The organism is Skermania sp. ID1734, assembly GCF_007489285.1.
Lineage (GTDB): Bacteria > Actinomycetota > Actinomycetes > Mycobacteriales > Mycobacteriaceae > ID1734.
Genome location: NZ_VLIY01000010.1, coordinates 57,672 through 113,607, shown reverse-complemented (window position 1 = coordinate 113,607; position 55,936 = coordinate 57,672). Strand labels below are relative to the sequence as shown.

Below are 55,936 nucleotides of genomic sequence, written 5' to 3'. Positions count from 1 at the left end.
CGTGCTGTTGTTGTCGGGGATTTATCTGACTCTCTATTTCGACCCGTCGATGACCGAGGTCGTCTACAACGGCCCCTACCAACCGTTGCGCGGCCTGCACATGTCCCGTGCGTACGAGAGCGCGCTGCAGATCTCGTTCGAGGTCCGCGGCGGACTGTTCGTCCGCCAGATCCACCACTGGGCAGCGCTGCTGTTCGCGTGCGCGATCATCATCCACATGCTCCGCATTTTCTTCACCGGAGCATTCCGCCGCCCCCGCGAGTTGAACTGGGTGATCGGCTCGCTGCTGCTGATCCTGGCCATGTTCGAGGGCTACTTCGGCTATTCGCTGCCCGACGATCTGCTGTCCGGAACCGGTCTGCGGGTGGCCATGGGCGGCATCACGATGAGTCTTCCGGTGGTGGGCACCTGGATCCAATGGGCGCTGTTCGGCGGCGACTTCCCGGGCACCATCATCATCCCGCGCCTCTATATCATCCACGTGCTGCTGTTCCCCGGAATCATCCTGGGCCTCATCGCCATTCACCTGGCGGTGGTGTGGTACCAGAAGCACACGCAGTTCCCCGGGCCCGGCCGCACCGAAAAGAATGTGGTCGGTATCCGGATCATGCCGGTGTTCGCGGCCCACGGCGGCGCGTTCATGGCCATGGTCGTTGCGGTGCTGGCACTGATGGGCGGGCTGCTACAGATCAATGCGATCTGGAATTACGGGCCGTACAACCCGTCGCAGGTGTCGGCCGGTTCACAGCCGGACTTCTACATGCTGTGGACGGAAGGTCTGGCCCGTATCTTCCCGCCGTGGGAACTGTATTTCGGTCGGTACATGGTGCCCGCGGTGGTCTGGGTGGCGCTGACCATGCTCGTTGTCCTGGCTGTGATGACGGCCTACCCGTGGATCGAGAAGCGGCTCACGAAGGATGACGCGCACCACAATCTGCTGCAGCGGCCGCGAGATGCGCCGGTACGCACCGGTATTGGAGCAATGGCTGTTGCTTTCTATGTTGTGCTGACCCTGTCCGGTTGCAACGACATCATCGCCTTGGTCTTCCACATCTCGCTGAACGCGACGACCTGGATGGGTCGGATGGGTGTGCTGATTCTGCCGCCCGTGGCCTACTACGTTGCCTACCGCTTCTGCCTGGGCCTGCAGCGTTCGGACCGTCAGGTGCTCGAGCACGGCATCGAGACGGGAGTGGTCCGCAGGCTGGCCAATGGCGAGTACATCGAGGTGCATCAGCCGCTCGGCCCGGTCGATTCGCACGGCCACCCGATCCCGTTGCAGTACCAGGGCGCGCCGATGCCGAAAAAGATGAACAAGCTCGGCTCGGCGGGCCGCCCTGGCACTGGCAGCCTGCTGCGGGCGGACCCGGTGGCGCAGAGCGACGCGTTCAGCCGCGCCGAGCACGAGAGCGAAGCTACCCAACTCGCCGTCCTGAAGGCAGAACAAGAGCGGGCCCGCGGCGACGGCAACGGCGCAGGCCCGCACTAAACCTCGCGTCAGTTGCGGCGAGGGGAAGCGAGCATCAGCCCAGGAACATGCAAATGGACGATGTCCTCGTCGCGACACTGCGCATCGGTGAGGCTCACCCCGATGTGGAAGGTCTGCACCAGCGTCCAGCCCATGGCTCCAGCCGCGATGGTGAGAGCGACCCCCAGAGCTGAGAGCGCCAAGCCGAGCGTGGCATCGGTGGCCGGACCATTCCAGTGGCCGACATAGCGCACGGCGACGGCGATGAAGAGCCCGAGCGCCACCAGGTTGAGTCCGCCATGGGCCGCGCCGACGATCTTGGCTTGGGAGTGGCGCGGCACGCCCAACAGCCAGTCGACGAACCCGGGCACCGCCGCCAGGATCGCGGTACCCGCGCCGGCGATGCTCGCCGCGATCGCGAGGTTCAGCCAGAACTGGTGGTTGTTGGCCACGTACACGGCGAAGCCCACCAGACTTCCGGTGTAGAACGCGACCGGGAAGGCCACCAGCGCGGGGTGAACCGGGTGCCGCGCGACGGTGATCTTGCTGTACATAAACGTTGCCTCCCTCGTCAACAAATCGATGTCTGCGATTGGTGGCGTTGTACCCGGTAACCGCACCGGACATGCGTGTCAGCCGCGGATGTGGCTTGCGTCGAGATCATGGCTGGGGAGACGTTTTTCGAGTGGGCGCATCCATAAGCATGGCTTCGCTCGCCGACGGGCGCGTTTAATATGAGCTCCGCACTGGAGGTGAGCGAACGTGGCGAGAACCGAGTTTCCATCCAAGACTCCGCTGATCGGAATGCTGATGATCTTCGCCGCGCTCGCGATCGTCGCGTTCACTGCGTATCAGCATGCCGGATTGCTGTCGATCATCGGGTACGCGGTCGCGGCCGTTGTCGGCGTATGGGGATTCGCGCTCACCTTCCGCGATCTATCCGATCCGCCGCCGCCGAGACAGGGTCCGCCGCCGAGTGGTGCGGACCCGGAACGGACATCATGACGCCAACTCAGCAGGCGGGCGATGGACCGGCTCTCGAGACGGAGGATTCGGGCTATCACAAGAGCCTCAAGCCTCGTCAATTGCAGATGATCGCTATTGGCGGTGCCATCGGAACCGGGCTGTTCCTTGGTACCGGTGGGCGATTGCGCGACGCCGGTCCCGGGTTGTTCATCGTTTACGCCGTCTGCGGCGTGTTCGTTTTCATCATTTTGCGAGCACTTGGCGAACTCGTTTTGCACCGTCCGTCCTCGGGATCGTTCGTGTCCTATGCGCGCGAATTCTTGGGGGAAAAGGCGGCCTATGTTGCCGGCTGGATGTATTTCCTGAACTGGGCGATGACCGCAATCGTCGATTCGACGGCCATCGCCACCTACTTTCACTTCTGGAGCGCCTTCAAAGCCGTCCCGCAGTGGTTGATCGCGTTGATCGCGCTCGCAATCGTGCTCAGCATGAATCTGATCTCGGTGACGTTGTTCGGTGAGCTGGAGTTCTGGGCAGCGCTCGTGAAGGTTCTCGCCCTAATTACCTTCTTGGTCGCCGGAACTATTTTCCTTGCCGGCCGCTACCCAATCGACGGTCACAGCACCGGAATCAGCGTGATCGCGCACCACGGCGGACTATTCCCGACGGGCGCGATCCCGATGGTGATGGTCACCTCCGGTGTCGTGTTCGCCTATGCCGCAGTCGAACTGGTCGGGACGGCCGCGGGCGAGACCGCTAATCCGGTCAAAATCATGCCGCGGGCCATCAATTCGGTGATTGCGCGCATCGCCGTGTTCTACGTCGGTTCATTGATATTGCTCGGGCTGTTGTTGCCATACACCGATTACTCGGCGGCGGAGAGCCCGTTTGTGACGTTCTTTTCCAAGCTTGGCTTCGGCGGCGCCGGAACATTGATGAACATCGTGGTGCTTACCGCAGCGTTCTCGAGCCTGAATGCCGGACTGTACTCGACCGGACGGATCCTGCGATCGATGGCGATGAACGGCAGCGCGCCGACGTTCACCGCCAGAATGTCGCGAAACGGTGTCCCATACGGTGGCATCTGCCTCACCGCCGTGATCGGGCTTTTCGGCGTACTGCTGAACGGCGTCGTCCCGGGTCAGGCATTCGAGATCGTGCTCAATATGGCCTCGCTCGGGATCATCTCGTCCTGGGCCACGATCGTGATCTGCCAGATCCAGCTGTATCGGTGGTCGCGAAAAGGATTGGTGGAGCGGCCGGCGTTCCGACTGGCGGGTTCCCCGTACACCGGGTATCTGACGCTCGCGTTTCTCTTGCTCGTCCTTGTCCTCATGGCGTTCGACCATCCGATCGGAACCTGGACGGTCGCGTCGCTGGTCGTCATTGTTCCGGCATTGATCGGCGGTTGGTATGCGGTGCGCAATCGAGTGCTGGCGGTTGCGGCCGAGCGGGAGGGTCACACCGGGCAGTTCCCCGTTGTCGCGAATCGTCGAACCTGAGTGCGCCGAAGTTTCTTCAGACCGGATCTAGTCAAGCGGCGGGAAAACGTGACACGCTAAAACGGTGACGAATCCTCCGGTTACGGGGTCGACTCAGACCACCGACAAGCTCGACGCAGCAGTCTTCAAGGTCGCCGGTGTGGTCATTCTCGGCGCGATCATGTCGATCCTCGACGTAACCGTCGTCAATGTCGCCCTGCACACGTTCCAGATCGAATTCCACACAACTCCCGCGGTCGCCGCGTGGACGATGACCGGCTACACGCTCGCATTGGCAACGGTCATTCCGCTGACCGGGTGGGCGGCCGATCGATTTGGCACGAAGCGCCTTTACATGCTGGCGCTGACGTTCTTCGTCGCTGGCTCCGTGTTGTGCAGCACGGCATCGAACATCGAGTCGCTCATCACTTTTCGCGTTATTCAGGGCCTCGGCGGCGGGATGCTGATGCCCCTGGGCATCACGATCATGACCCACGCGGCAGGTTCGGACCGCATCGGACGCGTGATGGCCATCATGGGCGTACCGATGCTATTGGGACCGATCGGCGGCCCGATCCTGGGCGGGTGGCTGATCGAAAGCTTCAGCTGGCACTGGATCTTCCTGATCAACTTGCCGATCGGCGTCGTGGCGCTCGTGCTCGCTTTTATTGTGCTGGAAAAGGATCGGCCCGAACCATCGGAATCGTTCGACTTCGTCGGGATGCTGTTGGCCTCGCCAGGTCTTGCCCTGTTCCTCTACGGCGTCTCCTCCATCCCGGGGGAGGGCACTGTGCTGTCGGTGAAGGTGCTCGTCCCGGCCGTCATCGGGATCGGGCTGGTGGCCGGGTTCGTCGTGCACGCTTTGCGGACCGAGCATCCACTGATCGATGTGCATCTGTTCCGTAACCGGAATCTCACGTTCGCGGTGCTCACGATGGTGTTCTTCGCGGCCGCATTCTTCGGTGCCCAGCTGCTGTTGCAGCTGTATCTGCAGCAGGTTCGCGGGGAGTCCACCCTGCACTCCGGTTTGCTCAATGCCCCGCAGGGTCTCGGCGCGATGTTGACCATGCCGATCGCTGGCCGGCTCGTGGACAAGATCGGGCCGGGGAAGATCGTCATGACCGGCCTGGTGGTGATAGCCATCGGGATGTCGACGTTCACGCACATCGGTGCCGACACGTCGCTGGTGTGGATCGAGGTGTCGTTGTTCGTCATGGGCCTCGGCATGGGTTGCACCATGATGCCGACGATGACCGGCGCCATCCAGACGCTGACCCGCCAACAGGTCGCGCGGGGCTCGACATTGATGAACATCATGAATCAGACCGGGTTTTCGATCGGTGCCGCCGCCATTTCGGTGGTGCTCACCACCTTCCTGACGCATGAAGGTCTCGGCGGCAGTCCCTCCGGCGCCGCGCCGAAGCACGTCGACCCGCACGCGCTCGCACAGATCCACGAGCACGCGGCTACCGCGTTCGCGCACACCTACATCGTGTCGTTCGCGCTGATCTTGCTGACGTTGATTCCTGCGTACTTCCTGCCCCGCACCAAGCCCGCGGTGCCCGCCGACGAATCGGCGGCCGCATCCGTCGTCGGCTGATCGATCGTTCCCGCAAGCCGCCGCACACATCGACCTCGGCTGCAAGGTCGATGTGTGAGCTTGAGTGCCATCTAAGTTCGTTTCGTATGACCCCCTGCCACGGCGTCAAGGTCAAGCCCTGAGACCTTTCCGCGGAAATTTCCATCGGTTCGGCGAGCGGTGGTTGTGCGAGCCTCGACTGGGTATGTGCTCGACCGGTTAAGAACCGAACCAAACAGCGGGAGGGATCGTGGAATTTAGTGGTCGCCAAGGCGGTTCAGCTGCGGAAAGCGTCGTGGCCGCGTCGGGAGTGATCGCCGCCGCCATCGTTCTGGTCGCGGTCGGCGCTATCCAAGTCCTGGAAGGGATTTCGGCGCTGGCTGCCGATGCGATCATCGTCGTTGGTCCGTCGTACGTGTACCAGTGGAACCTCACTGGCTGGGGCATAGTCCACGTCGTCCTCGGTGGTCTGTTGATCCTGCTCGGCGCGGCATTGACCACCGGCGCGGTGTGGGCAAAGGTCGGCGCGATCACGCTCGCCGCCCTGTCGCTGATCGCCAATTTTGCCTGGCTGCCCTACGCGCCATGGTGGTCGGTGCTGATCATCGCTTTGGATGCATTCGCCATCTGGGCGATAACCACCTGGCATCCGCATCGGTGGCAGGGGCGGTCGCCGACCGCGATGCCGGGACGGCAGGAAACCGCGACACCAGCGGCTTCGGTGGCGTCGCCACCGTCTGCGACGGACCGGCCAGGCGGTGCGCAATAACAGGCGGGTACACAGCTAGGATGCTGCGCGAAATTGCTGTCGGACGGTGCGCATCACCATGCCGCGAACAACCCCGGAGCTGAGTGGCACACGGGTTTCGCCGCTTCCTGGTCCTGGGTAGAGGTTCAACGGTAGAACTGACAGTGCTGTCGAACCGCGGCAATGAGAAATTTGCGACGAGGGAAAGAAGCAAGATATGACGCAGCCACCCAAAGATGCCGAAGAACTGCAAGGGCGTCTCAAGGAAGCGGTAGGTGCTTTGACCGACGACGACGAGTTGCGCTCGAGGGGACAAGTCGAGCAGGTGTCATCGGCACTCAAGCACCGCATCGATGATCTGGCGGAGAGAGCGAAAGAGCTCACCGACTCCATCAAAGATCGCGGCGATGACGTGTCTGCGTCGCTCCGTCAACGCATCGATGACCTCGCCGCGCGGGTGAAAGAGCTTACCGATTCGGTGAAGGGACGCGGTGACGACGTGTCCGCGTCGGTCCGTCAACGCATCGACGACCTCGCCGCGATGGCCAAGGACCTCACCGAATCGGTCAAGGGTCACGGTGATGACCTGTCCACGGCGGTACGTCAACGCATCGATGATCTGGCGGCGAAAGCCAGAGACCTCACCGACTCGATAAAAGGCAATCAACAATGAGCTCAGCCCGAGGAGGCGGAAGCTAAACGCTCGGAATTACCGCGACTGCGTCGTCACATCCGGTCGCGCAGGATGGTCACGCCGTCGCCGGTCAGATCGGCCAGGGCGGCGGCGCGGCCGGTCATCGCCATTACGAGTGACAGGATCGGCCCGGACACGGTGGGTCCGGTGCCGGCGGACCAGTCGGTGTCGGTGGCGGACAGGGCGAGTCCGGCGATGCGGTTCTTCGCGCCGATCAGCAGGTTGGAGCGTTTGTAGAAATCTGCAACTCGCGCGCACGCCTGCGGCGGGTAGTCGTGCGCGATGCCGAGGGGTCGACGAATGTCTTCGCTGTGCACGATGGTTTCGCCGAGCCAGGAATCGACGGGCCCGGGTGGGGCGGTAGTTGCGTCGATCGCCCGGGTAAACGCCGCCAGAGTGTCGGCGGGGGAGCCGGCGGTCTGTTTGGCAACGTTCTTTTCGGCCATCGCGGTGAACCGGAACCCTGACTTGGCGAGGCCAGTGAAGAACCGTAGCGGAGTCATCTGGGCAGTGGCGGTCATGTGGCCGAGCACCTGTTGTACGTTCCAGCCGGCGCACAACGAGGGGATTTTCCACTGTTCGTCGCGCAGGCCCGCCAGATCCTTTGCGAGCGCCTGGCGCTCGGCATGGATGATCGGCCACACGCTAGATTCGGCCATCGATACTCCTCACATCCAGCACGCGGATCCAGTCGCACGTTGGTGATCATCATCGACTCCACTGCGAGCGTGCGCAATCGCGACCGATGCTGCTGGCTGACGAGCGTTCGGGCACTCAGCTATCCGCCGACAGTGGCCACCGGTAGTTGCGGTCTGGCCGGCGCGGGGATCTTGGTGAGGCCGAGCGCGACAAGATTGTCGGCTGGCGGGTGTTTGGCTCCCGCTGGGCCCGCGGCGTATGCGTCGAGTAGCCGGGTCGTGATGGCGCGCATGACTCGGCGGGTGGTGTCGCCTGGTGAGTTGGCGCGGGTGCAGTAGGGATCCAGTCCGCAGATCCAGTATTCGGTTCCGGCGGCGAACACGGCGGCGCCCGAGGAGGCCGCGTAGTAACTGACATCGGCGAATCCACTGCGGTGCTGGCACGTCACCGGCGAGTGGAACAGCGACTCGATGGGTCGCGGTGTGGGCACGTCGAGATCGATGGCGTTGTACTCGTCGCCGACCATGCGCGGCAGGTGTTGGCCGGCGCTCACCAACCCGTGCAGCAACCAGTTGTCGGGTGCGGCGACAACGAGGTCGGCCTGGACCGGGTTGCACTGGTAGTAGTTGCCGAGCATCGCGCTTTCCGGGCGCGGGTTGGGCGGTGAGCGCCATTCCTGGGTGGCCGCCAGTGGGTCGGTGGTGTGGATCGGGTCTTCGGTGAAGGACTTGTAGTCGATCTCGAGCCGGTTCGGACCGACGGGGGAGTCGCCAAAGCGCATGTGCCGGTAGGCGTCGTTGCCGCCGAGGAAGGCGACGTTGACACCGTTGTCGCGGGCGGTGACCACGTTGTTGCGCATGCTGGCGGTCCAGTATTCGTCGTGGCTGAGGGTGATGACGGCGGCGGCTCCGTCGAGCAGGTGTGGGTCGGTGGCCAAATCCACGTCGGTGGCATACCCCAAGCGATGCCCGGAGCGCTCGGCGAACAGCACAAACGGCAGTTCGAAGTACAGGAAGTCGCCCGCGCCCTGCATTGTTTGCGACTGGTAGGGCCGGTCGAAACTTACTGCGCGCGACCGGCGTGCTTTGCTGCCGCTGGGACTGTCGTAAAGGCTGTAGCCGCCCCAACGGTTGTAGGCCTGCCAGGTGGTTACGGCGTTGACGATGACGATGCGGCCCTTGTTCGACGGTGCTCGGATCGTCAGCGGAACGAACTGCTGAGTGTTGTTGTCGCCGTCGAGCCGCAGCAGGTAGTCACCCGCCGGCCAGTCCCGGGTATCCAGAGTCAGCGTCGGATGCCACGGCGCGACGACCGTCGAGGTCGGGTTCTGCACGACGTAACCGGCCTGCACCCCGCCGGGCTGCGGTGACGACTTCCAGATCTGTAGCGCTTCGGAGCCGGTGTAGTTGCCCATGCGGTAAGCGGTGACCGTGTAGGTACGGGCAGTGGTGGACACGAACAACCGCACGGGGGTTCCGGGTAGTGCGCTGGTGGTGTCGGCGAATCCTTCGATCCCGTGCGGCGGGCCAGCGTGGGTGATTTGCCAACCTGGCGTGCCGGCCGGAACCGGCTGGGTAACCGGCGTGCTTGGCCGCGTGGGCAGCGCAGGCGAGGGTTCCTGGACCGTTGAACAGCCCGCCGCGATCAGTGCAAACGCCATCCACAACAAGCAAAACTGTCGTCGGTACTGTCGCGCCATCACTGCGCAATTCTTACCCATCGGCGTCGTTGAGCCCGTCGCCGGTCCGTGAATCCGCGCGGCCGCAGCGAACTCAGCCGAGGTAGGTCGATTCGAGCACGAGATCCTTTATCAGCCTTTGATATTCGGCGTGCGATTGGTGTTCTCGGGTGTGCCAGTCGACGCCCTCTCGGCGGCGCATAAACTCTCGATACTGCGGTACGCCAGGGTATTTGATGTTGTCTGCCACCACAACCGAACCTGCGTGCAGCCATTTCTCGTCGAGGATCCGGTGCAGGTCGGGCAGATATTCTGCCTTGTCGTGGTCGAGGAAAACGAAATCGACTGTGCCGGGTGCGAAGTCGTATTCCTCACGAAGTGTGCCGAGGGTCTTTCCGTGGTCGCCGAACGTTCCGACGATCACGACGACGCGCTCGCCGATCCCGGCATGGTCCCAGATCCGCCGGGCGACTACGGCGTTGGCCGGATTGAATTCGATCGAGTACAGAACAGCATCGGCGGGCATGGCCCGCGCAATCCGCAATGCGCTGTAACCGCAGTAGGTGCCCAGTTCCAGCAGGCGCCGAGGGTGCGCGGCGACGACGGCGCGATCGAGAATCTCGCCCTTCTCGTCACCGACGTTGATGAGGTACTTCCTGGCGTAACAGAACTCGTCGATCGCTCTGATCGCGTCGTCGATGTCATTTCTGCGAGCATGTGCGCACACGTAATCGGCGAGGGCTTGTTCTCGGCCGTCGCCGACCTGCCAAGTGGCACCCATGTGGCGAAGGCCGAACAGCAACCGCAGAAACGACCATCGCAAAACAATGACCGGTTTGCCGATGGACTCATTGACGGCGACGGCCGAACTGATTGCCGCGATGGCCACCAGCACCGAACGCGGTAGCCGCAGCCCGAACAATCGTGATCGACGTGCGGCCAGCAGGATTGTCGAAGCGACCGACACAGCCGCGGCGATCGCAGCAGAATGCCGCCCTGGACGTCGTGCGACCGTGCCCATTAGTCCGCGCTGACGAGTGTTCGGACGAAACGCCGTACCTCGTTCATCATCTGGCCCACCGAATCAGCGACGAACAAGACCGGCTGACACACGCTGTCATCGATGTCGCAGTCGATGACATTCTCGGCCCGGAACTCCCGTAGCTCGGCGTTGGCCATGTTTTCCATCTCGGTCATCGAGGACAGTATCGCCGCACCGCACGCTCGCGGCCGGCCCTTCTCGGCCACGACGCCGACTTCCATGGTGAACCAGAACAACCGCCCGATCGCCTTGCTGACATCGTCGGAGGCGGCGTGTTTGGCGGCGCGTCCGAACCATCGATACATATCTGCGAATTCTGGATCGGCAAGCATCACTGCGTGTCCGACCAATTCGTGGATTACGTCGGGCTGCGGCGAAAACAACTGCTCCGTCACCGGTCGCACGTCGGGGGTCGACTGCAGGATGCCGTCGGCCAGCGGCGCAAAAAACAGCCGACCGGAGAGGGCGCCCATCGCCGGCGCAAGCTCGAAACCGGTGAGTGACCGAAGCGTGCTCGACACCTCACTCAGTTGCGGGACCCGGTCGGCGGGTAGCGCGACACGTCGCGCGGCAGAGTGGTAATGCTCGCAGCTCAGCTGTTCGTGCATGTCGCTGAGCGCCATGAAAACGCGCGCCCACAGCGCATCCTCATCGCTGCTGTAGACGAAATCGGGCAGCGGCTGCCCCAGGCGATACCGGCGTGACAGGCGCTTACGCTCGGCTCGGACGTCGACACAAACCGTCATCGCACTGCATCCTCTCGTGCGATCACCTTGCAGAGACAGACTCCAACAACCGCCGACAATTGCCGACTGGTTGCCGGGGTACCTCGTCGGGATGTACTGCAAACAAGCGCATGATGTTGTGGTCGCAACGCGCCGCCAGCAGTCGCATTGCGTTTACATTGTCCTACGTTGGTGACATGTCGGTAAATGTGTCGGTACGTCTGGACGATGGGCTGGCCGAGCGGCTGCGTCTTCGCTCGCGCGCCGCAGGAGAAAGCCTCTCGGATCGGCTGCTCCGCTACGCCGAAGAAGGCGCGCGCCGCGATGAGCATCCGATGATCACCTTCCGTGACGGACCTACCGGGCGGCGCGCCGGACTGATCGGCGGTCCGGACGTATGGGAGGTCGTCATGTGGGTAGGCGAACTCGACTCCGCCGACCCGGCAGCAGAATTGGCCGCGGACGGGGTGGTGAGCCGGACGCAGGTCGATGCAGCCCTGGCGTATCAGGCGGTCTATCCCGACGAAATCGCGGCCCGCATCGAATTGCATCGCAGCGAGACAGCCCTGGCCCGAACGCGGTGAAGCTGCTGCTCGACGAGATGAATCCGCGAGCGTTGGCCGAAGCGCTCGGCCAGATCGGTATCGATGCGGTCACTGTCGCCGACTTACGCATAAGCGGTGCCCCCGATTCGGAGGTCTTCGCGGCCGCACGCGCGGACAAACGAGCGGTACTCACTGAGAACGTCGCCGACTTCATCCGACTGGCCGCGGAGCTCCTCACCGCCGGCGGCCACCACAGCCGACTCGTCATCGCTCTGTCCTCACGCTTCTCACGTCGTCCCGCCGGAATAGGACCGCTGACCACGGCGGTGGCTGCCCTCGTCGCGGAGGATCTTAACGACCGTGTTGTCTACCTACAGCGGTGCCACGATCGGCCGTAAAAGTGTCGGACCTGCGCGCCAGAATGAGCCGATGACTCAGCAAATTCCTCTTGCCAACATCATTACCCTCGGGGTGGCCGACATCGCTGACGAACGGGAGTTCTACCGCCGACTGGGCTGGCCGCTGGTGCTCGACACCGACGATTTCGTCGTGTTCGAGCTGGGTGGAGCGCTGCTTGCGCTGTTCGGCGTCGACGATCTCGGCCGAGACGCACGCGCGATGCCTGAACGTGGAGCCGGCGGCATCCGCAGCGCGGTCATCATCACCGTCGACCGGCCCGAGGACGTGGACGCGTTGACCGATCGGGCCCGCGCCGCTGGCGCCCGCGTGACCAAGGAACCCATCGCAGCCGAGTTCTTTGACGGCCGCGATGCCTACTTCGCCGACCCGGAGGGCAACTTCTGGGAGATAGCGTGGTCGGCCGGCGACAACCCGGTCACGGCCGCTGCCCGACGCGCCGCGGGCCGCTGACCTTCGCGCCGCAGCGTCCGGTTAGGGATCCGCTTTCCAACACCGCGGCTGCGCCATCTCGGCGTCGTCAACAACAGCATCGCTGCACCAGAGGTCGCACGGACATAGCAACGATTGGTCGGTTCTGTTCAGGTGAACCGTCACGCCCAGCGCTGGATCGCTTCGGTCGCGTCGGCGGGGCCCGTCGGGAAGCCGATGCGCGCGCCCGGGGCACACTCATGCACGAGGTTGATGACGCGTTCGAAAATCGGCAACGCCTCGGGGCGGGTACGCATTCCTGCGCCGATCACCACGACGTCCCACTGATTTGACGTCAAACGATCACGCACGACTTGTAGGTCGCTGTCGGGCGCGATGTGGCAACGCTCAATCTCGTAGCCGAGAGCGCGAATACGGTCGTTCTCAACGGCGATCGAGGCGAGCACGGTGTCGGCAGTGAGATGGGCCGCAACCATCTCTGGGGTCGAGAAATCGACGCTGCGGGGGTCGAAGCCGATGACAAGGACCTTCTTGGCTGTCGACACGAAGCAGAGTCTATTCCGGAGTCACAATGAAACCGCCCGCGGTCTAACCGACCTTTGGAGCCCAGCAACCGGGTTAACTGCCTTCGCTCACCGGGTAGATAACGTCGGCAGTCAGACCGTGCGCTTCGCGATGGACCGTTTCCGCGGCCTCTGCGTCCGGCGCCTCGACCAGGCAGAAGATCTTGCCCTCCGACTCGTTGACCCAGTACCGCAGGTACCGGACGCCGTACTTCGACTGAACCTCGAGATCGGCCTCGTGTGCGTGTGCGACATCCGCGGAGTTGACACCACCGTCGATCGTGTGAACGTCCATGAAGAGTGCCACCGTAAACTCCTTGCCTAGAGAATGGACAACTTGGTTAAACCCGCGGTGAGCCTGCTCGAACAGAGGTAAATATCCAATATTTCAGCCGCGTCGAACTTTTGCCTGACACCCCGCCGACGAATCTACCCGAATGGACGTACGAATCCATCCGCAGCGATGACCGGCCTTTCGATCCAAATACGTGCCAACGCGCGACCGCTTTGACTGAAGCCGGTGACAATATTGGTTAATTGGTGATCAGGGGTGCGTTGGCTCCTGCAATGTATCGGGGCGCATCGCAGACAAGTTTCGAACCCCCTTGTATTTTCTGTGCAACCGGTTTCGTGATTTCGTCGAATTTAGGCCACGAAGTGACGTCGGCTAAAACGCGTCGGCTGAATCTATGGTCTCGTAAAATTCGGACGTCGGCGCACCGCGCACGCCCGCTTCGGCGGTTACCTCGGCGATCTTGGTGTTGCCGTCGAAGAACGCCTGAAACGACTGCGGCGTGTCCCACTCGTCAACAACGACCAACTGCTTCCCGTCGTGCACGAACCGATGGTGTAGCGCTCCGTGAGCCTTAGCGTCGGCTGCGATGCTTTCGAGCAGTTCGTCTTTGGATCGGATGGTTTTGATGGCCAGCGCCATGTCGGATACGTCGAATCGAATGATCGCTACAACGCTCATCTTGTGTCTCCTAATTCGGAAGTGGCGTCCGATACGAATATAGTGCGCATTGCCTAGGATGAAAACATTTTGTGGCCGCATTCTCCGGCCAGAAAATTCGGCTATTACTTTCCTTATCGAACGTCATGTTTTCGGTGGAGAACTAATTAAATGAATCGGCCAACTGGCAGCGAATGTGGTGGACATGTTGCGCCACCGCAGAGCCGGGGGTCGCCATGGGTTAAATCGTCGGGTCGACCGGTTTGGCATTACCAATGCTAGAGAAGAACGTTACGGCTGCATAGGAGCGCACCGACCGCGGCCAGCGCGGTCGGTCATGCACGACCCATCTCGCATGCCTCGGGCTACCTGTTCCTGCCGGTGTGGCTTGCCGGCGGCAGCAATGTGCTGTTCGGAGCGTTCGACCCCGGCAAGGTGATCGAGATGATGCGCGACCACAAGGTCATCGTGCCAAGCGCCGTCCGACACTGAGGACGCTCGTTGAATTGCGGCTGGCCAGAGCCGTCACCATGCAGAGCCGGGCTGAAGAACCGCTGAGGGTTGGCCTTTCGTGCTTCCCGGCGCGCTTGCGGTGAAGGTTGACTGGATCTGTCCGACGGGGAGAAAGGATTGATCCGGCGATGACCGAGCCTGTCGTCCACACGACCGTCACGCGCCGACTGCCCTTTCCATCGCCCCCGCCGCCGGCGTCGATCAGTCGTGCCGGTGATGTGCACCATGCCCATGGCCTATCACTGCTGCATGGGTGGCTGCCCGTCACTGTGCAGATCGCCGCGGTTATTGCGCTCGTCGTGGCGGTGGGCTGGCGTACAAGGCGCTGGCGGTTGGTCGTACTGCCTGTCGTTGTTGCGGTCGGGGCCGTGGCTGCCGTGGCCGCGCGCTGGTTCACGGCCGACCAGGGCTTGACGGGTCGCAACAACACTGCGCCACTGTCGGTGTGGCTGTTTGTCGGCGCCGCAGTGAGCGCGGTGATCGTGGCGATTCTCGGGTGGCGCGGCACTCGCTGGTGGCGCCGCGCAGTATCCGTGGCGGCCATCGTGCTGCTCTCGGCGAGTTCGGCCGTCGCGGTCAACAAGTGGGTCGGTTACTTCCCGACGCTTCAGGCGGCGTATGCGGCGGCCACCGCAAGCCCGCTGCCCAACGAGGTCTCGCTCGACGCGCTTGCGGGTTTGCGCAACACCAGACTGACGCAGGGACGCATCGTCGCTGTCGACACGCCGAACAATCTCAGCGGCATGACGCACCGAACCGAATACGTCTACCTGCCGCCGGCGTGGTTCGACAGGCCGACCCCGCCGAAGCTGCCAGCGGTGATGATGATTGGCGGCGAGTTCGCCACCCCCGCCGATTGGCTGCGGATCGGCGGCATCGTACCCCAACTCGACGCCTACGCGGCCGCCCACGGCGGCTCGGCGCCGATACTGGTCTTCCCGGACACCGGCGGCACCTTCACCAACGACACGGAGTGCGTCAACGGCCCGCGAGACAACTCCGCCACGCACCTGACGGCCGAAGTGGTGCCTTACGTCGAAAAGACATTCAACGCGTCGACGGCCGCGGCGAACTGGGGCGTGGCCGGGTTCTCGATGGGCGGCACCTGCGCGATCGATCTCGCGGTGACGCATCCGGAGCTCTTCGGAACTTTCGTCGACATCGCCGGGGACGTCGGTCCAAACGCAGGCAACAAGCAGCAGACGATCCAACGGCTGTACGTGGGAAATCCGGCGCAGTGGAACGCATTCGATCCCAAGACCGTGATGACGACGCACGGTCCGTATACCGGCAGCACCGGGTTGTTCTACACCTTCGCGCCGACGGGTCCGGCGCGCGCTTGGATTGGTGGTGCACGGCCCGAGGCCGCCGCCGCGCCACATATCAAGGGACTTGCTGCGCAATTCCACGCTGCCGAGACGCTTTACACCACCGCGCACCGCGTCGGCATTGACGCCGCGCTCTACCTATCCCCGGGAGCCCATACATGGACCTCGGCGGCGGTCGCCTTCCATGCGGCGATGGCGTGGTTGTTCGCCGCGGTGGGGTCGGGCCCATCCGCGCATACTGCAGCGTGACTCGAACAACCGCGCAACTTCCGATCGAAACGCAGGGCGCGCACAATCCGGCACGTGTCGGCGAGGGGCAACGCTGCAAGTCCAAGGCTAGGTTGTGTGTGGGGCATCGACTACATCGCAGGAGGCGCACGGGTGGACGACGATAACGGCAGGCACCTGGCTGCGATGACGGATCCGGAGTTACGCGCCGAGTACGAGCGGTTGATGTGCCGCGGAGCCACACTGGACCAGCAGGAACAGCTGCGGTTGGCTGAGCTGCAGGTTTTGCTCGTCGAGCGGGACGTGCACGGCGACACCAGCCACTGAAGCGAGTCGTCGAGGCGACTGAGACCGGCGGGGTCCGGATATCTGTGGTGCACCCTGGATTACCGCATTGCCCGAAGTAGCCTGCGAGTCATCTTGTGTGTCGCGACGATCCAAAGATGGCGACGGGATAGTCGATGCATACCGCGGCTCGCTGCGTCGCGGCGTGTTTCGGACCAGAAGACATAGGCGGTGGTCGCGAAAGCCCCGGCGGTTGCCGCGGTTGCGATCGTGATGGTGAGCCCGAGGAAAGGCCACATTCTGCTTCCAATCGTTTTGTCAGTTCGGCGCTGATGTCCCGGACATGTTCGGCAGCAGCGGCTTCGAGCCGAGCCGTGCACGTGCGCAAATCCGGTGACCGGTGGTGGGTCGTCGTGAAAAGGGGAGCACCGTGTCGACCCGGGTCCCGGTGATGTGTGGTAGCTCTATGTGCCAGTGAGGGTTTCGAGTGCCTCGCTCAGGGTGGTGTGCATATGCAGTTGTTCGTCGACTCCGATCAGATGCATCGGCCGCCGCGTGACGGGTCCGTCGGCGACGACGAGAAACCTTGTGCCACTGGTGATTTTGGAGTAGGTGTCGATGAGCACTGCGATTCCGCTGCAGGACAGGAACGCGAGGTCGGTCAGGTCGACGATGATAGTGGCGGGGTCGGCGCCGATACGTGACTGGATCGCTGCTTTCAGCTCGGGTGAGGTCAGCAGGTCGAGGTCACCGCAGAGCTGCAAAACCGTGACGCTGCCGAGGACGGTTGTGGTGATGGCGAAGTTAGGACTGTGGTTGTCATTGGTGATGAGAGTGTCGGTGCTGGTCATCAGCGGCCTCCAGGGCGTTGCGTGCACTGCGGCACGGTGACGCAGCTGGTGACTCAACCGCCTCATGGCAATAGTCAGGACACTTGACGCTGGCTTGGAGCGCTTTGGTCTGGCCCGAACGGCGAGTCCATGACCTCGCTGCCGTTGATGCTACTCGACGAGAAGCCACGCAGCCGGTCCCACTGTCTGTGGTTATGCCCGCGATCGCGGCGACCTAAAACCGGGCTCTGGATCAAAAAGTGCCTGCCGGGCACCGCGGTCGTCGACGTCGCCACGTCTATTACTGTCGTGACAAAACAGTTGAGAAGCCAGCTGTCTCCCCGTTGCCCGGCTCATGCTCGGACGTTCCCAGGAGGCACGATGGCCACAGTCGATGCAGGCATCGACGGATCCGATTCCGCGTTGCAGATCACCACGGAATTCCGTCGGACCGTGACCGTCCTCACAGTCACAGGCGACCTAGATTTGCTGACGGCGCCGCGGTTGAGCGCCGCCCTTCACGCCAGCCTGCATCGCGACTCGGCAAGCGTGATCGTCGATTTGACCGGCTTGCACTTCCTGGCTTCGGTGGGGATCACCGCATTGCTCGACGCCGCTGAGCGCATCCGTCTGCGTGGTGGTTCGCACACACGCCTAGCGGTCGTTGCCCTGGGACAGGTCAGCAGACGCCCCCTGCAGTTGACAGGGGTAGATGCGGAACTCGACGTGTATTCGACACTGCCCGAAGCGCTCGAGGTACTCGAGAACTTGGACTGCGGGGACCGGACTGCTCGGCGCGAGGACCCCAGGGACACTGCTGCTGGCTGCCCGGCTGTTTAGTACAACAGGCTCCGCCACCTGCTGTGTGGCCGACCGCGCGCGAAACTGGTTGTTGCAGGTCACCCGACCAGGTCGCCGTCGGTATCACGCTGCTCGACATCGTTGTGCTGTCCTGTCAACGACGAATCCAGTGCGGGCTCGTGGCTGTCGTCGACGGGTAGGTCGACGGTGTTCCAGGCAAGGACCACGTCGGTGCCCTGAGAGTCGTGGCGCAGTTCGACATGGTCGGCGAGGTTTTTCATCAATGCGATGCCGCGGCCCCGGTTGCTCGCCCGCGGTACGGAACAGGGTGCCCACTGGCCGTGGTCGCTGACCTGCACCGTGACCCGGCCGCCGGTGGCACGGCCCTGCACCGTGAACGACCCGGGCCGTTCGGGGTAGGCGTAATCGATGACGTTGGCGATGGCCTCATACACCGCCAACACCATGTCGTAGATAGTGTCGGCTTCGATGTCGTTGGCCCATGCCCAACGGCGCACCCGGTCACGGGCACGGGTGGCCTCGCGTGCGGTGGCCGCTGCGGTGAACGACAACGTCCTCACGCGGCTCACCCCGGTGGGCTGCATTCTGGTCATCGTCGTTAGTCCTCACAGGATCGCAAGCTTGTCGGTCGGTCTGGCTGCGCGTTAAGGGAGGGTGTACCTCGCCGTGGCGGCGCTCGAAACATCGGTGGTGCGGGTCACACCGGTCCGGGCGCTTTACGGGTCACCGCGACACCGCGCCGCCATCCTGTCGCCAGGCCACCATTTCGTAATGGTTTTCGATGGCGCCGACTCCTGTTGTTTATCAGGTAAACCGGCAAAGTCGGCAAAATCGCATACCGGCATTTGAGTAGAGGGGTCAACATTCAACGACAGCCGAGCTAATTAACTATTTTCGGAAATCAAACTCTTCTGTGATTATCATCTGTGTCACGTTTTCTCGCCGGTGTGGCTTCGCTCGTAACGATTTCACTCCGCCGGCGGGCGACAGTCGAGTTGATCGGCGCTGTCCTGTGGCGCTTTACGAGCCGTTTTCCCGTTTCGTAGGTGCAATGAGTTAACCCGCTGGAAGGAAGAGTCGAATTCTCAAGAAGTTAGTGGAATATCTTAGCCAGATGCGCCCGACAATCTGGGGACCGATCCGGAAAAGCGACGATCACTAGTGGTGCGAACCGGGCGGTATGGTGTCACGATGTGGTGACATGGAACGAGCTGAAATCGCATTTAGGTTCCAATTCAACGGTTTTCCCGGAACGCACCCGAAAATCCGTAACAGCCGGCGGTTCTCGGTGATGTAGCAGGTACTTCAAGAAATACCCAGCGGGCTGCGAGACAGGAGGCGCCCGTGACCACCTCGAATACTGTCGTATGGCGCGACCGCAAGCGCTACCTATGGCTGCTCGGTCTCATTGCTCCGGCGTGCGCTTTGCTGCCCTCCACTCTGGTACGGCTGACCGGCCTGGAGGTGATGTGGTGGATCGGACCGGTGTTCGTTTTCGGTGTCATCCCGCTCGTCGATGCCTTGGTCGGTGAGGACGGTCAGAACCCGCCCGAAGAGGTCTACCACCGGCTATCGGCTGACCGCTACTACCGCTGGTGCACGTATCTGTTCCTGCCGGTGCTTTTGACGGGGTTGCTGATCGCCTCCTACTTGTGGGCCGGGTCGGCGTTGAGCCTGACCGACAAGATCGGGCTCGCCGTGACGGTCGGAGTGTCCAGCGGGATCGGTATCAACGCCGCCCATGAACTTGGGCACCGCTTCGAAAAACACGAACGTTGGCTGGCCAAAATCGCTTTGGCCCAAAGCTGTTACGGACATTTCTTCGTCGAGCACAACCGCGGCCACCACGCCCGAGTGGCCACCCCGGAGGATCCAGCGTCGGCCCGCTACGGGGAAACCTTGTGGGAATTCCTGCCGCGCAGCATCGTGGGCGGTCTGGTTTCGGCGTGGCGCCTCGAACGTGACCGCCTGGCCCGCCAAAACCGGCGAGTGTGGTCGATCCATAACGACAACCTGCAGGCCTGGACCATGAGTGTGGTGCTGTTCTCCGTGCTGGGAGCCGTCTTCGGGCCCGCTGTCGTGCCGTATCTGATCGTCCAGGCTGTGGTCGCGATCGTGTTGCTTGAGACCGTCAACTACGTCGAGCACTACGGCCTGCTGCGTTGTCGCGTCGGCCGCGGCTACGAGCGGATCGCGCCCGAGCACAGCTGGAACAGCGACCGGTTGGTCACCAATATTTTCCTGTTCCACCTGCAGCGCCACAGCGATCACCACGCCAATCCTGGGCGGCGTTACCAAACTCTGCGCAGCGCCGCACAGGCCCCGCAACTACCCGCCGGCTATGCCACGATGGTGGTCTACGCGATGATCCCGCCGCTGTGGCGACACATCATGGACCACCGCGTCCGCGACCACTACAACGGCGACCTGACGCGCGCCAACCTCGCTCCCCGCAAACGCGGCCGCCTTGCTGCCGTCCCTAACAGATTCGGACCAAGTGCGGCGTGAGATTCCGTGACGTTCTGATCGGTGTTGTGGCGTTGCTTTGCAGTCTCGCGCCAAGTGAATTCAGTGTTGTAACTGTTGATGGTGCTGGTCGATCATTCGCCGAGCCAGGTCGGCAATTTTGGTGTTGGTGTGCTGAGATGCGCGGGTCAACATCGCGAAAGCGCCATCGTCGTCGACCCCATGGGTTGCCATTACCAACCCGAGCGCTTTACCGATCTCGCGACCGTGCTCCAGGCCACGACGCAGTGTAGAGGCCTCTTCGGCATTGGCACGCGCTGCCAGCGAGACCGAGGCAAACGCTGCCAATATCACCGCCTGCTCCACCGAGCGGTCATCGAATCCGCCGACGGTGTCGCTAAAAAGGTTCAGTGCGCCGCTCTTGGCATCTGCTGTTTTCAGCCGCAAGGCAATCGCTGCGCGCACCGGCGTCGTGTCGACAACGATGCGCGCGAGGTCCGGCCACTCGCCGCTTGCAGCCAGATCCTGCTCGAGGTGAGGTGTCTCCTCGTCGATCGCATCTACACACGGACCCTGACCCAGCCGCCGCTCGGTCGCGTCGATCGACGCCGCGACCGGATCGGTGGCCGCCGAAGTGAGATATCGGCCGTCGCGGCGCACCATCATGCTGGCGCGGTCGCATCCGGGCACCAGAATTGTCGCCGCAACGCACAGGGCGGCATGGATCTGCTCGTAATTCTCCCGGTCGTAGACAATTTCGGCGAGCCCGGCGAAAACCGTCGCGGGGTCAGCACCAGACGTATCGAGATTCAACGTTGTTCTCCCGATGTCGGTCCTGCGGATGGATTTCGCGGGATTGTCGAGACAACGATACGCCGACACCCGCGACGTCCGTTTTGCCTATTCGACGAACGGGGGAGTGCACTGCGGTGATCAGGGCAGCCGCGCCACGTGCCGTCTCGATCACGCCTGTGAACTCCGAGCTCACCGGGATGTTCTGCAACGTGCGTTCCCCTGGATCCGGCGATATGGCGGAGTCCTTCGCTATGGTCAACGTCGTGATCACAGGGGAGCTGAAAAGCAAGATCGACCGCGTTTGGGATGCGTTCTGGTCCGGAGGAATCAGTAACCCGCTCGAGGTGATCGAGCAGATCACGTACCTGCTGTTCATCCGCCGATTGGACGATCTACAGACGTTGGCGGAGAAGAAGGCTCGAGTCACCGGCAAGATCGAAGACCTGGTGTTCCTTCCCGGTCAGGAGAATCTGCGCTGGTCGCGGTTCAAGAACGACGACGCTGAGGTGATGTTTCGGCTTGTCGGCGAGCAGGCGTTTCCGTTCCTGCGCGCCCTCGGTGGGGACGGTTCCACGTATTCCGACCACATGCGGGATGCCCGGTTCACCATCCCGACGCCGGCGTTGCTGTCGAAGGTCGTCGACATGCTCGATGACATCCCGATGGCCGATCGTGACACCAACGGCGATCTGTACGAGTACATGCTCTCGAAGATCGCGACCGCCGGTACCAATGGGCAGTTCCGCACGCCGCGTCACATCATCAACCTGATGGTCGAGATGATGGCGCCGACACCGAGTGATGAGATTTGCGATCCGGCCTGCGGGACGGCCGGATTTTTGGTCGCGGCGTCGGAGTATGTGCGTCGGACGCATCCGACCGCGATGACGGATGCGACGCAGCGCCACCATTTTCACCGCTCGATGTTCCACGGCTACGACTTCGATTCGACCATGCTGCGGATCGGCAGCATGAACATGCTGCTGCACGGCGTGGAGGCACCCGACATTCGGTATCGAGACTCGTTGTCGGAAGGCGCGAGTGAGGACACCGAGAAGTACACGCTGATTCTGGCCAATCCGCCGTTCGCTGGGTCGCTTGATTACGAGTCGACCAGCAAGGACTTGCAGCGGGTGGTGAAGACCAAGAAGACCGAGTTGCTGTTTCTGGCTCTGTTCTTGAAGCTGCTCAAGCCCGGTGGGCGGGCGGCGGTGATCGTGCCGGATGGGGTGTTGTTCGGGTCGAGCAAGGCGCACAAGGACTTACGCAAGATTCTGGTGGAGGAGCAGAAGCTCGATGGTGTGGTGAAACTGCCGTCCGGTGTTTTCCGCCCGTACGCGGGCGTGTCGACGGCGATCTTGTTGTTCACCAAGACCAATTCTGGTGGCACCGACGATGTTTGGTTCTACGACGTGCACGCGGACGGGTTCTCGCTGGACGACAAACGAAACCCGGTTGCGGCCAACGACCTTCCCGATGTGCTGGCCCGCTGGGCGCAGCGTGACGGGTCCGAGCGGGACCGTGCGCGCACCGAGCAATCGTTTTGTGTGCCCAAGGCCGACATTGTCGCCCAGGGTTACGACCTCTCGCTGAACCGGTACAAAGAGATCGTGCACGACGAAGTCGAGCACCGCCCGCCGCTGGAGATCATCGCCGACATCGAGGCGTTGGAGGAGGAGATCTGTAAAGGGTTGGCGGAGTTGAAGGCGATGTTGTCGTGAGGACGGTTACCTTACGCGACGTAGTGTCGGTTGTGGGAGGCGGGACACCTCGTAAATCAGTCGGCGACTACTATGGTGGTCATATTCCTTGGGTGACGCCGAAGGACATGAAGCGATCCCTAATCGAATCGTCCGAAATAACCCTCACACCAAAGGGTGTTACAAATTCGCCCGCAAAGCTAATACCCGCTGGGTCGGTTCTACTTGTTGTTCGTTCCGGAGTTCTGAAGCACACCTTGCCCGTCGCGTTGACCACAAAACCTGTGACCGTCAATCAAGATATGAAGGCATTGGTGCCAAATGGCGCCGTTTACGGCGGGTACCTTGCTAGATTGGTGAAGGCTTTGCAGCCAAAGGTGCTGAGCTGGGTTCGTGCAACTACAGCGGACAACTTCCCAATAGACAATCTCCTTGACCTTGAAATATGTCTTCCGCCGCTTGACGAGCAACGCCGGATCGCCGCGATCCTCGACCAGGCAGACGCCATTCGTACGAAGCGCCGAAATGTTTTCGCCGAGATCGACGCTCTCGAAGAATCTATTTTTCGCGACATGTTCGGCGACGTGGTCGCAGGGTCGACTGTCGAGGACGTTGCCGCAGCGGATAGAAGCAGCATCCGTACGGGCCCGTTCGGAAGTCAGTTACTACATGGTGAATTCGTCGACGACGGAATCGCGGTTCTCGGGCTCGACAACGTCGTGAACAATCAATTCCGATGGGCCGAGCGGCGGTACATCACCCCAAAGAAGTACGCCCAACTTGCCCGGTACACCGTGCATGCGGGAGATGTCTTGATCAGCATTATGGGCACCGTAGGGCGTTGCGCCGTTGTGCCAGAAGACATACCGACTGCGATCAATACCAAGCACCTCTGTGCAATCACCGTTGATCGGCAGCGACTTGAACCGTTGTTCCTACGGGCAGCATTTCTTTGGCACCCCGAATCGCGGGCGCATCTACGCCGCCAGACCAAGGGGTCGATCATGGATGGTCTCAACATGGGCATCATCAAGTCGATGCCAATACCGGTGCCGGATATGGATCAACAAAAGAAGTTCGTCACCCGGATCGCGGCGGTTACCGGCCGACAGATCGCCGCACGGCAGCTGCTCGTTGAGCATGACGAACTCTTCGCCTCTCTCCAATCCCGCGCATTCCGGGGCGAACTCTGATGAGCAACTTCGACTTCCTCAAAACCACTCTCCCCGGCGCCTATCCCGACTGCGCTCGCGCCGAGTCTTACCTCACCTCGGACCCACGCTCGGCGTGCTTCCATAGCCGCCGGGCGATCGAGGGCCTGGTCAAACACCTCTACGACGTCCTTGCACTAGGACCGCCGTACCAGAGTGACCTAGCCGCTCGCATCAATGATCCAGCGTTCAAAGCCAAGACCGGCACCGCAATCACGCAGAAGCTGAATCTGATTCGCAAGGTCGGCAACACGGCGGTGCATGAGGACAAGCCGATTGCGGCCACGGTCTCCCAGGCGGTGTTGCGCGAGCTCTATCACGTGATGGTGTGGGCGGCCTTTCGCTACTCGCCGAATCCGCAAGCGGTGCCGACCAAGTCGCAGTTCGATCCGGCATTGGCCGCGAAAGCTGCGCCGTTGTCACGACAGGAGCTCGCGCAGCTAGCGGCGAAGTTTCAGGCGCAGGACGAGGCACACGCAAAAGCGTTGGCAGACCAAAAGGCCGCGCACGAAGCCGAGCTGGCCAAGCTGCGCGCGCACATTGCCGCCGCCCAAGCCGCGAACGCGAAGACAGACGACCACGACTACTCCGAAGCGCAAACCCGCGACCTCTACATCGACGTGCTGCTCGCCGAGGCGGGCTGGCCGCTGACCGAAATACGCGACCGCGAGTACGAAGTCACCCGCATGCCCAACGCGACCGGCAAAGGCTTCATCGACTACGTGTTGTGGGGTGCGGACGGTCTGCCGCTGGCAGTGGTGGAAGCCAAACGCACCACCAAAAGTGTCCATGACGGCCAGCAGCAGGCCAAGCTGTACGCCGACGCGCTGGAGAACCAGTTCGGTCGTCGCCCGGTCATCTTCTACACCAACGGTTTCGAGCACTGGATATGGGACGACGAGGCCGGTTACCCACCGCGCGAGATCCAGGGGTTCTACACCCGTAACGAACTCGAGTTACTCATCCAGCGTCGCCACACCCGCCTGCCGCTGTCCACGGCGCCGGTCAATACCGAAATCGCCGGTCGGCCATATCAGGTGCGGGCAATCAAAGCTGTAGGCGAGGCTTTTGATCAGAAGCAGCGCCAGGCATTGCTGGTGATGGCCACCGGTTCCGGCAAGACCCGCACGGTCATTGCGCTGGTGGATCAGCTGATGAAAGCGAACTGGGTCAAGCGAGTGCTGTTCCTCGCCGACCGCACCGCGCTGGTCAAGCAGGCCACCGACGTGTTCAAAAAGCAACTACCCGCGGCGACGACGGTCAACCTGCTGACCGAGAAGGTCACCGACGGCCGGGTGTACGTGTGCACCTATCCGACAATGATGAACCTCATCAACACCACCGACGACGGTGGCCGAAAGTTCGGGCCTGGCTACTTCGACCTGGTGGTGATCGACGAGGCCCACCGCTCGGTGTATCAGAAGTACGGCGCAATCTTCGCCTGGTTCGATTCATTACTGGTGGGCCTGACCGCCACCCCGAAAGACGAAGTCTCCCACAACACTTACCGGCTGTTCAACCTCGAAGACGGCATACCGACCGACGCCTACAGTCTTCAGGACGCGGTCGACGACGGCTATCTCGTTCCGCCGCTGTCGGTGTCGCTCGGCACGAAATTCCTGCGTCAGGGGATCAAGTACGCCGATCTGACCGATGAAGAGAAGGACCAGTGGGATGCGCTGGACTGGGGCGAGGACGATCCGCCGGACGAGGTGTCCTCGGAGGAGCTGAACCGCTTCCTGTTCAACGAAGACACCGTCGACAAGGTGATCGCGTCGGTGATGGACCAGGGCTACAAGGTCGCTGGCGGTGACCGGCTCGGCAAGACAATAATTTTCGCCAAGAACAAAGCCCACGCCGAGTTCATCGCGCAGCGGTTCGACATTCAATACCCTGAGTATGCAGGCCATTTCGCCCGCGTCATCACCCATGGGCAGCCGTACGCACAAAGCTTGATCGACGATTTCACGATTCCCGACAAAGCCCCGCACATCGCGATCTCGGTGGACATGCTCGACACCGGTATCGACGTGCCCGAGGTTGTCAACCTGGTGTTCTTCAAGATGGTGCGGTCTAAGTCGAAGTTCTGGCAGATGATCGGCCGCGGCACCCGACTGCGCCCAGACCTCTTCGGTCCCGGCCAGGACAAGGAGAACTTCTTTGTTTTCGATTTCTGCGGCAACCTCGAATTCTTCAGTCAAGACCTACCGGGATCGGAAGGGTCACATCAGAAATCGCTCAACCAGCGGCTGTTCGAGTCGCGGCTGGATCTTGTGACTGCATTGTCGGGTGATACGGAGCCGAATCTTCGCGAAGAAACCGCAAAAACGCTGCAGAACATCGTCGCCGGGATGAACCTCGACAATTTTCTCGTCCGTCCGCACCGAAAGTGGGTGCAGGAGTACGCGAAGTGGGAGCCGTGGACCGTGCTCACCCGCGAGGGTGCCGGCGAGGTGGCCGAGCACCTGGCCGGTTTGCCGTCGACGGTCAAGGACAACGATGAGGACGCCAAACGGTTCGACTTGCTGATCCTGCGCCGCCAGCTCGCCCAGCTCGAAGGCGATTCGCTTGCAGCTGAACGTATTCGGGAGCAGGTGCAGAATATCGCGGTCGGGCTGTTGAGTCAGACGGCGATTCCCTCGGTCGCTGCCCAGCAGGAACTGCTGGACGACGTCGCGGGGGAGGAGTGGTGGGTCGATGTCACTCTGCCGATGCTCGAGGTCGCCCGAAAACGCCTGCGCGGGCTGGTGCGGTTCCTCGAAAAAGCCAAGAAGGTGGTTGTCTACACCGATTTCGAAGACACCCTCGGCGAGCGAACCGTCGTCGACCTGCCAGGCACGACCCCGGGCACCAACTGGGAACGATTCCGCGCCAAAGCCGCGGCCTACCTCAAACAACACGAGGACCACATTGCGCTGCAACGACTCCGGCGCAACAAGCAACTCACCCCGGATGACCTCGCCGCGCTCGAGCAGATGCTCGTCGACAGTGGCGCTTCCGACAGTGACATCGACAAGGCCAAGAAGGAGGCAGCTGGTCTGGGACTGTTCATTCGGTCGTTGGTGGGATTGGATCGACAGGCCGCGCTCGAGGCATTCGGAAGGTACCTTGACGGCCCGCGCATCGACATCAACCAGGTGCGGTTCGTCAACCTGATCGTCGACGAGCTCACTGCCAACGGCGTCATGAAACCCGAGCGGCTCTACGAATCCCCGTACACCGATACGGCACCGACCGGACCGGACTTCATCTTCCCGGAGAAGGACGTCGAAGTGATCGTGGATATTTTGCACCGGTTCGAGGCGAATGCCGCGCCGGGCGGGGCGGCATGAATAGGGGAGTTGCTCACTTCTCGCAGGCCACACCGTCGCCATCGCGGTCGAGCTTCGTGCTGTATCCGGGCTGACCCGCGTAGATCGGCGCCGCACCCGCGGCCCGGGCAGCGGAGCAATTCGGGTAATACACCTGTGATTGCTGCAGCGGTTGCGCTGGGGCGGGTGGCGGTGGGCTCTGCTCGGTTGCAGGTGACGACGGAATCGATTGTGCGGGAACCTGTTCGGTGGCCGGCGCGCCGCATTGACCGAGTACGCGCGACATTGCATCGTGTTCTGCCTGCGTGACCCACAGACCGTAGGTCGCCTTGATCTCTATCTGACGTGACACAAACGTGCACCGGTATGACTTGTTCGACGGCAGCCAGGTTGCGGCGTCGCCGTCGCTCTTCTGGTCGTTGGCCGCCGCCGTAGTGGCCTGCAATTCCAGCGGGTCGTTGGCAAAGTTGCGGCGCTTGTCGGCATCCCACTGCTGTGCGCCGGTCTGCCAAGCGTCGGACAAGCTGACGACGTGGTCGATTTGTACTGCGATTGATGTTTTTTGGCCTCTGGTGAATGAAATCGACTGTGCGGTATAGGGGTCAGTGAGTTGGCCTGACTGAACGACGCAACCGTTCGTTCCGGGCTTGATCACGACGGAGGTGAGGTCGCGGCGCAGAACGTCGTTGCGGGTATCGCATCCGTTGTGACCGTCGGCGACGGCGACGTCGTCGGACCATGCCTGGCCGAACTGATCTCGCGAATAGCCGGTCTTGGGGGCACGGCCCTTGATCGGCAACGCGGCGAGCCTGCTGACCGCGTCGGTACTGCTGGTGGCTGGGCTGGCCTTCGCCTCAGCGTTGTGACCAACCAATCCCGCCCCGGCGATCCCGAGGGCGACGGCGGCGCACGCCGCACCGGCACGCAGCGGCCGTTGAAACACCGCCATCCTCCTGCTTGGTGGATAAGACCACTTACTTACTCAACACAACAATCGGCGGCGGTGCGCGGCGCGTTACTGCGTGGGCAGGTTCGGGCAACGAGGCAGGCTAGTCAATCCTCGTCTGCCGGCCAGTCACCGACCTGTGACATTGTTTCGAGCTCGGGCATGAAAATCGCGGAGTTGCCCGAAGTGACGGTGCCGTCCGGTGCCACCCGTGCGAGCGTTTCGGCGCCCAGAACGTCGTCGAGTTCCGGGTTCACGGACCCAGCGAACACGATCACGGTGCCGTCAGAGCTCACCCAGCCGTAATCGCGTACAAGCCGGTCGCCCGGCAACGCGCGTCGTGCAGCCTCGACGGCCGCTTCCAATGCCTGACCGTCATCGGGACTCGGTTCCTCCTGATGGGCGTTCAGCTCAGCGAACAACCGTTGTTCTTCGGCGTCTTGCCGCAAATCGTTCGACCCGTCGATCTGCCCCTGAAACGCCGCCTTTGCCGCATCGACCAATTCAGCGGGCACGTCGGGATACGCGGCCTGGATTGCAGCGAGCGCAAGGTCGACGTCATCGTCGAGTCCGGTATCCGACCGCACGCCCCTGCCGGACACCGCTGATTGCAGCTCCTCGGCGAACACCGTCGCCAATTCGCGCGCCGTGGGGAAGTTGTTCCTCATGCCGTACCGCCTTTCTGCGCCGCACCCACGAGTAGGCAATTTGTGAGGTAGCGATGGTCGCCGCCTCGCCGCCGAACTGGAACTTGATCATCCAGTCGACCAGCTTGCTGCTGAAACACTCGCTGGTGCGGCCAGCGATGAACATCGTGGTGCTTTCCGCAGCGTTCTCGAGCCTGAATGCCGGACTGTACTCGGCCGGACGGATTGCGATCGATGGCGATGAACCGCAGCGCGCCGACGTTCAATGCGCACGTCGGCCAGTTCAGCGACGGTCTGGTGGCACGGCTGATATCGAACTCCGGTAGTTGCGTGTCGCGATAACTGCGGCACAGGGTTTCAGCGTTGCTGTGTCAGGCTGGGGCGGTGGTGAGGGTGGTTGGGCTCGTTTGCGCAGTGCTGTGGGCGGCGTTCTGGCTGTATTGGCTGGTGGCGGCGCTGTCGATGAAGAAGGGCCGCGTGCGGTGGTCTCGCGAACTGGCAATCAGGGTGGTGATCGGCGTCATCGTGGTCATGCTGGTCCGGTTCGGAGCACTTTCAAGATCGCGGCCCAGCACAGACACCTGGCGAGCTGTGCTCGGGCTCGTGCTGCTCGTCGTCGGGCTGGGGTTCGCGGTCTGGGCGCGCGTACACCTCGGTCGCAACTGGGGTATGCCGATGACGCAGAAAAACGAACCGGAATTGGTCACCAACGGCCCGTACCGGCTTGTTCGTCACCCGATCTATTCGGGCATCCTGCTCGCCGGAGTTGGAACGGCAATTGCTTTGCGCTGGACGTGGCTGATCGTGGTCCTTGTTGCCGCGATCTACTTCATCTACAGCGCGACCGTCGAAGAGCGCTACCTGGCCGGGCAGTTCCCTGACATCTATCCGGCGTACAAACAGTCGACCAAAATGCTTGTGCCATACCTGTTTTGACCGTTGTGTCAGGCCGCGATGAGGCCGAGGCTCGGTATGCCGAGGTTGCCGGCTCCGCCGGTCAGCGCTACCGGACCGGCGCCTGTCGCCACATCCACTCCGTTGCTGGTGACTTGTAGGGTTCCATGCGCGCCGGTGGCGAAATTCAGCCAGGAGACCATGATTGGCTGCGAGTAGGGTGCGCAGGTCGTCTGGACGATGGCGTTGCAAAGAGGCCCGGACGACAGCCGTACCACGCCGGTGCCGTTGGTTGTGGCGGTGAGAGTTTCCACGCTGAATGGCCACGGGTCGCCGCTGGAGATCCCGTCCTGGAATTGGTAGGTCGCAGTCGTTGCGGCCGATGCCGGGGTTACGCACAGTCCGAGCGCCAGCCCGGCTGCGGCGCTAATCTGCGCAATGCCGAACACCGCCGCCCTGAGCGGTCCAGGCTTCATCGTGTCCCCCTGTCGTCATTAAAGGTGCTTGCGCCTTCCGCGGCAGACTAGCGCGCAGGACGTCGGGGCCGTGCCCGTTCATGATCCGCGAGCCGTTCCGGGCCTTCTGCTCCCATTCACCGACCCGGCGCGCCACGATGCGGCCTTCCGTCTCGGGCATCGACGCAAGGTCCGCGCTGCGGCAAGCCCTGCAGCACCGAGCATGATGAGGCCACGTCGACGCAGCTCAATTCAGATTCGCGGGGAGTGAAAATCCGTGCTGTCCGAGGGTGCTGCGCGCGTGCACGATTCCGTGGCGCAGCAGCCCGTAGTCCCAGAGTTTCGCGGTCTTCAAGGCATGATGTCGCGCGCACAGGCATTGCAGGTTGGCCAGAATCGTCCAGCCGCCGCGGACCGGTTTGCTGTGGTCGTACTCCTGAATGTGGTCGATTTGGCAGTCTGCGGCGGGTACGCAGCATCCCGGGTGGCGGCAGGTTCCGTCTCGAAGACGGACGGCGTCGGCGAGCGCGGCGGCGGGCCGGTAGGCGAGCGCGCCTGGCGGTGGTTGGGTGAATCCGCCGTGGCCGTCGGGGAATTCGGCATGCACGGTGTGGGGGAAGTCGAGGACGTATTGCCGCAACCGCGCCAGTAGGTCGTGGGCTTGGGCGATCTGGGCGCTGCCGAAACCGTAGGGGCTGGGCGCCGCGACGGCGCCGGCCGGCATGATCGGGCTGACCAGGATGGTGGCGTGCGCGTAGGGTCCGTCGAAGGAGTCGACGGCGCGTTCGGCGGTGTCGATGATTGCCTGCCAGGTTGCGTCGGCGGCGAGCGCGCGCGTGGTTTCTGGGTCCAGCGCGCCGTATCCGTCGAGATGTGCGGGGTTGCGGCCGATGCCGAGAACGGTGGCCAGCCCGCACAGGAGAGTCAGGCGGATCTCTGGGCGGGGCATGGGCTGGCCGGGTCCGTATTCGCATGCGGGATCGCCACATTGGCAGCCTAGGCATGACTGTCCGCGCATCAACGCCAGATAGGCATCCGCGCGGCGCTGGGTGATGCTGCGCGGATCGCCGTGACACACCGTCTTGGCCACGGCCGTGATCAGGGCGGAGACCTCGGCGGTTTCGGTGGCGGTGAGTGTTGCCGTCACCCGGCCCATGCCGCGCGCGAGCGGTCGTTGCTTGACGTTGCGTTCGCGCTTGGCGCGCTCGTGTGCGCGGCTGGCCCAGTCCGGGTCGTCTTCGGCGAGCAGGCGGTCGATCTCGGTGCCGAGCTTGCGCGGCGGCAGGGTCTGCGCGGCGTCGAGGATGCGCTGTTCGAGCCGCACGATGGTCGCCAGCGGGGCACCGCAGGTGTGTTCGGTGACGGCCTGCACGGCGGGCAGGGTGAGGAGCCCGTCGGTGAACGCCGCGGCAATCTCGGGCATTCGCTCGAGTTCGAAAGACATCCGCAACCAGTCCGCGACCACGGCGTAGGTGGTCGACAGCGCCATGGCGATCTCTTCGAGCGACGATCTGTCATCCGGATTCGGATGCGCTTCCTGAAATTGTTTGACCAGAGCTATCTTGTGCGCCGCGGCGGCAGCTTCCGCGCGGCTGGCAGCGGTGATTAGGGTGAGCGTCGACGACTGACCAGCTGGCCCAGTCAGTGTTTCGCTCATGTGTTCGATTGTAGCATGGGACATGTTTTGCAACAACGCATTCCGCGAACATGATGCATAATCTCGCTTACCGATATCCGCAGAGTCGATGTCGAGCCGCCGGAACCAGGAGCCGGCAAGCCGTCATCGAACAGCAGCGCAGCCACCGACTGGGGCATCCAGCGTCTCGTTAAGTGGTGACAATCTGAGGTTGCCAGTCCTGCATCGCTGTCACATCAGACCTTATCGCGGGCAATTAGTTGTGCGGCAACGATATTGCGTGGGATTTCGTTGGTGCCGTCGCCGACGATCATCAGTGGGGCGTCGCCGACGTACCGTTCGGCGTCGTATTCCTTGGAGTAGCCGTAGCCGCCGTGCGCGCAGACGGCGTCGAGGGCGACCTGCATGGCATCCTCGGAGGGGAGCAAGCTTCGCCGTGCCCGCTTCCATGTCGGCACGTTCACCGGCAACGAGTTTCTCGGCCGCGTCGAGCGTGAGCAGACGGGCGGCGCGCAGCTTGGTTGAACTACCAGCGACTTCGCCGCGTTAGGATTCGCCGCAGGGACCGACCGAACTTCAGGCAGCAACTCCTCCTGTTCGAGCGCGAAAGCTTCCTCCATGTTGGTCCTGCCGGTCCTACTTCGCGGGTCGGGCCGGTAAGCGAGAACATACGGATCGGCGAGGGCTTCTTCGGCATGCTCGGGCAGCACGCGATGACGCTCCCACATGTGCTCGACCGCCTCCGGTCCCACCTCAGCTGCACACCTAATGTGTCACGTATGTATCACATTCCCGGGGCGCAGATTAACAACGGTCTCCGCATGGCGTTCGCAACCGATCTCGATGCACCAGTCCGTGGGAAATCTGTTGGCCGACATGGCCATGTCCGACTGCCCGAAGACGAGTTCGCGGCGCTGCGTGCCGCCGCCAAGGCCGCCGATCGCTCGGTATCCGATGTGATACGCGCTGCCATCCATCGCTACCTTCGCGGGCGGCTTGACACGGCCAAAGTTCAGGCACTGCTCACCGGGTTGCACGAGGCGGGCATGAGGCTGTCACCGCTGTAAATCGTGCCCCTGATGTTGTCCCATCTTGCTTCGTCGTCAGGAGTTATCGATGGCCGCTCGGATCTTGTCGGCATTGCGCCTGCGTAAGCGGCTCACCACCCTTCGCACCGGCTGGGCTGTTGCACGGGCGATCGGATCAGACCTGTCAGCGCGCCTGCGGCCGGCCGCGGCGATCCCAACGGTTGCGCCGGTAGTGGAACCGCCGCGTCGACTGGCGCATCCGGCCACCGCCATGGTCCAGACCGCCGCGAGCCCAGAGAAGGTTTTCGCGATCCTCGGTGACCCCAAGCGAATACCGGACTGGCTCGTCATCCACTCGGCCTGGTCCGGGCACCCGCCCGCCGAACTCGCCGAGGGCGTCGCGTTCGGGCAGCGAGTCGTGCTCATGGGCGTGCCCAGCGAAGTTCGGTGGACGGTGACCCGGGTCGATGAGCCGACGGTGCTGTGGATGGAGGCCGACGGGCCCATGGGCACGACCGTTGGCTGCTATCTGTCGATAGCTGCTGCCAGTTCCGGCACGGTCGTTCGGATCGATGGCGGCGTTGAGGGCGATGTGTTGAAGGGGCCCATGGGTTCAGTGGTGGCACGCAGCCTCGGTGAGGCGATGCAGCAGTCGCTGCAGAAACTCGCCGCGCTGGCCGAAACCGGAAGTGGCGAAGCGCATTCGGCGACAGCCAAGCCCGTTCCCACAGTCCGGCAACCGCGCCGGGCAAAGCCCGCTCCTATCCGCTACCAGCGCACCGGAGTTGACATCGATGCGTGGACGCCCGTGATAGTCGGCGTCGGCCAACTGGTCGACCGCGACAACACGACGTCCACCGGAAAGGACCCGGCCTCCCTGGCCGCGCAGGCGCTGCGACTCGCGGCGGCTGATGCGGGAGTTCCGTCGCTGCTGAGCGACGCGGATTCGGTGCGTTTCGTCGCCAGCGTGTCCTGGCGCTACGCCGACGGCGCGGCGGTCATCGCCGAAAAGGTTGGCGCCGCACCGCAGGAAACGGTGCAGACAACGCAGTTCGGTGGTGACGGCTCACAGCGGCTCATCAATGACGCCGCCGCCGACATCGCCAATGGCCTGGTTGAGATCGCGCTCCTGGGCGGGGCCGAGTCCGGCGGCATTGTCGCGGCGGCCGAGAAGCGCGGGGACGAGCTGCCGTGGTCGCATGGCAGCGGTGCCCCCACCCGGGTGCTGGGCAACGACACCGGTCCACACAACGACGCGGAAAGCGCAGTGGGACTGATCGCGCCGATTTTCGTATACGCACTGCTCGAGAACGCCGTGCGTCACCGCAAAGGCGCTGACCCGGCCACCCACCTGGCCGAGATCACCGACGTGTGGTCGCAGTTCTCCCACGTTGCTGCAGCCAACCCGTATGCATGGCTACCGCAGACCTTCAGCGCTGAACAGTTGGCCACCGCCGGAGAGGACAACCGACCCATCAGCGCTCCCTATGTGAAGCTGCTGACCGCCAATCTCCAGGTGAACCAGGCCAGCGGGCTGATCCTGTGCAGCGCCGCGGCAGCCACCGAAGCTGGAGTCCCGCAAGACAAATGGGTGTTCGTCCATGTCAGCGCCCACGCCGAGGAGCAGTGGTATGTATCCGAGCGCGCCGATCTCGGCGACTCACCGGCCATCCGTGCCATGGGGTCAGCGGCTCTGCAACACCTCGGACTGACCATCGACCAGATCGCACACGTGGACCTGTACTCCTGTTTCCCATCAGCGGTGCAAATTGCGGCGGACGCGCTCGGTCTGCCGATCGGCAACCCCGACCGGCCGTTGACGGTGACCGGCGGCCTCACCTTCGCGGGCGGTCCGGGCAACAACTACACCAGCCACGCGGTGGCCACCCTGGTGCCGCTGCTACGCGCCGAACCAGAAAGTTACGGACTGTCCACCGCCGTCGGCTGGTACCTCACCAAGAACGCACTGGGCATCTATTCGGCCACGCCACCTGCCAAGCCGTACAAGCAGATCGACGCCGGTATGCGGATGCAACGCCCGACGCCGCGGCGCGTGCTCATCGACTACACCGGGCCGGCGATCGTTGATTCCTACACCGTGCCCTACCGGCGTGACGGCCAGCCCCAGGCTGCCATCATCAGCGCACTCACTCCCGCCGTGCGTGAATTTTCACCGTCCGCGGTGAAGATTCACGCACAGGGGGCGCGCATCTTGTTGCGTATCACCGACGCTGACCTGGTCGACGCGATCGCTACCGGCGACCTGCTGGGTTGTCGAATCACCGTCGATGGCCCGAACAAGATCACCATCGACGACGACAGCTTCAGACTGGCTGTGTCTCGCGCTCGGCGGCCAAAGTAAGTGCGATGTCGACGATCATGTCTTCTTGGCCGCCGACGAGCCTGCGACGTCCGGCCTCCATGAGCAGTGTGCGCACATCGATGCCGTAGCGCTGCGATGCCGCCTCGGCATGACGCAGGAAGCTCGAGTACACCCCGGCATAGCCGAGCGTCAACGTCTCTCGGTCAACCCGGACCGGACGGTCCTGCAGCGGCCGGACAATGTCGTCCGCAGCATCCTGCAGCGCAAAGACGTTGCAGCCGTGCTTGAATCCATACAGGTCGGCCACGGCGATGAAGGCCTCGATCGGGCAATTGCCAGCGCCGGCGCCGTGACCGGCCAGCGACGCGTCCACGCGGGTCACTCCGTTTTCCACGGCGACAACGGAATTCGCGACAGACAGGGACAGGTTCTCGTGCGCGTGGATGCCGATCTCGGTACCCGCATCGAGAAGGTCGCGGTAGGCGCGCACCCGCTCGGCGACGCCGGACATGGTGAGCCGACCGCCGGAGTCGGTGACGTAGACACAGTGTGCGCCATAGGATTCCATCAGCTTGGCCTGTTTGGCCAGCTCGTCGGCCGGTGCCATGTGGCTCATCATCAGGAAACCCGAGACGTCCATGCCGATCTCGCGGGCGGTGGCGATGTGCTGGGCGGAGACGTCGGCCTCGGTGCAATGTGTGGCCACTCGGACCGACCGGACTCCGAGGTCGTAGGCGCGGTGCAGGTCGTGCACGGTGCCGACACCGGGCAGCAGCAGCGTAGTGAGCCGGGCGCGTTCGAGCACGTCGGCGGCGGCCTCGATCCATTCCCAGTCGGTGTGGGAGCCCGGCCCGTAGTTCGCCGACCCGCCGGACAGTCCGTCGCCGTGGGCGACCTCGATCGCGTCCACGCCGGCGGCGTCGAGCGCGGTCACGATCCGTCGGACATCGGTTGGGGTGATCCGGTGCCGGACCGCGTGCATGCCGTCGCGCAGGGTGACGTCCTGGATGTACAGGGTTGGCTGGCTCATCGGGAAACTCCGTTCAGCGCGGCGATTCGCTCGGCGACCTGCAGTCCAGCAGAGGTCATGATGTCGAGGTTGCCGGCGTAGGCGGGTAGGTAGTGCGCGGCGCCCTCGACCTCGAGGAACACCGAGACTTGGTGGGTGGGTCGGTGCGGGTCGGCGAGCAGCGTCTCGATCGGTTGGTCGGCGGGAATCTCGGCGATCTGAACCTGCTGCTTGAGCCGGTAGCCCGGAACGTAGGCGGCGACGTCGGCGACCATCTTCTCCACAGACCTGCGGATCTCGTCGTGCATACCCGGATCGGGGGCATTGACCAGACAGAACACTGTGTCGCGCATGACCAGCGGGGGTTCGGCGGGGTTGAGGATGATGATCGCCTTGCCGCGGCGGGCGCCGCCCACGGAAACGATTGCCTGGGAAGTGGTTTCGGTGAACTCGTCGATGTTGGCGCGCGTACCGGGCCCGGCCGACTTCGACGCGATCGATGCGACGATCTCGGCGTAGGCGACCGGAACCACCCGCGCCACCGCGGCAACTATGGGGATAGTGGCCTGTCCGCCGCAGGTCACCATGTTGACGTTGGGCGCATCGAGGTGGTCGTCGGCATTGACCGCGGGAACGACGTAGGGCCCGATCGCCGCCGGGGTCAGATCGATCAACCGCTTGCCGAGGGGCCGCAACCGGGCGTCGTTGGCGATGTGGGCCTTGGCCGAGGTGGCATCGAAGACGATCTCGATCTCGTCGAATCCCGCCATCGCGATCAGTCCTTCGACGCCGTCGGCGGTCGTCGGCACCCCGAGCCTGCTAGCTCGCGCCAGGCCGTCGGATGCGGGGTCGATGCCCACCATGGCGCCCATTTCCAGGTACTCCGAGTTGCGCAACACCTTGATCATCAGGTCGGTGCCGATGTTGCCGGATCCGATGATCGCGACCTTCACCTTGTTGGTTCCTGTGCTGGTCATTTCTGAACTCCTTCAGCGAAGCGGACACTCACCGTGCCGAGCCCGGACAGGGTGGCCGTGACGTGGTTACCGGCCGCGGCAGATGCCATGGGGCCCAACGCCCCGGACAGCACCACCTGACCCGCTCGTAGCGGCTGCCCGAAGTCGCGGGCAGTCCGGGCAAGCCACACCACCGCCGCGATCGGATCACCCAGACATGCTGCCCCCGTGCCGGTGGACACCTCTTGCCCGTCGATACTCATCGACATGACAACGTCGACGGGCTCGACGTCGTCCAACGTAAAATGCTGCGAGCCAAGGACATACGCGCCCGACGACGCGTTGTCGGCCACGGTGTCGGCGAAGCGGATATCCCATGACGCGATGCGGCTGTCGCAAATTTCCAGCGCGGCAACGACGGAGTCGATCGCGTCCCGCACTTGGGCTGCATCCAATGGCCCGTCGACGAGATCGGCGCCGAGCACGAACGCGACTTCCGCCTCGACCTTGGGCTGCAGCAGCGTCCCGATCGGCACCGTGTCGCCGTCGGCGTAGGCCATATCGTCGAAAAGCACTCCGAGATCTGGCTGGTCGACGCCGAGTTGGCGTTGTACCGCCACCGACGTGAGCCCAACCTTGCGCCCAACCACGGACGCGCCGGAATTTTCGCGTCGCGTGACGAGGTGACGCTGCACGGCATATGCGGCGGCGAGATTCTCTGAGCCGATCAGGTCCCGTACCGGTGCACACGGGACGCCGGTTGCCGCGGCGTTGGCGAGTCGGTCTGCGGCCGCCACGATGTCGGTTTCGGAGGCCACTGCGAAGGTGGTGGATTCGGTCATGGCATTCACTGTGCGGGTAGGCGCAGCCGAAGAACAGGGCAGTGTCTCACTCAGCGATACGATCGCCGGGTGAGCGACGCGGCCGACCTCGACACCGTGCTGGGTAAGGCGGTGACCATCCTGCGCGCGTTTCGCCCCGACGATCAGGTGCTCGGACTCGCGGAGCTGGTTCGGCGAACCGGGCTACACAAAGCGACAGTGCACCGGCTCGCTGGCGAGCTCGTCGCCAATCGGCTGCTCGACCGCACTGGGAGCGGTTACCGCCTCAGCGGCGGGCTGTTCGAGCTGGGCATGATGGCATCGCTCGAACGCGGACTGCTCGAGCTGGCCATGCCGTTCCTGCAAGACATCTACGAACGCACCCACGAGACGGTGCATCTGGGCGTGCTGGAAGGCCACGACGTGGTGTATGTGGCCAAGCTCGGCGGCCACCGGCAGGCGAAGTCGCCGTCGCGGGCGGGAGGTCGAATGCCGCTGTACTGCACCGGCATTGGCAAGGCATTGCTCGCGAATGCCGACCCGCAACTGCGCCGGGAGGTGCTGTCGGGGCCGCTGGTCCGCCGCACCCCGCACACGGTGGTGGCGCCGGGGATGCTGCGGCGCCAACTTTCCCAGGTCGTCAAGACCGGCGTGGCCTATGAACGCGAAGAGTCCGCGCTGGGCATCGCCTGCGTGGCCGCCCCGGTCTTCGGGCCCGAAGCGCAACTGCTTGCGGCGATAAGCGTGACCGGTCCCACGAACCGATTCCGGCCGGAGGCCAATGCCGCCACTGTGCGAGCCGCGGCGACCGGCCTGAGCAGCACGTTGGTCCGCCGCGAACGGCTCCGCTGAAAGGTAAGGACCCCGCAGCGTCCCGGCGAGTATCGTCCACCGCATGCTCGGGAGGGCTGCGCAGTGATCGACGGACTGGAACGGGCCACGCAGGTCCTGGATCTTTTTTGCTCCGATGTTCCCGAGTGGAGCGTCACTGAGGTCTGCCGCGCGTTGCAGCTGCCGAAAACCACAGTGTGGGAATACATGCAGGCTATGACGGGGCTAGGGCTGCTGCGGCGTACCACACGAGGCCGGTACCGGCTGGGGTGGCGGGCGTTTCAGTGGGGACTGCGGGCCCGCATGACATCGGAGATCTCCGGCCCTGCCCGCGTGGAAATGGCCAAGCTCGTCGAGACGTACAACGAGACCGTTCAACTGGTTTCGCGTTACCGCAACGAGGTGGTCTATCTGGAGAAGATTTCTCCTCGCACCGGCGTGCACGTCAACCTGACTCGGGTGGGCGAGCGACTGCCGGCGCACTGCACCGCGGCCGGCAAGGTTCTGTTGAGCCATCTACCGCCCGGCGAAGTGCGCAACATATATGCCGGCAAAGAAATGGCCCGGCTGACCGAGCATTCCATCGGATCGCTGCCCGTGTTGGAGTCGGAACTGGCCATCGTCCGCGAGCGTGGCTATGGCCTCGACGTGGAGGAGACGGTCGAGGGCATGTGCTGTGTCGCTGCGCCGGTCCGCAATGCCGACGGCGATGTGACGTGGGCCTTGAGCATGAGCTTTCTCGAATATCGCCAGCTCACGCACGGCGATACCTACGCCCAGGCGATTGTCGACGCCGCCCAACGCCTGTCTCGCCCGAAGGATTTCGGTCTCGACCAGCGCTAGGCGTCCCGAGCGCACCCGTTGTTCGGCTCAGCCGAACGGGACCGTTGCGGCCGTCTTGTGAGGCCGGTTACATTTTTTCGCAGAGAGATTTCAACCGAAAATTCCACTCACCGCTCGATTGATTTTCCCTCAAATTCGTCGCTTATTGCGCCCACGGTTATTCGTCATGCCTGAAAAATGTCCACGCCGATCATTTACGGAGAGTCTCGATGGTTAATACAAGCAACACGACCGGTCGACGGGTCGGGATAGATATCGGGGGCACCTTTACCGATCTCTTCGTGGTCGAGGGGGACGGGCAGGGGCGGATCTACAAGTCGCCCACCACGCCACACGACCCGTCGGTCGGTTTGCTGAACGGATTGACCAAGGCGGCGGACGCTGTCGGCGAATCGCTGGAAGAGTTCCTCAGCGGCGTGTCCGCGATCGTGCACGGCACGACGATCGCGACCAACGCCGTCCTCACCCGCCAAGGCGCGAAGACCGGCTTCGTCACGACGCGCGGATTCCGGGATCTGCTGAACATGCGCCGCGGGATCCGGGACCGCCAGAACGACTCGAAGTACGCCCCGCCCGTTCCCCTCGTGCCCCGCGACCTCGTGGCCACCGTGCGCGAACGTATCGACGTGTTGGGCAATGAGCTCGTCACGCTGAATGAGGATGACGTCCGAGCGGCTGCCCAGCTGTTCCGGGACCAAGGCGTCGACGCCGTGGCGATCTCCTACCTGTGGTCCTTCCTAGATCCTGCTCACGAGCAACGGACCGCGGAAATTCTGCGCGAAGAGCTCCCGGACGCCTTCGTCACGATTTCGAGCGACGTGCTGCCGCAGATTCGCGCCTACGAGCGGCACAGCACAACGGTGCTGAATGCGTTTGTCGGCCCGAAGTTGCAGAAGTACCTGGCCAACATCAAACGGCAGTTGGCCGACCGCGGCTTCGGCGGCACCTTGCTCATCGTGCAGTCCAACGGCGGGGTGATGTCGCCCGAAATCGCCAGCGAGATGGCCGTCAACGCGCTGATGTCCGGACCGGCTGCCGCACCGGAAGCAGCCCTGCAGTACGCCCGCCGCCACGGTTCGGAGGATGTCATCACCGTGGACATGGGCGGCACCAGCTTCGATGTGGCACTCGTCCGCGATGGCAAACCACTGCTCACCAGCGACAGCGAGATCGGCGGCTATCGGGTGGCCCTGCCGATGCTCGACATCCACACCGTGGGTGCGGGCGGGGGTTCTCTGGTGTGGGTGGACTCCGGCGGCATCCTGCGCGTCGGACCCCAAAGCGCCACCGCCACACCCGGTCCCGCCTGCTACGGCCGGGGTGGGCAGAACCCCACCACCACCGACGCCGAACTACTCATGGGCTACCTGAACCCAGACCTGTTCGGCGATGGCGCATTCACCCTCGACGTCGACGCCGCCCGCAAGGCAGTCGAGGAGAAGGTTGCCGAACCGTTGGGCCTGTCGGTCACCGAAGCGGTCGAAGGCATTTACCGGGTGGTCAACGCCACCATGGCCGAGGCCGTCAATGCAGTCTCGGTCAAGCGCGGTGTCGACCCCCGCGAATTCACGCTGGTGGTAGCCGGTGGCGCCGGACCGATCCACGCCGTGCCGATCGCCCAGGAACTCGGCATCAGCCGCATCATCGTCCCCCGCGAGTCGTCGGTGTTCTGCGCTGTCGGAACGCTGCTGACCGACCTCAAGCACATGTATGCGAGAACCTTTGTCTCCGACATGGATTCGCTGGATCTGAGCCGGGTCAGCGCGGTGTATCGGGAGATGCGGGACGAAGCAATTGTCACGTTGCGCTCGGAAAATGTAGACCCGGACGCGATCGATCTGATCTTCACCGCCGATGTGCGCTACGTGGGCCAATTCGATGAGATCGAAGTGCCGCTGGAGTTCGACGGCGAACTCACGCCTGCGGCGCTCAAGCAGCTCGTTGCCGATTTCGAGGAAAAGCACGAGTCGCTCAACGGCTACTCGATGCCGGGGGAGGCCACCGAGTTGATCAACGTGCGCTTGACCGCGTTCGGTCGGACCACCAAGCCCGCCCTCGCCGAAGACCCGTCGGCCGGCCAGGATCCGTCCGCGGCCCACAAGGGCACCCGCGAAGCCATCTTCTCCGGCTCGGAGATTCAGGTGGATGTCTACGACGGTCTCGAGCTTCGACGGGACAACCGCGTCTTCGGCCCCGCGGTCATCGAGCAGCCGACCACGACCGTCGTCCTCATCGAGGGCTACACCCTGACAGTGGACGCCCAGGGCACCTACGTCATCGAACCGGCCCGCGCAGCGGACTGAAAGGAAATCCGAAATGACCCAGATACCAACTAAATCCGATCCCATCCTCGTCGCGGTGATCGGCAACGCCCTGGACGGAATCACGCGCGAGATCGGCCAGACCATGCTGCGCACGTCGCGCTCACCGATCTTCGTGGAGGCACGTGACTTCGCCACCTCCATCTTCGGTGCGGATTGCCAGCTCGTGGCCCAGACCCACTACATTCCGGTGATCGGCGGTGCCACGCCGTTTGCCCAGCGCGCCATCGCAGAATTCTTCGGCGACGACATTCATGACGGTGACGTCTTCATCCACAACGACCCCTTCAACGGCGGCTCCCACCTGCCCGACATCACCATCACCCGACCGGTCTTCTTCGACGGCGAACTCGTCTTCTGGGCAATGACCAAGGGACACAACGCCGATGTCGGCGGCGGGGGTGTGGTCGGGTTCAATCCCGGTGCCCGCGATGTTCAGGAAGAGGGCGTTCGCATTCCACCGGTCCGCATCATCGACCGCGGCACACTGCGCAAGGACGCTTGGGAACTCATCCTCAGCAACGTCCGCATGCGGTCGCTGGTCGAGAGCGTGCTGAACTGCCAGATCGGTGCCACCGCCATCGGCGAGCGTCGGCTGCACGCATTGCTGAAAAAGTATGGCACCCAAACGGTTCGGGCGGCCACCGACGAACTGATGCGCGCCAGCGCTCGCCAGGTTCGCGCCGAAATCGCCACCATTCCCGACGGGGAATACAGCGCCGAGACCTTGATCGACAACGATGGTATCGACCGGGATCGGCCCTACCGAGTCGCGGTGACCATCAAGGTCGACGGCGAAAAGCTCACCTTCGATTTCAGCGCCAGCGACCCGCAGGCCCAAGGGTTTATCAACAGCCCGATCGCCAACACGGTGGCCTCGGCTCACCTTGCGCTGTTCGGCTCCATCGACCCCGACATTCGCTACAACAGCGGTGCGATCGAGCCGCTCGAGATCGTTGCCCCCAAGGGGTCCATCGTCAATCCCGACGCCCCGGCACCGGTGGCTGCCTGCACGGTTCCCACGTGCGAAGCGATCGCCGCGACAGTGTGGATGGCCATGGCCAAGGCCGTTCCGAGCCGCGCCCACGCCGGGTGGGCACGCTGGTGCACCCCGGCCACGATGGGGATGAACCCCCGCACCGGGCGGGCGTTCGGCGATTTGCATTTCTTGGGCAAGGGCGGCAGCGGCGCGACCGAGGGATTCGACGGCTGGGACCACCTGTCACCGGCGAACACCTTGGGCGGTCTGCGTACCCCGGACCCTGAACTTCACGAGCTGGACACGCCGTACCTGCTCGAGGAACTCGAATACCTTCCCGACAGTGCCGGCGGTGGCCAGTGGCGTGGGGGACTGGGCGTGCGCTACCGCTGGCGCGTGCAGGCCAATGACATCGCCTGCGCCACATACGGCAGTGGGTTCCGGCCGGAGACCGCTCCGGTGGGACTTCTCGGCGGCCAACCCGGCATCGTGCAGACGCTGACCCTGACCCGACCGGGCGCCGAACCGGAGCAGATCGACACCAACTCCTTCTACACGCTGAACGAGGGCGACGTCTTCGAGGTCGTGGCCAGCGGCGGCGGCGGATTCGGCGACCCTCATCTGCGCGACGCCGAGCTGGTGCTGCGCGACGTGCGCGAAGGTGTGGTGTCCCTCGACGCCGCGCGCGCGGTCTACGGCGTCGACATCGACCCGGACACTTTCGAAATCCGCGGGGCCGAAACCGCAACGCTGCGTGCGGGCACTCGCTGACATTCCGCTAATACCCGAGGAGTTTCACCATGGCCAAAATCGTCTTTGCGGTGGCCGCGAGCCACGCGCCGGGCCTGATCGGCATGTTCGATCAAGCCCCGAAAGAATCGCAGCAGATCGTTTCATCCGCCTACGGCACTATTGCGAAACAAATCCGCGAGGCCGACCTCGATGTGATCATCATGGTGGCCAATGACCATATGGCCAACAATCGGATTCGGTCGTACCCCGATTTCGTGATCGGAATGGCGCCCGAGCACCGTGGGCCGGCCGAGTTTTTCAAGGACTGGCTGGGTTGCGGCGAATACACCATTCCCGGGCGTCCCGACATCGCGGAGAAGGTTGTCAACGGCCTCAGCCAGCGGGGCACCCACGTCACCGCGACGCGGGAGAACCTCAACTTCGACGACAACATTTCCGTTCCTGTGGTCAAGACCGAGATCGAAGCCAGCGGTGTGGCGATCATCCCAATCCTGCAGAACTTGACGGTTCCGCCTTTCCCCGATCAGCACCGCTGCTACGAGATCGGGCAGCAGTTCGCGGACGTCATCGAGCACGACCTGCCCGATGACCTGCGGGTAGGACTGTTCGCCACCGGCGGCATGAGCCATGAACCCGGCGGCGTACGGGACTTCTGGATCGACGAGGAATTCGACCAGTGGTTCCTCGACCTGCTTGCCAACGGCGATCACGACAAGGTCCTCACCGAGATCACCCCGCAACGCCTCGATGAGGCCGGCATAGGCGGGACCGGGGAACTGCTCAGCTGGATTCTGGTCATGGGTGCCATCGGCGAGCGGTTCTGCAACGTACTCGGCTACACCGCCTGGGACCAGTGGCGCTGCGGCATCGGGGCCGTCAGTTGGGACATGACATCCGCACCGGCTGGGCACTAGGAGAAACACGTCATGAGTCTGGAAAACATCAACCGAGCCTTGGTGTCCCACGATCTGGTGCAGGACCTCAAGTGGAATGCCGACCTGCGCCACGAATTCGAGCAGGATCAGGCTGGCGTCCTCGACCGCTATGACCTGACGCCGGCAGAGCGTACGGCCATCGAGCAACGGGACTTCCGCGCCCTCTACGACCTCGGATTTCATCCCTACCTGGGAGCACAGTTCGCGCGAATCCTGTTTGCAAACAACAAGTCCGGTGCCACCAGCGCGGTCCAAATGTTGCTGGCGTCGATCCGTCAGGCGCCGGCCGGATCCGCAACGAGCCAGCGATGATGCAGGAGGCAGCCGTGCAGGTGTCCACGGCAACCGTTCACCATTTGCCTGCGGAGCCGCAGACGGTCCGGGTGGGAGTCATCGATCCCGCCGCCGCGCCGGTGCTCTCGGTGGACTCCGGCGACGAGGTCATCCTGTCTACGTGGGGCCATTGGGGCAACCAGGTCACGCCGGAGACGGTTATGACGGATTTTCCCAGTCTGCGTCAGCGATTCCCCGACGCACTCGGCCCGCACTCGATTACCGGACCCATCCACGTGCGCGGTGCCCGTCCAGGTGATGCACTGGTGGTCGATGTCCTCGAACTTGTGCCTGCCGCATACGGATTCAACCTGGTGGTGGCCCATCCTCGTGGACGCGGAGTGCTGCGCAACCGGTTCCCCGACGGCAGGATCCGCCACTTCATGCTGGATCGCAGATCAATGACCACCACCATCGGCGGTAGCGTGACCGTCCCGCTGAAGCCATTCCTGGGAATCATGGGCGTGGCCCCCGCCGACGACGGTCCCCGCAGCACCGTGGAACCCGGACCGTTCGGCGGCAACATGGACCTGTCCGAACTGGTGGTCGGCGCTCGTCTGAAATTGCCGGTGTTCAGGGACGGCGCTGGATTCTACTGCGGCGACGGACACGCGGTTCAGGGCGACGGTGAAGTGAACCAAACCGCCATCGAGACCGGCATGGACCATGTGCGGCTGCGGTTCGCGGTGGAGCCGGCCGCTGGGTTGCGCACCCCCCGCGTTGAGACCGCGCACCACTTCATCTCCACCGGGTTCGGAGCAACTCTCGAGGACGCCGCGCACGACGCGGTGGACGACTTGGTGAATTGGCTGACGGACGAAGGCCTCAGCGCCGATGAAGCCTACAGCCTGTGCTCCATCGCGGCGGATGTCCGCGTGACGCAGCTGGTGAACAACATCGTCGGGGTCCACACGGTCATCGAGAAATTCACCCGCCACCGTTGACCATCGACCCGAGCCGCCATAGACCGCATTCCACCGAAAAGGATTCTTAAATGGCAACAACTCTGCACATCCCGGACTACCGGACCGACGCCTTCTTCGGTCTCGAGGACAAGTGGCTGCCGACCGCCGACGGCGAGCTCACTCACTATCACGAGCTGGGCGCGGGCACCCCGATCCTGTTCCTACACGGCTCCGGCACCGGCGTAACTGCAGCGGCGAACTGGTGGCTGAATTTGCCCAGCATTGCCGAACAGGGTCGCTGCATCGCGATCGACTCCATCGGCTACGGACAGACGGTCGTGGCACCAGGCACCGAATACGGCATCCGGGAATGGGTCCGGCACGCGGTGCGGGTGCTGGACGCCCTCGATATCGAAAAGACCTGGCTTGTGGGCAATTCCATCGGCGGCTGGGTGGCCATGCAGTTCGCCATCGATTTTCCGGAACGTCTGCTGGGCATCGTGTCGATGGGCACCGGGGGAGCGAAGAAAACCGCTGCGTTGGCCGGTCATTCCCGGCCCGAACTGTCCGAGGCCGGCATCCGCCGCACCCTCGAGCAGTTCGTAGTGGATACCTCGCTCATCACCGACGAGCTAGTGCGCCTTCGCTATCGAGCCGCCCTGAACGACACCGCGGCCGACAGGCTCGTCAAGGTCGTCGCGGCCCGCGATCGAGACCGCGACGCGCTGCCGCTGAACCTGGATGCCTTGGCCACGCTCGAAATCCCGGTCCTGCTGATACATGGCATGCAGGACGTGGTCATTCCCGTCTCGCGCACACTGGAGCTACTGCACACGATCCCGACTGCAGACGCCCACATCTTCAGTCAATGCGGTCACTGGTCCCAAATCGAACGCGCCGACGAATTCAACGACGTGCTTCGGCAGTATCTCTCGAGGCATGGGGTTACCTCCTGACCCGTGCTTGGAGGTCACCCCGCCGGGCTTAGGCGGATACGACTAGTGCTGTGCGTTCCAGTTGCGGATCGCTGCGGCGAATTGTTCGGGCGCATCGGAGGGGACGAAGTGGCCGGCACCTTTGACGATGACGGTCTGATGATCGGCAAAGGTCTGCTCCCACCGCCGCAATTCGCTGCTGCCGAACGCGAAGTCGGAATCTCCCCAGATGATCAGCGTCGGAAGTGCCGCAATGCCAGTCAAACCCGCTTCGACGTCGGTGAGAAAGCGGCGGCTGGCGGTAATTTCACGGGGGAATACAGCCGAGGCCTCTCGCCGCGCGGGAGTGTCGAGGGCCTTTTGGTAGTGGGACATCTGCTCGTCGGTGGGCTTGGTCAAGCGGTGACCGAGCGGGACCATGACGTCGACGAAGAGGTTGAGTTGACGAATCAGCAGGCGACCGATCGCGCTGCCCATCGCATGGGACATGATTTGCACCAGCGGAGTGCCCACCGGCCATGCCCACGTGTTGGTCAAAACCAGCCGGTCAAAGGCCTGGGGATGGCGTTGCACGGTTGCCAGCCCAATCGGGCCGCCCCAGTCATGAGCGACCAGCGTAATTTCCCTCAGCGCAAGTTCTTTCACGAACGAACCGATCACCTGGGCATGTTCGGCGGGCAGGTACCGGTACCCCGACGCCGCCACCGACAGCCCGAATCCGGGATAGTCCACTGCGACGCAACGAAATTCGTGCCGCAGTGACTGGATGACCTGGCTGTAGTCGAACGACCAAGTCGGGTTGCCGTGCAGGAACAGCAGGATGGGCCCTGATCCTTCATCCACGTAGTGGACAGTGTGACCGTTGATGCTGATGAACCGACTCTCGAACGGGAACAATTCATCATCGACCCAGTCGGGCCTGACTGTGGCTGTCATAGACCATCCTTCTTCGGTTGTACTTGATATAATCAAGCGCGCTTTAAATTATCAAGTGGATGGTCGAAATGGGTCGAAATTACCGTCAGTACTGCGGACTTGCCAGAGCCCTCGAGGTGGTGGGTGATCGATGGAATCTGCTGATCGTTCGTGAGTTGCTCATCGCTCCCGCCCGCTACCGGCAGCTCATTGAAGGCCTTCCGGGTGTCGCGACGAATCTGCTCACAGACCGGTTGCGGGATCTCGAAGCAGCAGGGGTGGTCGAACGACGGTTGGCTGAGGACGGTGCGACGGTCGTGTACGCCCTCACCCCGTGGGGCGCGGCGTTGCGCGAGCCGATCGAGGGTCTGATTCGCTGGTCCGCTCCACTGATGGTGCGCGGGCCCGAAGGCGACCACTTCCATGATGAGTGGCTCCTGATCGCCCTCCCAGCCCTTTTCGCCGGACGGATCTCCCCAGAGTCGTCAGCGGCCATCGGCCTATCCGTCAACGGCCAACTGATCCAGGTGCAGGCAACGCCCGCAGGCATCGAGGTGAGTCCGCACGAGGGCCGCGAACTCGACGCGATCGTTCGGGCCGAACCCCCGATAATCCTCGGGCTCGCCGCCGGCATGCTCACGCTCGACAACGTTCACGAGCTGGTCGATATAGATGGCGATGAAGCCGCAGTGCGCACCGTCCTGAGTGCCCAGCGGTCTTAGGGCCGCGGACTCCAGCGATTCTCAATGTCGTGATTGTCGTGCCGGAAAAAGCCGCGTCGGATCTAGCCGCTAGGACGACGTGCTGTACCGCCGCGTGCGGGTGGTCAGTTGATGCCGAAAGGTGCCGCGTAGCGGACCGTGCCGGACGGCATGGGCGAGCCGTCGAGGCTGAGCGCCATCAGCGCTTCGTCCGGCACTTCGATCGAAAGCCGGATTTCGAATCCGGACGCTCGGCGAAACCCGAACCGCGGGTAGTACCCGGGGTGGCCGAGAACCACCACGTAGTGCTCGCCGAGTTCGGTGGCGTTCGACAGAGCGGCGCGTATCGCGGCCGAACCCGCGCCGACCCCTTGACGTTCGGGTAGCACTGCGCACGGCCCCAGACACAGGGCGGGTGTCTGGTCGATGTGGCACCTGGTGAGCAAGGCGTAGCCCGCAGGGTTGCCGTCCTCACCGATGCTCAGCACCGATAGCTGCGGTATCCAGGCGGGGTCGCGGCGCAGTGCTTCCACCAAGTCGGCTTCTTCGGCAGTATCGAAGGCGGCCAGATTGATCCGGCGCGTGGCGGCGGCATCGTCGGCGGTTTCCGCGCGGGTGGTCCAGTCGGAACTCACGGCAGGTTCACCCCTCGGCACGAACGACGACGATACCCGTCGACGTCGCGGTGATCCACCATGTTGATTACGCCGTGCTTGCCGGCAGCACCGCTGAAATGGGCCGGGCCGTGGTACTGAATCACGGTCATGAGGCGGCGAATTGAAGGCTAGCGGTAGCTGCGCCGAGCGTGCCGGCTCAGGACCCGGCAGCGTTCTGGAAGCGCAGCGCATCGACAAGGATTGGCGGCGGCTCCATCTTTCCGGACCCATCTTTCGCGATGCAGACGTAAACCGTGCTTGCGGTTAGCGCACGGCGGCTGGAATCGCCTGAGTGAATTGCGAATCCGATCGTGAAGGAGGTGCGACCGAGCTTCTCGAGCGAGACGTCGACATGCACCGTGTCACCCCAGTGCAGCGATCCGGACCAGTCCTGCTCGGAGTGCACTAGCTGTACGTCGGCGCCGAGAGCGAAGATGTCCGCCCATGGCGTGGTGTGAGCCACGAACTCGCCGAACGCCTCGTCCATGTAGGCGAGGTACCACATGTTGAAGACAACACCCTGCTGGTCGACCTCGAGGTAGCGGACAGGCGCACGGTATGTAAAGGTCACGGCGCCAAACTACCTCCCATGTCGGGCATCGACGGCGTATCGCCGGTCGGCATCGATGTTTCCTAATCGATGCACCGACTACCTGCACGCGGTTCGCGGTTGCTGGCGCTCGTACCACCAGACTATTGCATATTCACTTAGCTCGTGGTCTCCTATGTGAAGGAACAATAGTTTGGAGATCCAATGAGCCATCGTGTTTGTGTCGCCGGGGTGGGGATGATTCCGTTCACCACGCCAAGCCGGACCGAGTCGTACGACGTGATGGGCGAGCGTGCGGTCCGCGCAGCCCTGACCGACGCCGGTGTCGGCTACGACGCGGTTCAGCAGGCGTATGTCGGCTACGTGTACGGCGATTCCACCTCGGGACAGGCCGCCCTGTATCGTGTTGGCACACCTGGGATTCCGGTGGTCAACGTCAACAACAACTGCTCAACGGGCTCGTCTGCGCTGTATCTGGCGCGCCAAGCGGTCGAGTACGGCGTCGCGGACGTGGTGCTGGCCCTGGGCTTCGAGCAGATGCAGCGGGGAGCGCTGGCCATGGCCTATGCGGACCGGCCGTCGCCCTTCGACAGCTTCAACCGGGTGGTACACGAACTGCAAGACCCGAGTGAAGCACCATTTGCCGCCCAATTCTTCGGCGGTGCCGGGCGCGAATACTGCGAGCGGTACGGGACGGACCCGAGGGTGTTCGCCGAGATTTCGGTGAAAGCGCGCCGGCACGCATCGAACAACCCGTATGCGGTCTTCCGTGATCCGGTCACCGCCGAGGAGGTCCTCGCGTCACCGCACATCTACGGACCGCTGACGCGGCTGCAATGCTGCCCGCCGACCTGTGGAGCGGCCGCGGCGGTGCTGGTGAGCGAGGACTACGCCCGCAAACATGGACTCTCGACCGACGTGGTGATTCGGGCGCAGGCCATGACCACGGACACGGCTTCGACATTCGAGGACCACTCGATGATGAAGATCGTCGGTTACGACATGTCGAAGGCTGCGGCGGCGCAGGTTTACGAGGCCTCCGGCGTGGAACCGACTGCCATACCGGTCGTGGAATTGCACGACTGCTTCACCACCAACGAGGTGCTCACCTATGAGGCGCTCGGGCTGACGCCGGAAGGCTCTGCCGAGAAGTTCATCGCCGACGGCGACAACACCTACGGCGGACAGGTGGTGACCAACCCATCGGGCGGGCTGTTGTCGAAGGGGCATCCACTCGGTGCGACCGGTCTCGCCCAGTGCACGGAACTGGTGTGGCAACTGCGCGGTCAGGCCGGCGACCGACAGGTCGACGGTGCACGGGTCGCATTGCAGCACAACATCGGACTCGGCGGCGCAGCCGTCGTCACCTTGTACGAGAAGCTGGGCTGAGCATGGCAATCGACACCAGCGCCATCGGCACCGCACTGCCGGCCAGCCGGATGACCATCGACGCCGGGCGGTTGCGGTTCTTCGCCAAGGCGATCGGCGAAACCAACCCGGTCTTCACCGACGAGGCCGCGGCCCGCGCCGCCGGGTATCCGACACTGCCGGTACCGCCGACCTTCCTGTTCGCTATCGAACTGGAAAACCCGGACCCCTTCGCATGGCTAGGCCAGCTCGGCATCGACCTGCGCCACGTCCTGCATGGCGAACAGCAGTTCCGCTACCACTCGATGGCCCATGCCGGTGACGTCCTCACCTCCACCCCACGGATCACCGACGTGTACAGCAAGAAGGGTGGCGCGCTGGAATTCGTCGTCAAAGAGTCGACGGTGACTCGGACCGACGGCAGCGTGGTGGCGGAGCTGACATCCGTGATCGTCGTACGGAACCCGGAGGTCCGCCCATGACAGCGATGCGAGAGGTGTCGGTCGGCACCGCGCTGCCACCGCTTGAGATTGCGCCGATTTCCCGGACGACGCTGGCTTTGTTCGCCGGCGCCTCCGGTGACCACAACCCCATGCACATCGATCTCGATGTCGCCAAGTCGGCTGGGCTCGACGATGTGTTCGCGCACGGCATGTTGTCGATGGCCTACCTCGGCCGGCTGTTGACGGACTGGGTCGGACCCGACGCGATCCGTTCCTACGGGGTGCGCTTCGGCGCCATCACGCCGGTCCATGCCAAACCCACCGCCACCGGCACAGTCACCGCGATAGACGAGATCGACGGGGAACTCCGTGCCACCCTCGACCTGAAAGTCACCCTCGCCGACGGCACGGTCACGCTGACCGGCACTGCCGTGGTCGCTGCCTGAAAGGACTTGCCACACATGGGAACTCTGAACAACAAGGTTGCCATCGTCTCCGGTTCCGGCCGTGGTATCGGCCGCGAGATCGCCGTCAAACTCGCCGCCGAGGGCGCCTCGGTGGTGGTCAACGATCTCGACGGCGAACCGGCGAAGGAAACCGTCGCCGCCATCGAAGCCGCTGGCGGCACAGCGGTGGCCTGCATCGGATCGGTGACCGATGCCGACTTCGGTGAGCGCTTCGTTGCCACTGCCGTGGACAACTTCGGCGGACTCGACATCGTCGTCAACAACGCGGGATACACATGGGACTCGGTGATCCAGAAGATGACCGACGAACAGTGGGACGCCATCCTCGACGTCCATCTGAAGGCACCGTTTCGGATTCTGCGTGCCGCCCAACCGGTGATCGCGGGACTGGTCAAACAGGCAAAGGAAGCAGGCCAACCGGTGCCATGCCGCAAGGTGGTCAACATTTCCTCCCTCGCCGGCACCGGCGGCAATGCCGGACAGGTCAATTACTCGGCGGCCAAAGCCGGCGTCACCGGCCTGACCAAGGCGCTGGCCAAGGAATGGGGCCGTTACAACGTCACCGTCAACACGGTCGCGTTCGGACTGATCAAGACCCGACTCACTGATGCACCCGCTGACAGTGGCGGCACGATCGACGTGGCGGGCAAGGAAATCAAGGTCGGCGTGAACCCGAACCTGCTCAGCGCCATGGAGCAGATGATTCCGCTCGGGCGTGCTGGCACCCCGGCTGAGGCCGCGGGTGCGGTGTATCTGTTCTGCATTCCCGAATCGGACTACGTCAGCGCTCAGACGCTCGTCTGCGGCGGTGGGTTCAACTTCTGATGGGCACGCCGATTCGGCCAGTGGGGAATACATCGGCGCGCTGGGGATGACCGAGCCTGGCGGCGGCTCCGATTTGAAGGCATTACGCACCAATGCGATTCGTGATGGCGACCACTACATCGTCAACGGCGCAAAGACGTTCATCACCAACGGCAAGCATGCCGACATCGTGGTGCTGGTCGCGCGCACGGACCCGAGTGCGGGTACCAGTCGAAAATCTCCTCGGCGAGGAGGGCAAAGGCTTCTACTACGCGATGAACCAACTCGCCCATGAGCGGCTGATCATCTCCGACGGCGCCATCGCCGTGGCCGAGGCGGCGCTGGCTGAGACGATCGAATACACCAAGGCGCGCAGGGCTTTCGGCGCCCCGTTGTTCGAGATGCAGAACACTCGCTTCGAGTTGGCGCAGTGCGCGATCCTCACCCGCACCGCTCGGGTATTCGTCGACCATTGCATCGACACGCACCTACGCGGCGAATTGGACGCGGCCGTCGCGTCTATGGCCAAGGCGCACGCGACCGATGTGCAATGCGAAGTCATCGACCGGTGTGTGCAATTGTTCGGTGGCTACGGCTACATGCTCGAATATCCGATCGCACGGCGTTACGCCGATGCCCGCGTCCAAAAGGTCTACGCGGGGCCGAATGAAGTCATGAAGGAACTCATCGCCCGATCGCTGTGAGGTTTCACTCCGAATGTGATCAGCGCGGTAGGTTCAGATCGCAATGGGTACTTTCGATGGTGACGCGGCCGTGAGTACCGCGTCGGGACTGGTTCGCCCGGCGCGCGGCACGCGGCCAGCCAACCGTCGCGAACTCATCCTCGAGGCCGCGGGTGAGTTGTTCTACCGCAACGGTTATCCGAACGTCGGCGTCGGCGACATTGCCGAGGCCGTGGCGATCGGCCCCTCGGCGCTGTACCGACACTTCAACAACAAGCAGGATCTGCTGCGTGAGGTTGTGGCTCGCGCACTTGCGACATTGCAGGCCACAATCACGGAAATGTCTGCAGAGACTGCACCGGATATCGCGACCGTATTGGCGACAACGTTGCTCGAGCATCGGCGCATCGGTGTGCTGTGGCGGCGGGAGGCACGCCACCTCACGGTCGAGGCTCGAAGCGAACTGCGCCGACAGATCCGCGACATCGCCGGCGAGCTCGCGGATCTGTTGTGTCGGCAGCAGTCGGGCTTGGGTGCGGCCGAATCAGACTTGCTGGCATGGGCCCTCTTGGCCGTGGCCACGAGCGTGTCGTTCCACAACCTCACGGTGAGCGACGAACTACTGGTCCAGATGCTGCAGGCGGCGATGGCGACGCCGATCCCGCCGTTGGCCGCGCGCGGCGAGACGGCGGCCGAACCCGGTACGTGGTCGCCGTCGCGGCGCGCGGCGATCCTCAACGCTGCGATCCATCTGTTCGCTGAGCAGGGATTCACGCCGGTGAGCATGGACGACATCGGCGAGCGTGTCGGAATTGCCGGGCCGAGTATCTACAACCATTTCAGCAGCAAGGCTGAGATACTGGCCGCGGCCATCACGCGTGGCAACGAGATGCTTCGTGGCGATATGTACCGCGAACTGAAGCGCGCCACCGGTCCCGCCGACGCCCTGGAACGCTTGTTGTACAGCTACACGGCATTCGTTTTCGAGAATGCCGATGTAATCCGGTTACTCACAACGGAACTCGGCAACCTCGAACCGCAAGAGCAAGATAATGCGCGCAGGATGCAACGCGACTACATCGCCGAATGGGTCACGTTGCTGCGCCAGGTGCATCCCGGGCACGACCCCACGGATGCGCGCGTACGGGTACAGGCCGCGTTGACCACTGTGAACGACATCGCCAGTACCCCGCATTTGCACTCGTTCGAGAACATCGCGGCATGCACCGGACTCATCTGCCGCCGCTTGCTCGACGTCTGACCCGCTTCCGGCAATACAGCGACAAGCCGTTTTCCACTTAATAGCTATATCTGCAACAAATGTGGCCCTTGCAGAGTATTTACAGCTAGTGACAATTCACTTAGCCTAGTTAGGGGAATCACACGCACCGACGAGCGTCGCACCTTGAAGGAAATCTCGTGTACTTGACTCAGACCCTCCACCGCAATGTCCAGCAGGACCCGACCGCAATCGCCACCATTTACGGCGATCGAGTGCGTACTCGGGCTGAATCGATCGACCGGATCGCGCGACTCGGCAGTGCGCTGCGCAACCTCGGGGTGCGGGCAGGTGACCGAGTCGGCGCCCTGGCGCTCAACTCCGACCGTTACCACGAGTTCTACCTCGGCGTGCCATGGATCGGCGCGGCGATCACCCCGGTCAACACCCGGTGGAGCGCCGCCGAGATCGCCTACTCGCTACGCGACTCCGACACCCGCGTCCTTCTGGTCGACGACGCTTTCGTCGACGTGATACCGGCGCTGCGGGAGTCGTTTCCGTCGCTGGAGACGGTCATCTTCATGGGCGACAAACAAACCCCTGAGGGCATGCTCGACTACGAGACCCTGATTTCGGAGAGCGAACCGGTCGAGGACACGCGCACCGGTGGGGACGCCCTGGCGGGCATCTTCTATACCGGTGGCACCACCGGCGATCCCAAGGGCGTGATGCTCAGTCACAACGCGATGTGCACCTCAGCTCTGGGCGCGCTGGCCACCGGGCATATGGTCACCCCCGGCGGACGCATGCTGCACATCGCGCCGATGTTCCACCTCGCCGACATCGCTTTGTGGACCGTCGGCAATGTCATGGGCAGCACCCACGTCTTCGTACCCTCCTTCACCGTGGACGGCATGCTCCAGTCCGTCGACGAGCACCGGGTCACCGACGCGCTGCTGGTGCCCACGATGGTGCAGATGGTGGTCGACGCCCCGCAGTTGAAGGACTACGACGTCACCAGCTTGCGTCGCATCCTCTACGGTGCCTCCCCCATGTCGGAGGCGGTGCTCGAACGCGCCGCCGAGGCGTTCCCTTCGGTCGAGTTCACCCAGGCCTACGGAATGACCGAACTGGCGCCGATCGCGACGCTGCTTTCGCCGGC

General features: G+C 63.4%; 57 protein-coding genes and 2 pseudogenes (2 of these 59 only partly in view). 36 read left to right on the top strand and 23 right to left on the bottom strand.

Going from position 1 to position 55,936, the window contains the following annotated elements:
- On the top strand, positions 1-1,489 hold the 3' portion of the coding sequence (locus tag FOS14_RS14030; protein WP_143771427.1) for a cytochrome bc complex cytochrome b subunit. It extends 161 nt beyond the left edge of the window; the window shows 1,489 of its 1,650 coding nt (coding positions 162-1,650); its start codon lies off the left edge, out of view; the stop codon is at positions 1,487-1,489.
- Between the two features lie 8 nt (positions 1,490-1,497).
- On the opposite strand, the gene FOS14_RS14025 is transcribed toward FOS14_RS14030, so the two are convergent.
- Positions 1,498-2,022, bottom strand: coding sequence for a DUF2231 domain-containing protein (locus FOS14_RS14025; protein WP_143771426.1), 525 nt, complete (start codon positions 2,020-2,022; stop codon positions 1,498-1,500).
- Positions 2,023-2,230: 208 nt separating this feature from the next.
- On the opposite strand from FOS14_RS14025, the gene FOS14_RS14020 reads away from it, so the two are divergent.
- The 5 genes from FOS14_RS14020 to FOS14_RS24770 all read left to right on the top strand — a co-directional run bounded on the left by FOS14_RS14020 (position 2,231) and on the right by FOS14_RS24770 (position 6,915).
- On the top strand, positions 2,231-2,473 hold the full coding sequence (locus FOS14_RS14020; RefSeq protein WP_143771425.1) for a hypothetical protein: 243 nt from the start codon (positions 2,231-2,233) through the stop codon (positions 2,471-2,473).
- Positions 2,470-3,936 carry an amino acid permease gene (locus FOS14_RS14015; protein WP_143771424.1) on the top strand — a complete coding sequence of 489 codons (1,467 nt, stop codon included), beginning with the start codon at positions 2,470-2,472 and terminating at the stop codon, positions 3,934-3,936. The genes FOS14_RS14020 and FOS14_RS14015 overlap by 4 nt, the downstream gene beginning before the upstream one ends.
- Before the next feature lie 64 nt (positions 3,937-4,000).
- On the top strand, positions 4,001-5,515 hold the full coding sequence (locus tag FOS14_RS14010; protein WP_185981775.1) for a DHA2 family efflux MFS transporter permease subunit: 1,515 nt from the start codon (positions 4,001-4,003) through the stop codon (positions 5,513-5,515).
- A gap of 229 nt (positions 5,516-5,744) precedes the next feature.
- Positions 5,745-6,263, top strand: coding sequence for a hypothetical protein (locus tag FOS14_RS14005; RefSeq protein ID WP_370512233.1), 519 nt, complete (start codon positions 5,745-5,747; stop codon positions 6,261-6,263).
- A 196-nt stretch (positions 6,264-6,459) separates the two neighbouring features.
- A complete protein-coding gene (locus FOS14_RS24770) occupies positions 6,460-6,915 on the top strand; it encodes a hypothetical protein (protein ID WP_185981774.1) in 456 nt (151 codons plus the stop codon).
- Between the two features lie 53 nt (positions 6,916-6,968).
- Here the strand turns inward: FOS14_RS24770 and FOS14_RS13995 are convergent, their stop codons facing one another.
- The 4 genes from FOS14_RS13995 to FOS14_RS13980 form a co-directional block, all read right to left on the bottom strand.
- Positions 6,969-7,595 (bottom strand): maleylpyruvate isomerase family mycothiol-dependent enzyme, encoded by a 627-nt coding sequence (locus FOS14_RS13995; protein WP_143771423.1) that lies wholly within the window; start codon positions 7,593-7,595, stop codon positions 6,969-6,971.
- A gap of 119 nt (positions 7,596-7,714) precedes the next feature.
- Complete coding sequence (locus tag FOS14_RS13990; protein ID WP_255450328.1) at positions 7,715-9,235, bottom strand: N,N-dimethylformamidase beta subunit family domain-containing protein; 1,521 nt, start codon at positions 9,233-9,235, stop codon at positions 7,715-7,717.
- A gap of 112 nt (positions 9,236-9,347) precedes the next feature.
- Entirely contained in the window at positions 9,348-10,274 is a 927-nt protein-coding gene (locus FOS14_RS13985; protein ID WP_255450327.1) for an O-methyltransferase, read from the bottom strand.
- Positions 10,274-11,041 carry an amino acid hydroxylase gene (locus tag FOS14_RS13980; protein ID WP_143771422.1) on the bottom strand — a complete coding sequence of 256 codons (768 nt, stop codon included), beginning with the start codon at positions 11,039-11,041 and terminating at the stop codon, positions 10,274-10,276. Before FOS14_RS13980 ends, FOS14_RS13985 begins: the two co-directional genes overlap by 1 nt.
- A 176-nt stretch (positions 11,042-11,217) precedes the next feature.
- Here FOS14_RS13980 and FOS14_RS24995 point away from each other — a divergent pair, with 176 nt between their 5' ends.
- Genes FOS14_RS24995 through FOS14_RS13965 form a run of 3 tightly spaced genes read left to right on the top strand, consistent with a single transcriptional unit; the run spans position 11,218 to position 12,435 of the window.
- Positions 11,218-11,604, top strand: a complete 387-nt coding sequence (locus tag FOS14_RS24995; RefSeq protein WP_143771421.1) for a hypothetical protein — start codon at positions 11,218-11,220, stop codon at positions 11,602-11,604.
- Positions 11,601-11,963 (top strand): DUF5615 family PIN-like protein, encoded by a 363-nt coding sequence (locus FOS14_RS13970; protein ID WP_143771420.1) that lies wholly within the window; start codon positions 11,601-11,603, stop codon positions 11,961-11,963. Before FOS14_RS24995 ends, FOS14_RS13970 begins: the two co-directional genes overlap by 4 nt.
- A 31-nt stretch (positions 11,964-11,994) precedes the next feature.
- The gene (locus FOS14_RS13965) at positions 11,995-12,435 is read left to right on the top strand and encodes a VOC family protein (protein ID WP_143771419.1); all 441 of its coding nucleotides are present in this window, start codon (positions 11,995-11,997) and stop codon (positions 12,433-12,435) included.
- Between the two features lie 140 nt (positions 12,436-12,575).
- Here FOS14_RS13965 and FOS14_RS13960 read toward each other — a convergent pair whose 3' ends face one another.
- The 3 genes from FOS14_RS13960 to FOS14_RS13950 form a co-directional block, all read right to left on the bottom strand.
- Complete coding sequence (locus FOS14_RS13960; protein ID WP_143771418.1) at positions 12,576-12,959, bottom strand: hypothetical protein; 384 nt, start codon at positions 12,957-12,959, stop codon at positions 12,576-12,578.
- A 73-nt stretch (positions 12,960-13,032) separates the two neighbouring features.
- The gene (locus tag FOS14_RS13955; RefSeq protein ID WP_143771417.1) at positions 13,033-13,284 is read right to left on the bottom strand and encodes a DUF4242 domain-containing protein; all 252 of its coding nucleotides are present in this window, start codon (positions 13,282-13,284) and stop codon (positions 13,033-13,035) included.
- A gap of 360 nt (positions 13,285-13,644) precedes the next feature.
- Positions 13,645-13,950, bottom strand: coding sequence for a hypothetical protein (locus tag FOS14_RS13950; protein ID WP_143771416.1), 306 nt, complete (start codon positions 13,948-13,950; stop codon positions 13,645-13,647).
- Between the two features lie 620 nt (positions 13,951-14,570).
- Between FOS14_RS13950 and FOS14_RS13945 the strand changes: the two genes are divergently transcribed.
- Positions 14,571-16,019, top strand: coding sequence for an alpha/beta hydrolase family protein (locus FOS14_RS13945; RefSeq protein WP_143771415.1), 1,449 nt, complete (start codon positions 14,571-14,573; stop codon positions 16,017-16,019).
- A gap of 132 nt (positions 16,020-16,151) precedes the next feature.
- Positions 16,152-16,325: a hypothetical protein gene (locus FOS14_RS24765; RefSeq protein WP_185981772.1), complete on the top strand. Its 174-nt coding sequence runs from the start codon at positions 16,152-16,154 to the stop codon at positions 16,323-16,325.
- A gap of 422 nt (positions 16,326-16,747) precedes the next feature.
- Here FOS14_RS24765 and FOS14_RS13940 read toward each other — a convergent pair whose 3' ends face one another.
- Positions 16,748-17,134 carry an STAS domain-containing protein gene (locus tag FOS14_RS13940; protein WP_185981771.1) on the bottom strand — a complete coding sequence of 129 codons (387 nt, stop codon included), beginning with the start codon at positions 17,132-17,134 and terminating at the stop codon, positions 16,748-16,750.
- A gap of 360 nt (positions 17,135-17,494) precedes the next feature.
- Here FOS14_RS13940 and FOS14_RS13935 point away from each other — a divergent pair, with 360 nt between their 5' ends.
- A complete protein-coding gene (locus tag FOS14_RS13935; protein WP_185981770.1) occupies positions 17,495-17,953 on the top strand; it encodes an STAS domain-containing protein in 459 nt (152 codons plus the stop codon).
- A gap of 59 nt (positions 17,954-18,012) precedes the next feature.
- Here FOS14_RS13935 and FOS14_RS13930 read toward each other — a convergent pair whose 3' ends face one another.
- Positions 18,013-18,528, bottom strand: coding sequence for an ATP-binding protein (locus FOS14_RS13930; protein ID WP_143771412.1), 516 nt, complete (start codon positions 18,526-18,528; stop codon positions 18,013-18,015).
- A gap of 751 nt (positions 18,529-19,279) precedes the next feature.
- Between FOS14_RS13930 and FOS14_RS13925 the strand changes: the two genes are divergently transcribed.
- Positions 19,280-20,443, top strand: coding sequence for an alkane 1-monooxygenase (locus tag FOS14_RS13925; protein ID WP_255450326.1), 1,164 nt, complete (start codon positions 19,280-19,282; stop codon positions 20,441-20,443).
- 60 nt (positions 20,444-20,503) lie between these two features.
- Here FOS14_RS13925 and FOS14_RS13920 read toward each other — a convergent pair whose 3' ends face one another.
- Positions 20,504-21,214 carry a GAF and ANTAR domain-containing protein gene (locus FOS14_RS13920; protein WP_143771411.1) on the bottom strand — a complete coding sequence of 237 codons (711 nt, stop codon included), beginning with the start codon at positions 21,212-21,214 and terminating at the stop codon, positions 20,504-20,506.
- Between the two features lie 245 nt (positions 21,215-21,459).
- Between FOS14_RS13920 and FOS14_RS13915 the strand changes: the two genes are divergently transcribed.
- Genes FOS14_RS13915 through FOS14_RS13905 form a run of 3 tightly spaced genes read left to right on the top strand, consistent with a single transcriptional unit; the run spans position 21,460 to position 27,439 of the window.
- Complete coding sequence (locus FOS14_RS13915) at positions 21,460-22,917, top strand: class I SAM-dependent DNA methyltransferase (RefSeq protein ID WP_143771524.1); 1,458 nt, start codon at positions 21,460-21,462, stop codon at positions 22,915-22,917.
- Positions 22,914-24,089: a restriction endonuclease subunit S gene (locus FOS14_RS13910; RefSeq protein ID WP_143771410.1), complete on the top strand. Its 1,176-nt coding sequence runs from the start codon at positions 22,914-22,916 to the stop codon at positions 24,087-24,089. Before FOS14_RS13915 ends, FOS14_RS13910 begins: the two co-directional genes overlap by 4 nt.
- Positions 24,089-27,439 carry a DEAD/DEAH box helicase family protein gene (locus FOS14_RS13905; RefSeq protein ID WP_143771409.1) on the top strand — a complete coding sequence of 1,117 codons (3,351 nt, stop codon included), beginning with the start codon at positions 24,089-24,091 and terminating at the stop codon, positions 27,437-27,439. The genes FOS14_RS13910 and FOS14_RS13905 overlap by 1 nt, the downstream gene beginning before the upstream one ends.
- Positions 27,440-27,452: 13 nt before the next feature.
- Here the strand turns inward: FOS14_RS13905 and FOS14_RS13900 are convergent, their stop codons facing one another.
- Together FOS14_RS13900 and FOS14_RS13895 are read right to left on the bottom strand one after the other, a co-directional pair.
- Positions 27,453-28,367, bottom strand: coding sequence for a DUF1524 domain-containing protein (locus FOS14_RS13900; protein ID WP_143771408.1), 915 nt, complete (start codon positions 28,365-28,367; stop codon positions 27,453-27,455).
- 104 nt (positions 28,368-28,471) lie between these two features.
- Positions 28,472-29,032, bottom strand: coding sequence for a hypothetical protein (locus tag FOS14_RS13895; protein WP_143771407.1), 561 nt, complete (start codon positions 29,030-29,032; stop codon positions 28,472-28,474).
- Positions 29,033-29,085: 53 nt separating this feature from the next.
- Between FOS14_RS13895 and FOS14_RS13890 the strand changes: the two genes are divergently transcribed.
- Both FOS14_RS13890 and FOS14_RS13885 read left to right on the top strand, forming a co-directional pair.
- Positions 29,086-29,337 carry a hypothetical protein gene (locus tag FOS14_RS13890; protein WP_143771406.1) on the top strand — a complete coding sequence of 84 codons (252 nt, stop codon included), beginning with the start codon at positions 29,086-29,088 and terminating at the stop codon, positions 29,335-29,337.
- Positions 29,338-29,395: 58 nt separating this feature from the next.
- Positions 29,396-29,947 (top strand): isoprenylcysteine carboxylmethyltransferase family protein, encoded by a 552-nt coding sequence (locus tag FOS14_RS13885; protein ID WP_143771405.1) that lies wholly within the window; start codon positions 29,396-29,398, stop codon positions 29,945-29,947.
- 8 nt (positions 29,948-29,955) lie between these two features.
- Here the strand turns inward: FOS14_RS13885 and FOS14_RS13880 are convergent, their stop codons facing one another.
- From FOS14_RS13880 to FOS14_RS13870, 3 genes and pseudogenes are all read right to left on the bottom strand, one after another.
- Complete coding sequence (locus tag FOS14_RS13880; protein WP_143771404.1) at positions 29,956-30,381, bottom strand: hypothetical protein; 426 nt, start codon at positions 30,379-30,381, stop codon at positions 29,956-29,958.
- Between the two features lie 226 nt (positions 30,382-30,607).
- Positions 30,608-32,017 carry an HNH endonuclease signature motif containing protein gene (locus tag FOS14_RS13875; protein WP_185981768.1) on the bottom strand — a complete coding sequence of 470 codons (1,410 nt, stop codon included), beginning with the start codon at positions 32,015-32,017 and terminating at the stop codon, positions 30,608-30,610.
- Positions 32,018-32,232: 215 nt separating this feature from the next.
- Positions 32,233-32,533 (bottom strand): annotated as a pseudogene (locus tag FOS14_RS13870) (acyl-CoA dehydrogenase family protein); the annotation flags it as partial.
- Between the two features lie 284 nt (positions 32,534-32,817).
- Here FOS14_RS13870 and FOS14_RS24760 point away from each other — a divergent pair.
- The gene (locus FOS14_RS24760) at positions 32,818-33,063 is read left to right on the top strand and encodes a ribbon-helix-helix protein, CopG family (RefSeq protein WP_185981767.1); all 246 of its coding nucleotides are present in this window, start codon (positions 32,818-32,820) and stop codon (positions 33,061-33,063) included.
- Between the two features lie 49 nt (positions 33,064-33,112).
- The gene (locus tag FOS14_RS13860; protein WP_143771401.1) at positions 33,113-35,386 is read left to right on the top strand and encodes an SRPBCC family protein; all 2,274 of its coding nucleotides are present in this window, start codon (positions 33,113-33,115) and stop codon (positions 35,384-35,386) included.
- On the opposite strand, the gene dmpG is transcribed toward FOS14_RS13860, so the two are convergent.
- From dmpG to FOS14_RS13845, 3 genes are read right to left on the bottom strand one after another with little or no spacing between them, the layout of a single operon-like run.
- Entirely contained in the window at positions 35,349-36,377 is a 1,029-nt protein-coding gene (gene dmpG, locus FOS14_RS13855; RefSeq protein WP_143771400.1) for a 4-hydroxy-2-oxovalerate aldolase, read from the bottom strand. The two genes, FOS14_RS13860 and dmpG, sit on opposite strands and share 38 nt — an antisense overlap.
- Positions 36,374-37,333: an acetaldehyde dehydrogenase (acetylating) gene (locus tag FOS14_RS13850; protein WP_143771399.1), complete on the bottom strand. Its 960-nt coding sequence runs from the start codon at positions 37,331-37,333 to the stop codon at positions 36,374-36,376. The genes dmpG and FOS14_RS13850 overlap by 4 nt, the downstream gene beginning before the upstream one ends.
- On the bottom strand, positions 37,330-38,154 hold the full coding sequence (locus FOS14_RS13845) for a 2-keto-4-pentenoate hydratase (protein ID WP_143771398.1): 825 nt from the start codon (positions 38,152-38,154) through the stop codon (positions 37,330-37,332). The genes FOS14_RS13850 and FOS14_RS13845 overlap by 4 nt, the downstream gene beginning before the upstream one ends.
- A gap of 69 nt (positions 38,155-38,223) precedes the next feature.
- On the opposite strand from FOS14_RS13845, the gene FOS14_RS13840 reads away from it, so the two are divergent.
- The 8 genes from FOS14_RS13840 (at position 38,224) to FOS14_RS13805 (ending at position 46,989) form a co-directional block, all read left to right on the top strand.
- Positions 38,224-38,985 carry an IclR family transcriptional regulator gene (locus FOS14_RS13840; RefSeq protein ID WP_143771397.1) on the top strand — a complete coding sequence of 254 codons (762 nt, stop codon included), beginning with the start codon at positions 38,224-38,226 and terminating at the stop codon, positions 38,983-38,985.
- 63 nt (positions 38,986-39,048) lie between these two features.
- On the top strand, positions 39,049-39,807 hold the full coding sequence (locus FOS14_RS13835; protein ID WP_143771396.1) for an IclR family transcriptional regulator: 759 nt from the start codon (positions 39,049-39,051) through the stop codon (positions 39,805-39,807).
- 209 nt (positions 39,808-40,016) lie between these two features.
- Complete coding sequence (locus FOS14_RS13830; RefSeq protein ID WP_143771395.1) at positions 40,017-42,110, top strand: hydantoinase/oxoprolinase family protein; 2,094 nt, start codon at positions 40,017-40,019, stop codon at positions 42,108-42,110.
- 13 nt (positions 42,111-42,123) lie between these two features.
- Positions 42,124-43,878 carry a hydantoinase B/oxoprolinase family protein gene (locus FOS14_RS13825; protein WP_143771394.1) on the top strand — a complete coding sequence of 585 codons (1,755 nt, stop codon included), beginning with the start codon at positions 42,124-42,126 and terminating at the stop codon, positions 43,876-43,878.
- Positions 43,879-43,907: 29 nt separating this feature from the next.
- Positions 43,908-44,774: a hypothetical protein gene (locus FOS14_RS13820; protein WP_143771393.1), complete on the top strand. Its 867-nt coding sequence runs from the start codon at positions 43,908-43,910 to the stop codon at positions 44,772-44,774.
- 12 nt (positions 44,775-44,786) lie between these two features.
- Positions 44,787-45,107, top strand: coding sequence for an extradiol ring-cleavage dioxygenase (locus FOS14_RS13815; protein WP_143771392.1), 321 nt, complete (start codon positions 44,787-44,789; stop codon positions 45,105-45,107).
- A complete protein-coding gene (locus FOS14_RS13810) occupies positions 45,104-46,072 on the top strand; it encodes an acetamidase/formamidase family protein (protein WP_143771391.1) in 969 nt (322 codons plus the stop codon). Before FOS14_RS13815 ends, FOS14_RS13810 begins: the two co-directional genes overlap by 4 nt.
- Positions 46,073-46,122: 50 nt before the next feature.
- Positions 46,123-46,989, top strand: a complete 867-nt coding sequence (locus FOS14_RS13805) for an alpha/beta fold hydrolase (RefSeq protein ID WP_143771390.1) — start codon at positions 46,123-46,125, stop codon at positions 46,987-46,989.
- 42 nt (positions 46,990-47,031) lie between these two features.
- Here FOS14_RS13805 and FOS14_RS13800 read toward each other — a convergent pair whose 3' ends face one another.
- Entirely contained in the window at positions 47,032-47,904 is an 873-nt protein-coding gene (locus tag FOS14_RS13800) for an alpha/beta fold hydrolase (RefSeq protein ID WP_143771389.1), read from the bottom strand.
- A gap of 68 nt (positions 47,905-47,972) precedes the next feature.
- Between FOS14_RS13800 and FOS14_RS13795 the strand changes: the two genes are divergently transcribed.
- A complete protein-coding gene (locus FOS14_RS13795) occupies positions 47,973-48,605 on the top strand; it encodes a helix-turn-helix domain-containing protein (protein WP_143771388.1) in 633 nt (210 codons plus the stop codon).
- Between the two features lie 104 nt (positions 48,606-48,709).
- Here FOS14_RS13795 and FOS14_RS13790 read toward each other — a convergent pair whose 3' ends face one another.
- Genes FOS14_RS13790 through FOS14_RS13785 form a run of 3 tightly spaced genes read right to left on the bottom strand, consistent with a single transcriptional unit; the run spans position 48,710 to position 49,811 of the window.
- Positions 48,710-49,219, bottom strand: a complete 510-nt coding sequence (locus FOS14_RS13790) for a GNAT family N-acetyltransferase (protein ID WP_255450325.1) — start codon at positions 49,217-49,219, stop codon at positions 48,710-48,712.
- Positions 49,216-49,350 carry a hypothetical protein gene (locus FOS14_RS25240; RefSeq protein WP_255450324.1) on the bottom strand — a complete coding sequence of 45 codons (135 nt, stop codon included), beginning with the start codon at positions 49,348-49,350 and terminating at the stop codon, positions 49,216-49,218. Before FOS14_RS25240 ends, FOS14_RS13790 begins: the two co-directional genes overlap by 4 nt.
- 47 nt (positions 49,351-49,397) lie before the next feature.
- A complete protein-coding gene (locus tag FOS14_RS13785) occupies positions 49,398-49,811 on the bottom strand; it encodes a thioesterase family protein (protein ID WP_221936712.1) in 414 nt (137 codons plus the stop codon).
- 183 nt (positions 49,812-49,994) lie between these two features.
- Here FOS14_RS13785 and FOS14_RS13780 point away from each other — a divergent pair, with 183 nt between their 5' ends.
- The 7 genes and pseudogenes from FOS14_RS13780 to FOS14_RS13750 form a co-directional block, all read left to right on the top strand.
- Positions 49,995-51,179 (top strand): lipid-transfer protein, encoded by a 1,185-nt coding sequence (locus FOS14_RS13780; protein WP_143771386.1) that lies wholly within the window; start codon positions 49,995-49,997, stop codon positions 51,177-51,179.
- Between the two features lie 2 nt (positions 51,180-51,181).
- On the top strand, positions 51,182-51,640 hold the full coding sequence (locus tag FOS14_RS13775) for a MaoC family dehydratase N-terminal domain-containing protein (protein WP_143771385.1): 459 nt from the start codon (positions 51,182-51,184) through the stop codon (positions 51,638-51,640).
- Positions 51,637-52,047 carry a MaoC/PaaZ C-terminal domain-containing protein gene (locus tag FOS14_RS13770; protein WP_143771384.1) on the top strand — a complete coding sequence of 137 codons (411 nt, stop codon included), beginning with the start codon at positions 51,637-51,639 and terminating at the stop codon, positions 52,045-52,047. The genes FOS14_RS13775 and FOS14_RS13770 overlap by 4 nt, the downstream gene beginning before the upstream one ends.
- A gap of 15 nt (positions 52,048-52,062) precedes the next feature.
- The gene (locus FOS14_RS13765) at positions 52,063-52,893 is read left to right on the top strand and encodes an SDR family NAD(P)-dependent oxidoreductase (RefSeq protein ID WP_143771383.1); all 831 of its coding nucleotides are present in this window, start codon (positions 52,063-52,065) and stop codon (positions 52,891-52,893) included.
- Between the two features lie 16 nt (positions 52,894-52,909).
- A pseudogene (locus FOS14_RS13760) lies at positions 52,910-53,576 on the top strand (acyl-CoA dehydrogenase family protein); the annotation flags it as partial.
- Positions 53,577-53,619: 43 nt separating this feature from the next.
- Positions 53,620-54,816, top strand: a complete 1,197-nt coding sequence (locus FOS14_RS13755; RefSeq protein WP_143771382.1) for a TetR/AcrR family transcriptional regulator — start codon at positions 53,620-53,622, stop codon at positions 54,814-54,816.
- Between the two features lie 158 nt (positions 54,817-54,974).
- Positions 54,975-55,936 carry the 5' portion of a long-chain-fatty-acid--CoA ligase gene (locus tag FOS14_RS13750; protein ID WP_143771381.1) on the top strand. It continues 586 nt past the right edge of the window, so 962 of the gene's 1,548 nt are visible here — the first part of the coding sequence; it begins with the start codon at positions 54,975-54,977; its stop codon lies beyond the right edge, outside the window.

What these genes read in the sequence shown, in the direction of transcription:
- FOS14_RS13825 (WP_143771394.1), top strand. Translation starts at nt 42,124, where the DNA reads ATGACCCAGATACCAACTAAATCCGATCCCATCCTCGTCGCGGTGATC.
- FOS14_RS13780 (WP_143771386.1), top strand. Translation starts at nt 49,995, where the DNA reads ATGAGCCATCGTGTTTGTGTCGCCGGGGTGGGGATGATTCCGTTCACC.
- FOS14_RS13810 (WP_143771391.1), top strand. Translation starts at nt 45,104, where the DNA reads ATGATGCAGGAGGCAGCCGTGCAGGTGTCCACGGCAACCGTTCACCAT.
- FOS14_RS13985 (WP_255450327.1), bottom strand. Translation starts at nt 10,274, where the DNA reads ATGGGCACGGTCGCACGACGTCCAGGGCGGCATTCTGCTGCGATCGCC.
- FOS14_RS13845 (WP_143771398.1), bottom strand. Translation starts at nt 38,154, where the DNA reads ATGACCGAATCCACCACCTTCGCAGTGGCCTCCGAAACCGACATCGTG.
- FOS14_RS13820 (WP_143771393.1), top strand. Translation starts at nt 43,908, where the DNA reads ATGGCCAAAATCGTCTTTGCGGTGGCCGCGAGCCACGCGCCGGGCCTG.
- FOS14_RS13850 (WP_143771399.1), bottom strand. Translation starts at nt 37,333, where the DNA reads ATGACCAGCACAGGAACCAACAAGGTGAAGGTCGCGATCATCGGATCC.
- FOS14_RS13995 (WP_143771423.1), bottom strand. Translation starts at nt 7,595, where the DNA reads ATGGCCGAATCTAGCGTGTGGCCGATCATCCATGCCGAGCGCCAGGCG.
- FOS14_RS13770 (WP_143771384.1), top strand. Translation starts at nt 51,637, where the DNA reads ATGACAGCGATGCGAGAGGTGTCGGTCGGCACCGCGCTGCCACCGCTT.
- FOS14_RS13980 (WP_143771422.1), bottom strand. Translation starts at nt 11,041, where the DNA reads ATGACGGTTTGTGTCGACGTCCGAGCCGAGCGTAAGCGCCTGTCACGC.
- FOS14_RS13830 (WP_143771395.1), top strand. Translation starts at nt 40,017, where the DNA reads ATGGTTAATACAAGCAACACGACCGGTCGACGGGTCGGGATAGATATC.
- FOS14_RS13860 (WP_143771401.1), top strand. Translation starts at nt 33,113, where the DNA reads ATGGCCGCTCGGATCTTGTCGGCATTGCGCCTGCGTAAGCGGCTCACC.
- FOS14_RS13765 (WP_143771383.1), top strand. Translation starts at nt 52,063, where the DNA reads ATGGGAACTCTGAACAACAAGGTTGCCATCGTCTCCGGTTCCGGCCGT.
- FOS14_RS13950 (WP_143771416.1), bottom strand. Translation starts at nt 13,950, where the DNA reads ATGAGCGTTGTAGCGATCATTCGATTCGACGTATCCGACATGGCGCTG.
- FOS14_RS13875 (WP_185981768.1), bottom strand. Translation starts at nt 32,017, where the DNA reads ATGAGCGAAACACTGACTGGGCCAGCTGGTCAGTCGTCGACGCTCACC.
- FOS14_RS14015 (WP_143771424.1), top strand. Translation starts at nt 2,470, where the DNA reads ATGACGCCAACTCAGCAGGCGGGCGATGGACCGGCTCTCGAGACGGAG.
- FOS14_RS25240 (WP_255450324.1), bottom strand. Translation starts at nt 49,350, where the DNA reads ATGACCGTGATTCAGTACCACGGCCCGGCCCATTTCAGCGGTGCTGCC.
- FOS14_RS13800 (WP_143771389.1), bottom strand. Translation starts at nt 47,904, where the DNA reads ATGACAGCCACAGTCAGGCCCGACTGGGTCGATGATGAATTGTTCCCG.
- FOS14_RS24760 (WP_185981767.1), top strand. Translation starts at nt 32,818, where the DNA reads ATGGCGTTCGCAACCGATCTCGATGCACCAGTCCGTGGGAAATCTGTT.
- FOS14_RS24770 (WP_185981774.1), top strand. Translation starts at nt 6,460, where the DNA reads ATGACGCAGCCACCCAAAGATGCCGAAGAACTGCAAGGGCGTCTCAAG.
- FOS14_RS13905 (WP_143771409.1), top strand. Translation starts at nt 24,089, where the DNA reads ATGAGCAACTTCGACTTCCTCAAAACCACTCTCCCCGGCGCCTATCCC.
- FOS14_RS14025 (WP_143771426.1), bottom strand. Translation starts at nt 2,022, where the DNA reads ATGTACAGCAAGATCACCGTCGCGCGGCACCCGGTTCACCCCGCGCTG.
- FOS14_RS13815 (WP_143771392.1), top strand. Translation starts at nt 44,787, where the DNA reads ATGAGTCTGGAAAACATCAACCGAGCCTTGGTGTCCCACGATCTGGTG.
- FOS14_RS13805 (WP_143771390.1), top strand. Translation starts at nt 46,123, where the DNA reads ATGGCAACAACTCTGCACATCCCGGACTACCGGACCGACGCCTTCTTC.
- FOS14_RS13795 (WP_143771388.1), top strand. Translation starts at nt 47,973, where the DNA reads ATGGGTCGAAATTACCGTCAGTACTGCGGACTTGCCAGAGCCCTCGAG.
- FOS14_RS13880 (WP_143771404.1), bottom strand. Translation starts at nt 30,381, where the DNA reads ATGAAGCCTGGACCGCTCAGGGCGGCGGTGTTCGGCATTGCGCAGATT.
- FOS14_RS13930 (WP_143771412.1), bottom strand. Translation starts at nt 18,528, where the DNA reads ATGACCAGAATGCAGCCCACCGGGGTGAGCCGCGTGAGGACGTTGTCG.
- FOS14_RS13895 (WP_143771407.1), bottom strand. Translation starts at nt 29,032, where the DNA reads ATGAGGAACAACTTCCCCACGGCGCGCGAATTGGCGACGGTGTTCGCC.
- FOS14_RS13755 (WP_143771382.1), top strand. Translation starts at nt 53,620, where the DNA reads ATGGGTACTTTCGATGGTGACGCGGCCGTGAGTACCGCGTCGGGACTG.
- FOS14_RS13940 (WP_185981771.1), bottom strand. Translation starts at nt 17,134, where the DNA reads ATGACCAGCACCGACACTCTCATCACCAATGACAACCACAGTCCTAAC.
- FOS14_RS13900 (WP_143771408.1), bottom strand. Translation starts at nt 28,367, where the DNA reads ATGGCGGTGTTTCAACGGCCGCTGCGTGCCGGTGCGGCGTGCGCCGCC.
- dmpG (WP_143771400.1), bottom strand. Translation starts at nt 36,377, where the DNA reads ATGAGCCAGCCAACCCTGTACATCCAGGACGTCACCCTGCGCGACGGC.
- FOS14_RS13890 (WP_143771406.1), top strand. Translation starts at nt 29,086, where the DNA reads ATGGTCGCCGCCTCGCCGCCGAACTGGAACTTGATCATCCAGTCGACC.
- FOS14_RS13965 (WP_143771419.1), top strand. Translation starts at nt 11,995, where the DNA reads ATGACTCAGCAAATTCCTCTTGCCAACATCATTACCCTCGGGGTGGCC.
- FOS14_RS13945 (WP_143771415.1), top strand. Translation starts at nt 14,571, where the DNA reads ATGACCGAGCCTGTCGTCCACACGACCGTCACGCGCCGACTGCCCTTT.
- FOS14_RS13775 (WP_143771385.1), top strand. Translation starts at nt 51,182, where the DNA reads ATGGCAATCGACACCAGCGCCATCGGCACCGCACTGCCGGCCAGCCGG.
- FOS14_RS13990 (WP_255450328.1), bottom strand. Translation starts at nt 9,235, where the DNA reads ATGGCGTTTGCACTGATCGCGGCGGGCTGTTCAACGGTCCAGGAACCC.
- FOS14_RS24995 (WP_143771421.1), top strand. Translation starts at nt 11,218, where the DNA reads ATGTCGGTAAATGTGTCGGTACGTCTGGACGATGGGCTGGCCGAGCGG.
- FOS14_RS13935 (WP_185981770.1), top strand. Translation starts at nt 17,495, where the DNA reads ATGGCCACAGTCGATGCAGGCATCGACGGATCCGATTCCGCGTTGCAG.